Origin of the sequence: Streptomyces pseudovenezuelae, assembly GCF_001513955.1 — a bacterium.
Lineage (GTDB): Bacteria > Actinomycetota > Actinomycetes > Streptomycetales > Streptomycetaceae > Streptomyces > Streptomyces pseudovenezuelae.
The window spans coordinates 885,051-942,721 of the sequence record NZ_KQ948145.1 but is presented as its reverse complement, the minus strand read 5'-3'; the positions used below and the strand labels follow the sequence as shown (position 1 = coordinate 942,721).

Here is a 57,671-nt window from a genome sequence, read left to right as displayed (position 1 = left end):
CGGGCGTTCATCCCGTACCTCTACCAGCCGATGAACAACCACCTGAAGGGCCGCACCCAGGCCACGATCTTCGAGTACCTGCGGATGATCGCGATCTCCCGGCTCTTCATGGACAACATCGCCCACATCCAGGGCTCCTGGCTGACCACCGGCCAGGACGCGGGCCAGCTGACCCTGCACTACGGCGCGGACGACCTCGGCTCGGTCATGCTGGAGGAGAACGTCGTCTCGGCGGCCGGTGCCAAGCACCGCTCCAACCTCCAGGAAATGATCGACATGATCCGTACGGCGGGACGGGTCCCGGCCCAGCGCGCCACGACGTACGAGCACCTCGTCGTCCACGACGACCCGGCCAACGACCCGGTCGACGCGCGCGTCCAGTCCCACATCTCCTCCACGGCGATCGAGGGCGGCACGGCACACCCCGAGCTGAAGATCCTCGCGTCGAACTAGGCCTGTCTTGCTGACGATCCACACCGCCGACCTGGTGGTCTTCGGGGACGGACGGCCGTCCCTGCCCGGTGGCGCGGTACTGGTCGAGGGGCGGCGGATCGCGGCCGTGGAGGCGTACGAGGACCTGGCGGCCGCCCGTCCGACGGCACGGGTGCGCCGCTGGCCGGGACGTCTCACCCCCGGCCTGCTGAACCCGCACGGCCCGGAGGTGCTGGAGCAGTCCTACCACCCGGACCCCCGAGAGGACTTGGGCACCGAGCCCCTCACGGGCGAGGCCCTGTCGGCCCTGGACATGACCGACACGAGATGGGGCGCGAGCGCGAGGCGGGGCGTTCAGCGACTGCTCGCGCAGGGCACGGTGGCGGTGGCGGGCCCCTTGCACCGCCCCACGGTGATCGACGCCGTACACAGGTCGGGCCTGAAGATCCAGAACGGCTCCACGCAGGCGGCCCGACCCCCGTTGCTCCCCGGCGCGGACGCGACATTCGCGATCTTCGACGCGACGGAATGCGTGGCCACGGTGATCAACGGCCGCTTGCTGCACAGGCGCAGGTAGAGGATTGCAGGCTTTTGCCGGCGCGGGCTGTATCGATGTGAGCCGCACCCGACACTCAACCCCCCAACGCCTCCCCGAACGCCCCCGAACTCTGGGAAACCCCACTGCAATTGGTCAGCGGGTCATCCTCGTCGGAATCTCCCGACGCACACCGCTGATCCCGGAACGTCGACCACATCGACACCCACGCCACCTCCTTCGACTCGGCGAACTCCCGTACCTGCGCCGCGTCGGACAACGTGAACGTCTCCCCGTCCACGTCATTCGTCCCGATCATCGAGGTGAGCGCCAGGGCGCGCCACGCGGTGGAGTCGGACGTGCCGAAGACCGACTTCAACTGCGCTTGCGCCGCCTTCGCGGAAGTGATCGCGTAATTGCCCATGTCCCCGTCGTACGACTCCCCGTAGTTCATCGTCATGATGTTGACCGTCGACACCTGAACCGACGTGTCGTTCGCGGACTCCAGCAACGCCACACTGTCGTCGTCGAGCCCCGACGGCATCACGGGAAGCGTGAACGAGACGCGCAGACCGCTCCGTTGCTTCTGGAGCAACGCGATCGCCTCGGACCGCAGGTCCACCGAGTCCGCGTCGGTCAGCGCGTCCCCCTCGATGTCGAAGTCGGCCAGGGAGGAGCCCGCCGCGTCCAGCGCCTTCCCGTAGGCCGCGGCCAGCTTCGCCGCACTGGAGCAGGTCTCGGCCAGCTCCTTGCCGGACGCCCCGCCGAAGGACACCCGTACCTCGGCCCCGTCCTCGGTCAGCGCGCCGATCCGGGACGTGACCGACGCGTCGTTGACGGCGGACGTGCCGTTCCAGGACGGCGTGCAGTCGCTGCCGTCGGCGATCACGAACGCGAGGTTGTACACCGAGGGCGAGCCCGCGGAGTCGTTGTCGGAGGCCTCGGTCGCGCTGACGTAGGGCGCGTACGACGTGACCGACGCCGACGGTGCCGTGCTGCTCCGCTGCGGAGCCTTCGCGTCCGAGGTGCCGTCCGATTCAGCGGAACACCCCGCCGTGGCCAGGGCGAACAGACAAGTGAGCCCGGCCACCGGCTTCAGGAAACTCCGCATGTCGCATGTACCCGCTCTCGTGATCCCCATTTCCGGAGAGCGAATGTCTCACACCCGCCTGAGGTTCATGAGGACAGTCTTTGAACAGCTCCCCCACAGACGAGACGGGTGGTAAAGAACGAACCGGTCACGCAAGGCGGGCATTCGGCCCCCTTCACCCTTCGGAGGCTCGCGCAGGATTTCCGGGGATCTCTCAGGAAACGGACAGCATAAGAGGTTTCTCATATGCACCTCACACGAACGCCAAATGTGGACACATAAAGACTGCCTAACGTCTGGCGAATGCATTCCGAGCCTGCCACCGAAAACCGTGCCGACATGCGCGGTCGCCGCCGTGAACGCGGCAGCAACGGGCCCGCCGAGGGTCCGGTGTTCGTCGACAATTCCGGGCGCCGCTCCCGGACGCTGCGCCGGATCGGCCTCCTCCTCGGCGTCCTGTCCCTCGGCTACGCCGTCGTGCTGGGCCTGGCCTTCATGGGCATCGGCGTCTCCAGCACCACCCTGCTGCCCTTCGCGAACGGCGGCCCCGGCGGTTCCTCGAACTCCGGCCCCGGCGGCCTCCAGCCGCAGGGCGGTGTCGGCACCCCGCCGTCGAGGCCCACGGGCACCCCGCCCACGGGCACCGCCACGGGCGCTCCGCCGAGCGCCGCCCCGACCGCGACCGCCTCCGCGGCCTCCAACTGACCGGAACGGCCCACCACATGACCACGACGACGCCCTCCCGCGGCCGCCGGCGTGCCCCCACCCGCATCGAGCGGGCGGCGGGCAAGGCCGCGGCGCTGCAGAAACCGCGGGTCATCCTCGCCCTGCTGCTCCTGCTCGGTCTGACCAGCGTGATGCTGCTCGACGGCTATCTGCGCGCCGAGGTCGGCGGCGACCAGCGGGTGCGCGACGGCGCCAGCTCCAGCAAGGTCCCCGACAAGATCATCAACGGCGGGCCGATCATCAGCTTCCGGGGCGGCCGGGCCACCACGACCTCCGTGCCCTCCGAGACGATCGCGCTCACCTTCGACGACGGCCCGAACCCGACGTACACGCCCCGGGTCCTGAAGATCCTGGAGAAGTACGACGTCCCGGCGACCTTCTTCCTGGTCGGCTCGATGGTCTCGCGCTACCCGGGGATCGTGAAGGACATGGTCGACCAGGGCAATGAGGTGGGTATCCACACCTTCACCCACGTCGACCTCTCCTACCAGAGCGACGCCCGCATCCGGCGCGAGATGACCCAGACGCAGCTCGCCCTCGCGGGCGCGGCCGGCATCACCACCACGCTGTTCCGGGCGCCGTACTCCTCGGAGACGGACGCCATCGACAACTACAGCTGGCCCGTCTACAAGAAGCTCGGCCAGGAGGGCTACACCAGCGTCTTCGTCGACACCGACAGCGACGACTGGAAGAAGCCGGGGGTCTCGAAGATCGTCAAGTGGGCCACCCCGTCCGGGACCTCGGGCGCCTCGGTGCTGATGCACGACGCCGGCGGCGACCGTGAACAGACGATCAAGGCGCTGCCGGAGTACATCGAGAAGATGCGGGCGAAGGGCTACACCTTCACCACCATCAGCGGGGTCATCGAGGCGCAGAACACGAACAGCGGTCCGGCGGACGGGCAGACGGGCCCGCAGCCCCAGGGGGCGGCGAACGGCCGGAACACCGACGCCACCGACCGCCTCCAGGCCGCGCACCGCGAGGCCACCGGCGCGACCCTCTACGAGGGCAAGGCGCTCGTCGCGGCGGTCGCCGTCGCCGAGTACACCGTGCCCACGCTGTCGGTCGGGCTGGTGATCGTGGGCGTGGCCGTCATGGGGCGGTTCGGGATGATGCTGATCCTCGCCCGCCGCCACTACCGGCAGCGCAACAAACGCCGCTTCAGCTGGGGGCCCACGGTCACCCGGCCGGTGACGGTGATCGTCCCGGCGTACAACGAGAAGGAGTGCATCGCCAACACCCTGGAGTCGCTGGCGAGGAGCACGCATCCGATCGAGGTCATCGTCGTCGACGACGGCTCCTCGGACGGCACCTCCGAGATCGCCCGCGAGGCGGCCCGCTCCCTGGGCATGACGAACGTCCGCGTCATCCGCCAGGAGAACGCGGGCAAGCCGGCCGCCCTCAACAACGGGGTGCGCAGCGCCAGCCACGACATCGTCGTGATGATGGACGGCGACACCGTCTTCGAGCCGGACACCGTACGGCAGCTGGTGCAGCCCTTCGCGAACCCGGAGGTCGGCGCGGTCGCCGGCAACGCCAAGGTCGGCAACCGCGACACGGTCATCGGCGCCTGGCAGCACATCGAGTACGTGATGGGCTTCAACCTCGACCGCCGGATGTACGACCTGCTGCGCTGCATGCCCACCATCCCGGGCGCGATCGGCGCGTTCCGCCGCGAGGCGGTCCTCCAGGTCGGCGGCATGAGCGAGGACACCCTCGCCGAGGACACCGACATCACCATCGCGATGCACCGCGCGGGCCGGCGGGTCGTCTACCAGGAGCACGCCCGCGCGTGGACCGAGGCGCCCGGCTCCCTCAAGCAGCTGTGGTCGCAGCGCTACCGGTGGTCGTACGGCACCATGCAGGCGCTCTGGAAGCACCGCAGGTCCCTCACCGACAAGGGTCCCTCGGGCCGCTTCGGCCGGGTCGGCATGCCGCTCGTGGTGATCTTCCAGATCGTCACGCCGGTCTTCGCCCCGCTGATCGACGTGTTCACCGCCTACTCGATGATCTTCGTCGACTTCCGGGCGGCGCTGTACGCCTGGCTCGCGGTCCTCGGCATCCAGCTCGTGTGCGCGGCGTACGCCTTCAAGCTGGACAAGGAGAAGTACCGCTATCTGCTGATGATGCCGCTCCAGCAGCTGGCCTACCGCCAGATGATGTACCTCGTCCTGATCCACTCCTGCATCACCGCGCTCACCGGCGGCCGCCTGCGCTGGCAGAAACTGAAGCGGACCGGCGAGGTCGGGACGCCGGCGGGGGCGGGCCGATGAGCTGGGAGCAGCAGGGGTACCAGCCGCAGGGATACCAGCCGCAGGGGTATCCGCAGCAGTACCAGGGATACGGGCCCGAGTACGGGTACCCGGAGTACGCACAGCAGCCCTGTCAGCAGCAGTACGTCGATCACGGGCAGAGCGCGGAGCCGGTGCCGTACGCGACAGCCCCCTTGCCGGTGGTGGAGCCGGAACCGGAGCCACCGGCTCCCGCTGCTCCCACCGACGCCGAGGCGGAGGAGGAGAAGCCTCCGTCTCGGCCCTCCGGCCGTGACCGCTACTTCGACACACTGCGGGCCGTCGCGCTGATCCGGGTCGTCACCTATCACACCTTCGGGTGGGCCTGGGCCGGCATGGTCTTCCCCTCCATGGGCATCATGTTCGGCCTGGCCGGGACGCTGATGGCGAAGTCCCTGGAGCGCCCGGCCGCCACGGTGATCAGGAGCCGGCTGCGCCGCCTGCTGCCCCCGTTCTGGTTCTGGGGCGTCTTCGTGGTCCTCGCGATGCTGGTCCACGGCTGGATGCCGGGCCGGCAGATCGTCTACTGGATCGTGCCGCTCGGCGATCCGCCGGGCAACGCGTGGGGCGAGCAGGCCTGGGAGATCCTCTGGTACCTGCGGACGTACCTGTGGTTCGTCCTGCTGTCCCCGGTGCTGCTGAAGGTCTTCCGGCTCGCGCCGGTCCCCGTCCTGCTGCTGTCCCTCGCCCCGATCGTGGCCTTCCACTTCCTGTGGGAGCCCCCGGACGACCGCCTCGGCAGCGCGCTCACCGACCTGGCGACCTTCCTGTTCTGCTGGATCCTCGGTTTCGCCCACCGGGACGGGGTCCTGGAGCGGCTGAGGCCGGCGGCCGTCGTCCTGCTCTCGCTCGCCGCGATCGGGTTCGGCGGCTGGTACGCCGTCACCCACCAGGCCGAGACCGGGTCGTACGACCTCGACGACATCCCCCTCGCGCAGGCCTTCTGGTCCGCCGGGTACGTGCTGCTGCTGATGTGGGCCAAGTCCTGGTTCGGGATCGACTTCGCCTGGCTGACCCGCTTCCGGCGGACCGACCGGGTCGTGACGGTCTTCAACTCCCGGGCGGTGACGATCTACCTGTGGCACGAGATCGCGCTGATCCTGGCCGTGCCGCTGATCGACCAGTTCTGGAACGTGCCCGCGTTCGAGAAGTGGCTGCCGCTGGAGAGCCAGTGGTTCATGTTCGGCGTCGGCTGGATCCTGATCGCGGTGTTCGTCCTGGTGTGCGGATGGGTGGAGGACGTGGCCGGGAAGAAGAAGCCGCAGCTACTTCCGGGAGGGCGGCCTGCAAGAATGGGGACGTGACCCGCGCTTCCCTGAACAAGCAGCCGCACGAAGTCGCCTCGATGTTCGACGACGTGGCGGAACGGTACGACCTGACCAACGACGTGCTGTCGCTCGGCCAGGACCGGGTGTGGCGCAAGGAGGTCGCCAGGGCCGTCGACGCCCGCCCCGCCCAGAAGATCCTGGACCTCGCGGCGGGCACGGCCACCTCGTCGCTGCCCTTCGCCCGCACCGGCGCCTATGTCGTGCCCTGCGACTTCTCGATCGGCATGCTCCGGGTCGGCAAGCGCAACCACTCCTGGCTGCCGTTCACCGCGGGCGACGCGACGAGGCTGCCCTTCAAGGACGACACCTTCGACGCCGTCACCATCTCCTTCGGGCTGCGCAACGTCCAGGACACCGACGCCGCGCTGCGCGAGATGTACCGGGTGACCAGGCCCGGCGGCCGGGTCGTGATCTGCGAGTTCTCGCACCCGACCTGGGCGCCGTTCCGCACGGTCTACACCGAGTACCTGATGCGCACCCTGCCGCCGGTCGCCCGCGCGGTCTCCTCCAACCCCGACGCCTACGTGTACCTCGCCGAGTCCATCCGTGCCTGGCCGGACCAGCCGGCCCTGGCGGAGCGCCTCCAGAAGGCGGGCTGGTCGAAGGTGGCCTGGCGGAACCTGACGGGCGGGATCGTGGCTCTGCACCGGGGCGTCAAGGAGAGCTGAGCCGCTCCGGGGCCGAGGTCAGAGCCCCGTCACGCAGCGGACCACGTAGGGATCGCCCGGCTCGTCCAGCTCGCGCTGGAGGCCGCCGCTCGGAGGGTGGGGGATGCGGGGCTCGCGGATGCCTCCGCCGCCCTCACCCGGGCCGAGGTCGAACCACACGTACACCACCGAGTCCCGCGGCACCTCCGCACCGGCCTGCGGGTACTGGCGTACGACATAGTCGACGACGGCCTGATGGAAGTCCCTGCGATCCGGCGCGTTGACGAACAGGCCCTGCGCCTGCGCCGTCTCGCGCGCGTCCACGGCCATGAGTCCGACCAGTCGCGGTACGCGCACTTCGGGCGTCTTGGGTGGTATGCGCACAGATGTCACCCCCAGCGGTACTGGCAGGGTAACTCCGGCCCGACGGCGACCGGAAGTACCGGGTGTCTTTCTGTAGCAGACCGCTACTCCGGGTGACCGTCCCGCAGGGAGAGCCGGAAGCACAGCGCCTCTTCCGCGAACCGGGGGTGCGGGAAGGTCTCCGCGAGTTCCATGCCGAGGCGCTTGGTGACCGCGATCGACCGTTCGTTGCCGGGTCTGACCATCGCCACCACGTCCGTGACGCCCGCCGCTCTGAGCCGCTCCAGCGTCAGCCGCGCGGCCACGGTGGCGTACCCCCGGCCCCAGTACGCCCGCCCGAGCCGCCACCCGATCTCGATCTCGCCCGTCGGCCCCCAGTCCTGCGGCCACGGCTGGGCCCCGGTGAAGCCGATGACCCGGCCGTCCTCGTCGACCATGGTCCACAGGCAGAAACCGCGCTCGGCGTCGTGCCGGCGCTGCCGCGCGGTGAGCTCCTCGTAGACGTACAGCTCCGCCGACCTGCCGCCGTGGAACTCCATGACGTCCGGGTCGTCGAAGACGCGGTGCCAGGCGACGGCGTCCTCGTCGGTGGGGACGCGCAGCCGTACGACGGGCAGAGCTCGGTCCATGGGGCAGCCCTTCAGCCGGGTGATCAATTCTGCTGAATAGACTGCCCATGTCCAGTGCCGGTCGGCACGCGGATTCAGAACTTGATTCCGAACTTGATTCCGAGCCTGGGGAGATCCCGCCGTGACCGAGCCCCTGTCCGAGAACACCGCCGATGTCATCGTCGTCGGCGCGGGGCCGGCCGGCTCCACGACCGCGTACCACCTCGCCAAGTCCGGACTCGACGTGCTCCTGCTGGAGAAGACCGAGTTCCCGCGCGAGAAGGTCTGCGGCGACGGCCTCACCCCGCGCGCCACCAAGCAGCTCGTGGCCATGGGCATCGACATCTCCGAAGAGGCCGGCTGGCTGCGGAACAAGGGCCTCCGCATCATCGGCGGCGGCGTACGCCTCCAGCTCGACTGGCCGGAGCTGGCCTCCTTCCCCGACTACGGCCTCGTCCGCAAGCGCGACGACTTCGACGAGCAGCTCGCCCGCCAGGCCCAGAAGGCCGGGGCGCGGCTCTACGAGCGCTGCAACGTCGGTGCCCCGATCGTCGACGACCGCACCGGCCGCATCACCGGCGTCCACGCGAAGCTCGGCGAGGAGAAGCGCGAAGTCACCTTCCACGCGCCCCTCGTGGTCGCCGCCGACGGCAACTCCACCCGGCTCTCCCTCGCGATGGGCCTGCACCGCCGCGAGGACCGCCCGATGGGCGTGGCCGTACGGACGTACTTCGAGAGCCCGCGCCACGACGACGATTACCTGGAGTCCTGGCTGGAGCTGTGGGACCGCCGCGGCCCCGGCGAGGACCGGCTGCTGCCCGGCTACGGCTGGATCTTCGGCATGGGCGACGGCACCTCCAACGTCGGCCTCGGCGTCCTGAACACCTCCGACTCCTTCAAGGAGCTCGACTGGCGCGAGGTGCTGAAGGCCTGGTGCGCCTCGATGCCGGAGGACTGGGGCTACACCCCGGAGAACATGACCGGCCCGATCCGCGGCGCCGCCCTGCCGATGGCCTTCAACCGCCAGCCGCACTACACCAAGGGCCTGCTCCTGGTCGGCGACGCCGGCGGCATGGTCAACCCCTTCAACGGCGAGGGCATCGCCTACGCCATGGAGTCCGGCCAGATCGCCGCCGACGTCATCGTCCAGGCCCACGCCCGCGCCACGCCCGCCCAGCGGGAGATCGCCCTGCAGCGCTACCCGCAGGTCCTCAAGGACACCTACGGCGGCTACTACACGCTGGGCCGCGCCTTCGTGAAGCTCATCGGCAACCCGAAGGTCATGAAGATCGCGGCCCAGCGCGGCCTGACACACCCGCTGCTCATGAAGTTCACCCTGAAGATGCTCGCCAACCTCACCGACCCCACGGGCGGCGACGCGATGGACCGGATCATCAACGGGCTGAGCAAGGTGGCGCCGAAGGCGTGACGGGAGCCCCGTCGCGGGGGCATGTTGGAGGTATGGACGCAGGGGTCGCGTTACCCGTCTTCGTCATCCTCATCGCGGTGTCGGTGTGGGCGCTGGTCCACTCCCTGAGGCGCTGACGATGCCCTGAGCACCGTTCAGCGCCTCCTCGCGGTCCGGCCCGGACAGCCGGTCCAGATACGCGTGCCCGTTCACATGGTCGGCTCTCGTGGGCCAGGCAGCGCGCGAAGTGCAGCCTGCGCCCGCCCGGGTCGAGCTGGGCGAGCACCAGGCTGACGATGTGTCCGACATGCCGGACGCCGTCGTCGTCCGGACGGCCGTGGACGAAGAGCCGCGGTCCGACACCGACCTGGTTCGCCGCGAGGCCCGCCGCGGTGAGATCGGGCCCGAACTCGGTCCCGTCCCGGCACGGCCTGTGGGGCACCTCCTCGCCGACCTCGGTGGGCCCGGGGCGAGTCGGGGACATACATCCCCATCCGACCCGTACAGGACAACGGAAGGGCCGCAGCCCCCGAGCGGCTGCGGCCCTTCCGTGCGTTCGTGCTGTCCCGGTGACCGATGTCCCCGGGTGTCCCGATGTCAGAGCACCCGCACCGCGCCGGTCGGCGGGTCGTAGGACAGCGGCTTCTCGGCCACACCGGTCGAGGGGTTCTGCGCGCCGACGAACATGCCGTCGCCCACGTACACCGCCACGTGGTACGCGCTGCCCGCGCTGCCCCAGTACAGGATGTCGCCCGGCTGGAGGTTGCTCAGCGAGACCTGGGTGCCCGCGGTCGACTGGTCCTGCGAGACGCGCGGCAGGTCGACGCCGATCTGGCTGAACGCCGCCTGCACGAGGCCCGAGCAGTCCCACGAGTTGGGGCCGGTGCCGCCGGAGACGTACGCGTCACCGACCTGAGCCTTCACGAAGGCGATGACGGCCGCGGCCGAACCGGTGGCCGTGGACGAGCTCGTGGAGACACTGGCGCTCGCCGAGGCGGACAGGGTGGTCCGCTCCGAGCTGCGCGAGGCGGCCTCCTCGGCGGCGGCCCTGCGGGCCTCCTCGGCCTTCTTCTTGGCCTCCGCCTTCTTCTTGGCCTCCGCGAGGTCCGCCTTGGCCTGCTTCGCGGCCTTTGCGGCGGCCGCGTCACGCTCGGCCTGCAGCTGGTAGTTGGCGGCCGCCTGCTGCATCGCGTCGGCGGACTCGGCGACCTGGCTGCCCAGGTCGGCCGAGAGGGTGGGCAGTTCGAGGGTCTGCGTCGTCGACTCGGCGGCGAACGCCGAAGCCGACGCGCCCGCCGCTGCCATGCTGAGCACGCCACCGGCGACTCCGGCACGCACGGCGATCGAAGTCGTCGCGCTGCGGCGGGGTTTCCGGTGGCTGCGTATGTGAGCGGTGTGGGACATGAGACCAACTGGTATCAGGGGCTCCTCCATACCTTCAAGAAACGTGTGCTGCGCCACAGTTGTTCAATCGGTGGCCCGAAAACCCGGTGGCTCACTCTTTATTGACGCCGTAACGGACATTGCGGACTCACGTGATCATGGCCGTGATCATGGCCTTTCGCTGTTACGCCCGAATTGCCCCGCAGCTACCACCGGTTGGGGCCGATGGCCAAGCCCCCTTCCTGGGGAGCTCCTGTGGATGTGGCGGAGGTCACGCAACGGTTACGGCGACGGCTGCGTCCGGAGAGTGCCGACGCTCGTGAATGTGTGCACGCGTCCACACTCGTCCTCGCGCCTCCCCCTGATGTGTGAACGCGGTCCTCTATCAAGCGGTCGCGTCCACCGCCAATTTGCATGCAGGGGAAGCCTCTTGATATGGAGACGCCTCTTCCGACCTGCGCCGACTAGCGGAAATGTCACCTCTGGTGATCACTCGGACGCTTCTCGTGTGAAGATCACCGCTGATCCGACTTCATGATCCTTCGTCTGGTGGTGGAGATCACAAAGCTTGTGCAATACCCCGTGTCGCAGATCACAGACCGGCGGGCATAAGATGCGGGTCAGTTGGGCTTGTGACCTGCTTCACATGTTCGCGATCTTCGTCGGGACGGACGGAGGTCAGAGGGACGTATGAGGAGGGTGTGAGTCCGATGCCATCGCCAGCAGTCAGTGCCGACTGAGAGGAGCGAGGAGCGGTGAACGCTTATGCGCCCATCCTCGTACTGGGAGCCCTCGGGGCAGGCTTTGCGATCTTCTCCGTGGTCATGGCCACGCTGATCGGTCCGAAGCGGTACAACCGGGCCAAGCTCGAGGCCTACGAGTGCGGAATCGAGCCGACCCCCACGCCGGCCGGCGGCGGGCGCTTCCCCATCAAGTACTACCTGACGGCGATGCTCTTCATCGTCTTCGACATCGAGATCGTCTTCCTCTACCCCTGGGCTGTCACCTTCGACGCCCTGGGTGTTTTCGGGCTCGTGGAGATGCTGCTCTTCGTGCTCACCGTCTTCGTCGCGTACGCGTACGTATGGCGGCGCGGCGGCCTGGAATGGGACTGAGGGGCCTTTAACTCATGGGACTCGAAGAAAAGCTGCCGAGCGGCTTCCTGCTGACCACCGTCGAGCAGGCCGCGGGCTGGGTGCGCAAGGCGTCCGTCTTCCCGGCCACGTTCGGCCTCGCCTGCTGTGCCATCGAGATGATGACCACCGGCGCCGGACGCTACGACCTGGCCCGCTTCGGCATGGAGGTCTTCCGCGGCTCACCCCGCCAGGCGGACCTCATGATCGTCGCCGGCCGGGTCAGCCAGAAGATGGCGCCGGTGCTCAGGCAGGTCTACGACCAGATGCCGAACCCCAAGTGGGTCATCTCCATGGGGGTCTGCGCCTCCTCGGGCGGCATGTTCAACAACTACGCGATCGTGCAGGGCGTCGACCACATCGTGCCGGTCGACATCTATCTGCCCGGCTGCCCGCCACGGCCCGAGATGCTGATGGACGCCATTCTCAAGCTCCACCAGAAGATCCAGTCCTCCAAGCTCGGCGTGAACGCCGAGGAGGCCGCCCGCGAGGCGGAGGAGGCGGCGCTCAAGGCCCTGCCCACGATCGAGATGAAGGGGCTGCTGCGGTGAGCGACGCGAACGGGGTGAACCCCGAGAAGGACCTTGGCGCCTCCAACCTCCCCGGCCAGCGCGGCGACGGCGGCGAGGAGATCCGCGTCCAGCGTGGCATGTTCGGCGCGAACAACGGCGGCGACACCTCCGGCTACGGCGGCCTGGTCCGCTCCATCCGGCTCCCGGGAGAGGCCACCCGCCCCTACGGCGGCTGGTTCGACGAGGTCGCCGACGAACTGGATGGCGCCCTGGAGGAGCAGGGACTGCTCCCCGGCAACGCGATCGAGAAGACGGTCGTCGACCGCGGCGAGATCACCTTCCACATCGAGCGCGAGCACCTGCTGCGCGTCGCGCAGACCCTGCGTGACGACCCGGCCCTGCGCTTCGAGCTCTGCACCGGCGTCAGCGGGGTCCACTACCTCCACGACAAGGGCCGCGAGCTGCACGCCGTCTACCACCTGCGCTCGATCACCCACAACCGGCTGATCCGCCTGGAGGTCAGCGCCCCGGACGCGGACCCGCACATCCCGTCCCTGGTCTCGGTGTATCCGACCAACGACTGGCACGAGCGCGAGACCTACGACTTCTTCGGGATCGTCTTCGACGGTCACCCGGCGCTGACGCGGATCATGATGCCGGACGACTGGCAGGGCCATCCGCAGCGCAAGGACTACCCCCTCGGCGGCATCCCCGTCGAGTACAAGGGCGCCCAGATCCCGGCTCCGGACCAGCGGAGGTCGTACTCATGAGCACGCAGCACGCATCCGCCTCCGCCGCCTCGGCGCGCGAGACCACCGAGGGCACCGTCTACACGGTCACCGGTGGCGACTGGGACGAGGTCGTCCAGAGCGCGGCCAAGGCCGACGACGAGCGCATCGTCGTCAACATGGGGCCCCAGCACCCCTCCACCCACGGGGTGCTCCGCCTGATCCTGGAGATCGACGGCGAGACGGTCACCGAGGCCCGCTGCGGCATCGGCTACCTCCACACCGGCATCGAGAAGAACCTCGAGTTCCGCACGTGGACGCAGGGCACCACGTTCGTGACGCGCATGGACTACCTGACGTCCTTCTTCAACGAGACCGCCTACTGCCTCGCCGTCGAGAAGCTCCTCGGCATCGAGGACCAGATCCCCGACCGGGCCACCCTCATCCGGGTGCTCCTGATGGAGCTGAACCGGCTCTCCTCGCACCTGGTGTGCATCGCCACCGGCGGCATGGAACTCGGCGCCACCACGATCATGATCTACGGATTCCGTGATCGTGAAATGATTCTCGACATCTACGAGCTCATCACGGGCCTGAGGATGAACCACGCGTACATCCGCCCCGGCGGACTCGCGCAGGACCTGCCGCCCGGCGCGGTGGACCACATCCGCGAGTTCGTGAAGAAGATGAAGAAGAACCTCCCGGAGTACGACAAGCTCGCCACCGGGAACCCCATCTTCAAGGCCCGTATGCAGGACGTCGGCTATCTGGACCTGGCGGGCTGCATGGCCCTCGGCGCCACCGGCCCCATCCTGCGCTCCACGGGCCTGCCGCACGACCTGCGCAAGTCGCAGCCCTACTGCGGCTACGAGACCTACGACTTCGACATCCCGACCGCCGACACCTGCGACTCCTACGGCCGCTTCCTGATCCGTCTGGAGGAGATGCGCCAGTCGCTCAGGATCATCGAGCAGTGTCTGGACCGGCTCCAGCCCGGACCGGTCATGGTCGCCGACAAGAAGATCGCCTGGCCCGCCCAGCTCGCCCTGGGACCCGACGGGCTCGGCAACTCCCTCGACCACATCAAGAAGATCATGGGCACCTCCATGGAGGCCCTGATCCACCACTTCAAGCTGGTCACCGAGGGCTTCCGCGTGCCGCCGGGACAGGCGTACGCGGCAGTCGAGTCGCCCAAGGGCGAACTCGGGGTGCACGCCGTGTCCGACGGCGGCACCCGCCCCTTCCGGGTCCATTTCCGCGACCCGTCCTTCACCAACCTTCAGGCCATGGCGGCGATGTGCGAGGGCGGCCAGGTCGCCGACGTCATCGTCGCTGTCGCGTCCATCGACCCCGTGATGGGAGGCGTCGACCGGTGACCACGAGTCCTTCCGAGCGGGGCGTCAGCCTGGGCATGCCCGAACTGCCCGCACCCGCTTACCCGGACGACGTCCGAGCCCGGCTGGAGACGGACGCGCGCGAGATCATCGCCCGCTACCCGGACTCCCGCTCGGCGCTCCTGCCGTTGCTGCACCTCGTGCAGGCGGAGGAGGGCCATGTCACCCGCACCGGCATGCAGTTCTGCGCGGACGTGCTGGAGCTGACCACGGCGGAGGTCACCGCGGTGGCCACCTTCTACACCATGTACCGGCGCAGGCCCTCCGGTGACTACCAGGTGGGCGTCTGCACCAACACGCTGTGCGCGGTGATGGGCGGCGACGCGATCTTCTCCGAGCTGCAGGAGCACCTGGGCGTAGGCAACGGCGAGACCACCGACGACGGCAAGGTCACCCTGGAGCACATCGAGTGCAACGCGGCCTGCGACTTCGCGCCGGTCGTGATGGTCAACTGGGAGTTCTTCGACAACCAGACCCCGGACACCGCCAAGCGGCTCGTCGACGACCTGCGCGCGGGGCGTCCCGTCGAGCCCACGCGCGGGGCGCCGCTGTGCACCTTCAAGGAGACCGCGCGGATCCTCGCCGGCTTCCCCGACGAGCGGCCCGGAGCCGTCGAGGCGAGCGGCGGAGCGGGACCCGCGTCACTGGTGGGCCTCCGCCTGGCCAGGGGAGAGACCGCACCCGCGCGCGTGGTCCATCCGCGCGAAGGATCGTCGCAGGACGGCGACGGCGCACCGCAGGACAGGGGCGCCCCCGAGCCGTCCCCGTCGGAGCACCCGAGCTCGCACGACGCGCCACAGGACACGTCGGCCTCCGACCCGGCCCATCCGGCCGGGCCCGCCGCCGAGGAGGGGGAGTGATGACCTTGGCACCCGAACTGAAGGACACCAGTCCCGAGAAGCTGCTCGCACCCGTGCTGTCGGCCTTCTGGGACGAGGACGAGTCCTGGACGCTGGACGTCTACAAGAGGCACGAGGGCTACGAGGGGCTCCGCAAGGCGCTCGCGATGTCGCCGGACGACCTGATCGCGTACGTCAAGGACTCCGGTCTGCGCGGCCGCGGCGGCGCCGGATTCCCCACCGGGATGAAATGGCAGTTCATCCCGCAGGGAGATGGAAAGCCCCACTATCTAGTTGTCAACGCCGACGAGTCGGAGCCCGGGACCTGCAAGGACATCCCGCTCCTCTTCGCGAACCCGCACAGCCTCATCGAGGGCATGATCATCGCGTGTTACGCCATCAGGTCTTCGCATGCCTTCATCTATCTCCGCGGTGAAGTCGTCCCTGTACTGCGGCGGTTGCACTCGGCCGTGAGCGAGGCCTACGCGGCCGGCTACCTCGGGAAGAACATCCTGGGCAGCGGCCTCGATCTCGACATCACCGTGCACGCGGGCGCCGGCGCGTACATCTGCGGTGAGGAGACCGCACTGCTCGACTCGCTCGAAGGCCGCCGTGGCCAACCGCGGCTCCGTCCCCCCTTCCCTGCGGTCGCGGGCCTCTACGCCTGCCCGACTGTTGTGAATAACGTGGAGTCGATCGCGTCGGTTCCCGCGATTCTCCAAAGGGGGAAAGACTGGTTCAGGTCGATGGGCAGCGAGAAGTCCCCGGGCTTCACGCTGTACTCGCTCAGCGGCCACGTCGCGAGCCCCGGCCAGTACGAGGCCCCGCTCGGCATCACACTGCGCCAGCTGCTGGAGATGAGCGGCGGCATGCGGCCGGGCCACCGGCTGAAGTTCTGGACGCCGGGCGGCTCCTCCACGCCGATGTTCACCGAGGAGCACCTCGACGTCCCCCTCGACTACGAGGGCGTCGGCGCCGCCGGTTCCATGCTCGGCACCAAGGCCCTGCAGTGCTTCGACGAGACGACCTGCGTCGTGCGCGCCGTCACCCGCTGGACCGAGTTCTACGCCCACGAGTCCTGCGGCAAGTGCACCCCGTGCCGTGAAGGCACCTACTGGCTCGTGCAGTTGCTGCGCGACATCGAGGCCGGCAAGGGCGTCATGGCCGACCTCGACAAGCTCAACGACATCGCCGACAACATCAACGGCAAGTCCTTCTGCGCCCTCGGCGACGGCGCCGCCTCGCCGATCTTCTCCTCGCTCAAGTACTTCCGCGAGGAGTACGAGCAGCACATCACGGGCCGCGGCTGCCCGTTCGACCCGGCCAAGTCGACGGTCTGGGCCGACTCCCGCACGGAGGTGAACGCATGACCGTGACCACCAGCACTCCCTCGGGCGGGGGAGAGGCGGCGGTCCCGCCGGAGGATCTCGTCTCGCTGACGATCGACGGCGCCGAGATCAGCGTGCCCAAGGGCACCCTGGTCATCCGGGCCGCCGAACAGCTCGGCATCGAGATCCCCCGGTTCTGCGACCACCCCCTCCTCGACCCGGCCGGCGCCTGCCGGCAGTGCATCGTCGAGGTCGAGGGCCAGCGCAAGCCGATGGCCTCCTGCACCATCACCTGCACCGACGGGATGGTGGTGAAGACCCACCTCACCTCGCCGGTCGCCGAGAAGGCCCAGCACGGTGTGATGGAGCTCCTCCTCATCAACCACCCGCTGGACTGCCCGGTCTGCGACAAGGGCGGCGAGTGCCCCCTGCAGAACCAGGCGATGTCCCACGGGCAGTCCGAGTCCCGCTTCGAGGGCAAGAAGCGCACCTACGAGAAGCCCGTCCCGATCTCCACCCAGGTGCTGCTCGACCGCGAGCGCTGCGTGCTGTGCGCCCGTTGTACCCGCTTCTCCAACCAGATCGCCGGCGACCCGATGATCGAGCTGATCGAGCGGGGCGCGCTCCAGCAGGTCGGCACCGGCGAGGGCGACCCCTTCGAGTCGTACTTCTCCGGGAACACCATCCAGATCTGTCCGGTCGGCGCGCTCACCTCGGCGGCGTACCGGTTCCGCTCCCGCCCCTTCGACCTGGTGTCCTCCCCGAGCGTGTGCGAGCACTGCTCCGGCGGCTGCGCCACCCGCACCGACCACCGGCGCGGCAAGGTCATGCGCAAGCTCGCGGCCAACGACCCCGAGGTCAACGAGGAGTGGATCTGCGACAAGGGGCGCTTCGCCTTCCGGTACGCCCAGCAGCGGGACCGGCTGGAGCACCCGCTGGTCCGCAACCCCGAGGGCGAGCTGGTGCCGGCGTCCTGGCCCGAGGCGCTCCAGATCGCGGCGCAGGGGCTGCTCGCCTCGCGCGGCCGGGCCGGGGTCCTCACCGGCGGCCGCCTCACCATCGAGGACGCGTACGCGTACAGCAAGTTCACGCGCGTGGCGCTCGACACCAACGACATCGACTTCCGCGCGCGGGTGCACAGCAGCGAGGAGGCCGACTTCCTGGCCGCCCGGATCGCCGGCCACGGCCGTGACCTCGACGGTACGGGCGTCACGTACACCGCGCTGGAGAAGGCGCCGGCGGTCCTGCTGGTCGGGTTCGAGGCCGAGGAGGAGGCGCCCGGCGTCTTCCTGAGGCTGCGCAAGGCCTGGCGCGGGCACGGCCAGAAGGTCTTCTCGCTCGCCACCCACGCCACGCGCGGCCTGGAGAAGGCGGGCGGCACACTGCTGCCGGCCGCCCCCGGCACCGAGACCGAGTGGCTGGACGCGCTGGCCGGCGGGGTCGGCCTGGAGGAGGACGGCAGCAGGGCCGCCGAGGCGCTGCGCACCGCGGGCGCGGTGATCGTCGTAGGCGAGCGGCTGGCCGCCGTGAAGGGCGGACTGACCGCCGCCGTACGGGCCGCCTCCGCGACCGGCGCGCAGCTGGTGTGGATCCCGCGGCGGGCCGGAGAGCGCGGTGCCCTCGAAGCGGGCGCGCTGCCGACGCTGCTGCCCGGCGGCCGCCCGGCCACCGACCCGCGCGCGCGTGACGAGGTCGCCTCGGTCTGGGGTGTGGCCGAACTCCCGCACCGCTACGGCCGGGACACCGGTCAGATCGTCGAGGCCGCCATGTCCGGCGAGCTTCAGGCACTGGTGGTCGCGGGCGTCGAGCTCGCGGACCTGCCCGACCCGGCACGCGCGCGTGAGGCGCTCCAGGAGGTCGGGTTCGTGGTGTCGCTGGAACTGCGTCCGAGTGAGGTCACCGAGCACGCGGACGTCGTCCTGCCGGTGGCCGCGGTCGCCGAGAAGGCCGGCACCTTCCTCAACTGGGAGGGCAGGGTGCGCTTCTTCGAGGCCGCGCTCAAGCCCGACCAGATGACCCGCCGGCTCGCGCCCACCGACGCGCGGGTGCTGCAGATGCTGGCCGACGCCATGGACGTCCACCTGGGTCTGCCGGATCTGCGCACCACGCGCGCGGAGATCGACCGGCTCGGCCCCTGGGACGGATCGCGCGGCACCGAGCCCTTCGAGACCGGGGCCCAGCTGCCGCGGCCCGCCGCCGGAGAGGCCGTGCTGGCCGGACACCGGCTGCTGCTCGACCAAGGTCTGCTCCAGCAGGGCGACGAGGCGCTCGCCGGGACCCGGCACGCGGCACGCGCGCGGCTGTCGGCCGCGACGGCTGCCGAGGTGGGCGTCAAGGAGGGCGACCTCCTCGCCGTGACCGGCAAGACCGGAGTCGTCGAACTGCCGCTGCAGATCACCGAGATGCCCGACCGCGTGGTCTGGCTCCCGCTGAACTCCACCGGCTCGGGCGTCGCCTCCGACGCCGGGGTGCTGCCCGGCTCCCTCGTCCACATCGGCCCGGCGACGCTCGCAGCCGAAGCTCCCAAGGAGGTGGAGGCATGAGCCCGTACCTCGCCGCGGAAGACCTCTCGATGTTCGGCACCGACCCCTGGTGGCTCGTCGTCATCAAGGCCGTCTTCTGCTTCGCCTTCCTGATGCTGACCGTGCTGTTCTCCATCGTGTGGGAGCGCAAGGTCGTCGCCTGGATGCAGCTGCGCATCGGGCCCAACCGGCACGGCCCCTGGGGCATGCTCCAGTCGCTCGCCGACGGCATCAAGCTGATGCTGAAGGAAGACGTCGTCGTCAAGCGCGCGGACAAGGTCGTCTACATCCTCGCGCCGATCGTCGCGGCCATCCCGGCCTTCATGGCGATCGCGGTGATCCCCTTCGGCCCGTCCGGCAACGAGATCTCGATCTTCGGCCACCGCACCGCGATGCAGCTCACCGACCTGCCGATCGCGATGCTCTACATCCTCGCGGTCGCCTCGGTCGGCATCTACGGCATCGTGCTCGCGGGCTGGAGCTCCGGGTCGACGTATCCGCTCCTGGGCGGCCTGCGCTCCTGCGCGCAGATGATCTCGTACGAGATCGCCATGGGCGCCGCCTTCGCCTCGGTGTTCCTCTACTCCGGATCGATGTCGACCTCGGCGATCGTCGAGGCGCAGCAGGACCGCTGGTACATCGTCCTGCTGCCGGTGTCCTTCATCATCTACGTCATCACCATGGTCGGCGAGACCAACCGCGCCCCCTTCGACATGCCGGAGTCCGAGGGCGACCTCGTGGGCGGCTTCAACACCGAGTACTCGTCGATCAAGTTCGCGCTGTTCATGCTCGCCGAGTACGTGAACATGGTGACGGTCTCGGCCGTGACGACCACGCTCTTCCTCGGCGGCTGGCGGGCCCCCTGGCCCATCAGCACCTTCTGGGAGGGCGCGAACCACGGCTGGTGGCCGCTGCTCTGGTTCGTGATCAAGGTGCAGCTGCTGCTGTTCTTCTTCATCTGGCTGCGTGGCACGCTCCCGCGCGTCCGCTACGACCAGCTGATGAAGCTCGGCTGGAAGGTCCTCATCCCGGTCTCCGTGGTCTGGCTGATGCTCGTCGCGACCGTGCGGACCCTGCGCAACGAGAACTACGACTTCGCCGACATCGCGCTCTACGTCGGCGGCGGAGTCCTGGTCCTGCTGCTGCTCTCCTTCGTCGCGGACATGTTCCGCGAGAAGTCGAAGGCGGCCGCGGAGCCCGCCGAACAGCCGGCCGGATTCGACCCGATGGCGGGCGGATTCCCCGTCCCGCCGCTGCCCGGACAGGAGTTGCCGCCGGTGCCCCGGCGCCGCTCGCGTCAGGAGCGGGAGCTGATTGTCAGTGGCGGGCCCGATACTCACAGTGACGGACCGCTGACTGGTTCTACGGATGGAAAGGAGGCGTCCGATGGCTGAGGAGCCCAAGGAGACCAAGCCCGGTTTCATGAATCCCGTCGCCGGCTTCGGCGTGACCTTCAAGGCCATGTTCAAGAAGCGGCTGACCGAGCAGTACCCGGAGCAGCAGAAGACCACCGCTCCCCGGTTCCACGGACGGCACCAGCTCAACCGCCATCCGGACGGCCTGGAGAAGTGCGTCGGCTGCGAGCTGTGCGCCTGGGCCTGCCCCGCCGACGCCATCTATGTGGAGGGCGCCGACAACACCGACGAGGAGCGCTACTCCCCGGGCGAGCGGTACGGCCGCGTCTACCAGATCAACTACGCCCGCTGCATCCTGTGCGGGCTGTGCATCGAGGCGTGCCCCACGCGCGCGCTGACGATGACCAACGAGTTCGAACTGGCCGACTCCAGCCGCGCCAACCTCATCTTCACCAAGGAGCAGCTCCTCGCCGGCCTCGAAGAGGGCATGGTCGACTCGCCGCACGCCATCTACCCCGGCACGGACGAGCAGGACTACTACCGGGGCCTGGTCACGGAGGCCGCGCCCGGCACCGTGCCCCAGGTCGCCGTCTCCAAGGGCGAGGTGGTCCAGGAGGCCGACTCCACCTTCGGTGCGGACGAACCGGCGTCGGAGAAGGTGATCGGGCGATGAGCGCACCTCTCCAGCTCGCCGACGCGGCCACGCTGGCCGCCGACACCTCCACCGGCGAGGCCTTCCAGTTCTGGGTCCTCGGCACCGTCGCCGTGATCGGCGCCCTGTGCACCGTCTTCATGAAGAAGGCCGTGCACAGCGCCCTCTGCCTCGCCGGGACCATGATCATCCTGGCGGTGTTCTACCTCGCCAACGGCGCCTACTTCCTCGGCGTCGTCCAGATCGTCGTCTACACCGGCGCGATCATGATGCTGTTCCTGTTCGTGGTGATGCTCGTCGGCGTGACCGCGGCGGACTCCCTGAAGGAGACCATCAGGGGCCAGCGCTGGCTGGCCCTGGTGTGCGGGCTCGGCTTCGGCATCCTGCTCTTCGCCGGGATCGGCAACGCCTCGCTCAAGCAGTTCAACGGCCTCGCCCAGGCCAACGCCGGCGGCAATGTGGAGGGCCTGGCGACCCTCATCTTCACCAAGTACGTCTTCGCCTTCGAAATCACCGGCGCCCTGCTGATCACCGCCGCCGTCGGCGCCATGGTGCTCACCCACCGCGAGCGCACCGAGCGGGCCCTGACCCAGCGGGAGATGGCCGAGAAGCGCGTCCGCGAGGGCAAGCACCTCCCGCCGCTGCCCGCCCCCGGCGTCTACGCCCGGCACAACGCGGTGGACATCGCGGGCCTGCTGCCCGACGGCACCCCCTCCGAGCTCACGGTCAGCAAGACCCTGCGCGACCGCGGTCAGATCAGGGACGTGTCGACGGAGGCGCTGAACGACCTCAAGGCCCTCGAACAGCGCGCCGAGGAGCGCCTGGAGCGGACCGAGGTCGAACCGGCCACCTTCAAGAAGGAGGCGTCGAAGTGAACCCGGTCAACTACCTCTACCTCGCCGCCCTGTTGTTCACGATCGGCGCCACCGGCGTGCTGATCAGGCGCAACGCCATCGTCGTGTTCATGTGCATCGAGCTCATGCTCAACGCCTGCAACCTCGCGTTCGTCGCCTTCTCCCGGATGCACGGCAATCTCGACGGCCAGATCATCGCCTTCTTCACGATGGTCGTCGCCGCCGCGGAGGTCGTGGTCGGGCTCGCGATCATCGTGTCGCTGTTCCGTTCCCGCCACTCGGCCTCGGTCGACGACGCCAGCCTGATGAAGCTGTAAGGGGTCGCTGAATCGTGGAGAACCTGATCGCGCTGCTCATCGCGGCGCCCCTGCTCGGAGCGGCGGTCCTGCTCACCGGCGGCCGGCGGCTGGACGCCGTCGGCCACTGGATCGGCACCGTCCTCGCCGGCGCTTCCTTCGTGTTCGGCGCCATCCTCTTCGCCGACCTGCTAGGCAAGGGCGCCGAGCACCGCACCCTCACCCAGCACCTGTGGACCTGGATCCCGGTCGAGGGCTTCCAGGCGGACGTCGCCTTCCGTCTCGACCAGCTGTCGATGACGTTCGTCCTGCTGATCACCGGCGTCGGCTCGCTGATCCACCTGTACTCGATCGGGTACATGGAGCACGACGAGCGCCGCCGCCGCTTCTTCGGCTATCTGAACCTGTTCCTCGCGGCGATGCTGCTGCTCGTCCTCGCCGACAACTACCTGCTGCTGTACGTCGGCTGGGAAGGCGTCGGTCTCGCCTCCTACCTGCTCATCGGCTTCTGGCAGCACAAGCCCAGCGCGGCGACCGCGGCCAAGAAGGCCTTCCTGGTCAACCGCGTCGGCGACATGGGCCTGTCGATCGCGATCATGCTGATGTTCACGACCTTCGGCAGCTTCGCCTTCGGCCCGGTCCTCGGCAGCCACGAGGAGCCCGGACTCGTCACCGGCGCCTCCGAGGCCACGCTCACCGGCATCGCCCTGATGCTGCTGCTCGCCGCCTGCGGCAAGTCCGCCCAGGTGCCGCTGCAGTCCTGGCTCGGGGACGCGATGGAGGGCCCGACCCCGGTCTCGGCCCTCATCCACGCCGCGACCATGGTGACCGCGGGCGTCTACCTGATCGTCCGCTCCGCCAACATCTTCAACCTCGCGCCCGACGCCCAGCTGGTCGTCACCGTCGTCGGTGCGGTCACGCTCCTGTTCGGTGCGATCGTCGGTTGCGCGAAGGACGACATCAAGAAGGCCCTCGCGGGCTCGACGATGTCGCAGATCGGCTACATGGTCCTCGCCGCGGGCCTCGGCCCCATCGGCTACGTCTTCGCGATCATGCACCTGGTGACGCACGGCTTCTTCAAGGCCGGGCTCTTCCTCGGCGCCGGCTCGGTCATGCACGGCATGAACGACGAGGTCGACATGCGGAAGTACGGCGGCCTCAGGAAGTACATGCCGGTCACCTTCGTGACCTTCGGCCTCGGCTACCTCGCGATCATCGGCTTCCCGGGCCTGTCCGGCTTCTTCTCCAAGGACAAGATCATCGAGGCGGCCTTCGCCAAGGGCGGCACCGAGGGCTGGATCCTCGGCGCCTGCGCCCTGCTGGGTGCGGCCATCACCGCCTTCTACATGACGCGCGTGATGCTGATGACGTTCTTCGGCGAGAAGCGCTGGCAGCCGGACGCCGAGGGCCACGAGCCCCACCCGCACGAGTCGCCCAGGTCCATGACGATCCCGATGATCGTGCTGGCCTTCGGATCGGTCTTCGCGGGCGGCTTCTTCAGCATCGGCGACCGCTTCCTGCACTGGCTGGAGCCCGTCACCGGGCACAGCCACGGAGACGCGCCGATCAGCGCGGCCACCGTCACGGCGGCCACGGTGACCGTGATGGTCATCGGCGTCGCGATCGCCTGGCTCCAGTACGGCCGGCGTCCGGTCCCGGTGGTCGCCCCGCGCGGGTCGCTGCTCACCCGGGCCGCCCGGCGCGACCTGCTCCAGGACGACTTCAACCACGTCGTCCTGGTCCGCGGCGGAGAGCACCTCACGCGGTCCCTGGTGTACGTCGACCACACCCTGGTCGACGGAGTGGTCAACGGCACGGCGGCCTCGGTCGGCGGTCTGTCCGGGCGGATGCGCAAGCTGCAGAACGGCTACGCGCGGTCGTACGCGGTCTCGATGTTCGGCGGCGCGGCGATCCTCGTCGCCGCGACCCTGCTGATGAGGGCGGTCTGATACCGATGTCCTTTCCTCTGCTGACAGCGACGGCGGTGCTCCCGACGATCGGGGCCATCGCCACGGCCGCCGTGCCGGCCGCGCGGCGCACCGCCGCGAAGTGGCTGGCGCTGCTCGTCTCGATCGCCACCCTCGCCCTCGCGATCGTCGTCCTGGTCCGCTTCGACCCGGACGGCGCCCGCTACCAGCTCACCGAATCGCACGCCTGGATCGCGGACTTCGGGGTCAGGTACGAACTGGGCGTGGACGGCATCGGGGTGGCGCTCCTCGCGCTGACCGCGCTGCTGATCCCGTTCATCATCCTGGCGGGCTGGCACGACGCCGACCCGCTGGAGACCGGAAGCAGGCGGTGGCGGCCGACGCAGGGCTTCTTCGCCCTGATCCTGGCCGTCGAGGCGATGGTGATCATCTCCTTCGAGGCCACCGACGTCTTCCTGTTCTACATCTTCTTCGAAGCCATGCTGATCCCGATGTACTTCCTCATCGGCGGCTTCGGGGACCGCGCCCACGCGGGCACGGACGAGAACGCGGCGGCCCAACGCTCGTACGCCGCCGTGAAGTTCCTCCTCTACAACCTGGTCGGCGGTCTGATCATGCTGGCCGCGGTGATCGGCCTCTACGTCGTCGCGGGGAACTTCAGCCTCCAGGAGATCGCCGAGGCGCGGGCCAACGGCACGCTCGACATGGCGACCAACACCGAGCGCTGGCTGTTCCTCGGGTTCTTCTTCGCCTTCGCGGTGAAGGCGCCCCTGTGGCCGCTGCACACCTGGCTGCCCAACGCGATGGGGGAGGCCACCGCCCCGGTCGCCGTGCTCATCACGGCGGTCGTCGACAAGGTGGGCACCTTCGCGATGCTCCGCTTCTGCCTCCAGCTCTTCCCGGAGGCCAGCAAGTGGGCGACGCCCGCGATCCTCGTCCTGGCGGTGATCAGCATCATCTACGGGGCGCTGCTCGCGGTCGGCCAGCGGGACATCAAGCGCCTGGTGGCCTACGCGTCGATCTCGCACTTCGGCTTCATCATCATGGGCATCTTCGCGATGACCAGCCAGGGCCAGTCCGGCGCGACGCTCTACATGGTCAACCACGGGATCTCGACGGCCGCGCTGATGCTGGTGGCCGGCTTCCTGATCTCGCGGCGCGGCTCGCGGCTCATCGCCGACTACGGCGGGGTCCAGAAGGTCGCCCCGGTGCTCGCCGGCACCTTCCTGATCGGCGGTCTCGCGACCCTGTCCCTGCCGGGCCTCGCGCCCTTCGTCAGTGAGTTCCTGGTCCTGGTCGGCACGTTCGCGCGCTACCCGGCCATCGGCATCATCGCGACCTTCGGCATCGTGCTGGCCGCGCTGTACACCCTCGTCCTCTACCAGCGGACGATGACGGGCCCGGTGAAGCCGGAGGTCTCGGCGATGCCCGACCTGCGCGTGCGTGAGCTCGTGGTGGTGGCCCCGCTGGTCGTCCTGCTGATCTTCCTGGGCGTCTACCCGAAGCCCGTCACGGACATCGTGAACCCGGCGGTGAAGTCGACCATGTCCGACGTACACAAGAAGGACCCCAAGCCCGAGGTGGAGGCGGCCAAGTGAGCGCGACAGTCGTCCACAGCCTGTGGACAACCGCGGCCGACCCGATCTCCAAGATCGACGCGCCGAAGATCGAATACGGGCAGTTGTCGCCCACCCTGATCATTCTGGGCGCGGCGATCGTCGGAGTGCTGGTCGAGGCCTTCGTCCCGCGCAAGTCCCGTTACTACGCCCAGCTGTTCGTCTCCGTCGTGGCCCTGTGCGCCGCCTTCGCGGCGGTCGTGGCCCTGGCCGCCGACGGATACGCCACCACCAAGGCGGGCATCGCGGCCATGGGCGCGATCGCCGTCGACGGACCGGCCCTGTTCCTGCAGGGCACGATCCTGCTGGCGGGACTGGTCGGCCTGTTCACCTTCGCCGAGCGGCGGCTCGACCCCGAGACCCACGGCAACCGCGTGGACTCGTTCGCCGCGCAGGCCGCCTCGGTGCCGGGCAGCGACAGTGAGAAGGCGGCCGTGAAGGCCGGGTTCACCACCACCGAGGTGTTCCCGCTGCTGCTCTTCGCCATCGCGGGCATGTTGATCTTCCCGGCGGCCAACGACCTGCTGACGCTGTTCGTGGCCCTGGAGGTCTTCTCGCTCCCGCTGTACCTGCTGTGCGCGCTGGCCCGCCGCAAGCGGCTCATGTCGCAGGAAGCCGCGGTCAAGTACTTCCTGCTCGGCGCGTTCGCCTCCGCGTTCACCCTCTTCGGCATCGCGCTGCTGTACGGCTACGCGGGCTCGGTGTCGTACGGCACCATCGCGCGGGTCGTCGACGGCACGATCACCACCGTGGACCCGGCGCTCGCCGACACCATGGGCAACGACGCGCTGCTGCTGATCGGCGCCGCGATGATCGTCATGGGCCTGCTGTTCAAGGTGGGCGCGGTGCCGTTCCACATGTGGACCCCGGACGTCTACCAGGGCGCGCCCACCCCGGTCACCGGCTTCATGGCGGCGGCGACCAAGGTGGCCGCCTTCGGCGCGCTGCTCAGGCTCCTCTACGTCGTCCTGCCGGGCCTGCGCTGGGACTGGCGGCCGGTCATGTGGGCCGTCGCGATCGTCACCATGCTCGGCGGTGCGATCGTCGCGATCACCCAGACCGACATCAAGCGGCTGCTGGCGTACTCGTCCATCGCGCACGCCGGATTCATCCTCGCCGGTGTCATCGCGACCACGCCGGACGGAGTGTCGTCGGTCCTCTTCTACCTGGCCGCGTACTCGTTCGTGACGATCGGCGCGTTCGCCGTGGTCACGCTCGTCCGCGATGCCGGTGGGGAGGCGACGCACCTGTCCAAGTGGGCGGGGCTCGGCCGTCGTTCGCCGCTGGTGGCCGCCGTGTTCGCGGTGTTCCTGCTGGCCTTCGCCGGTATCCCGCTGACCTCCGGCTTCGCCGGGAAGTTCGCCGTGTTCAAGGCGGCGGCGGAGGGCGGCGCGGCGCCGCTCGTCGTGGTCGGTGTGATCTCGTCGGCCATCGCGGCGTTCTTCTACATCCGTGTGATCGTGCTGATGTTCTTCAGCGAACCGCGCCCGGAGGGGCCGACGGTCGCCGTGCCGTCGCCGCTGACGATGACGGCGATCGGGGTCGGCGTGGCGGTCACGCTGGTGCTCGGTGTGGCTCCGCAGTACTTCCTGGACCTGGCGAACCAGGCGGGAGTGTTCGTGCGCTGATCAGGCATGCCTGAACCGTGTTCGTACGGCGGGCCCCGGCTCCCTCAGAGGGAACCGGGGCCCGCCGTACGCGGTCACAGGTCCAGGTCCAGATCCATGTCCGGGGTCAGGTCAGGAGCCAGGTCAGGGTCGGAATCCTGGTCCGCCGCGCACGTGACATCGGGGTGTGTGGGGTTGAAGAGACCACTGGGGTTCGTCTTGTAGATCCAGGCACGCAGGGTGTAGCTGGAGCCCAGGTCCGGCACGTCGACCGGCTTCTGGAAGGTCTGACCGAACATCGCCGGTGCGGCGACACCCGACTCGGCCCTCGCGATCCACTCCACCGCGATCAGCCGGCGACCGTACGGGCCGTCCTCGTAGAGCAGAGCCGCGGGCTTCTCGGGGTCGGTCTGCCCGACGTTCTGCTCGTTGACGTAGCGGTAGCCCAGGCCGGGCGCACAGGCCGTCGGGGTGAAGCCGTCGGCCACGGCGTACGGCTCGTAGGCGTACGCGCCGGTGACCCCGTACGTCTTGGACAGCTCCGTCCAGACCGACGGGTCCGGGTCCGCTGCCTGCGCGGGGACGGCGGTCAGCGAGAAGGCCGCTGCCGCCGCGACGGTGAGCACTGCCTTCAGGGGCCGAGGGGCCATCGTGGTTCTCCTTGAGACGCTTGAGGCGGGAGAGAGGCGCGTGCGAGGCGCCGACGGTCGGGAGGAGGGCGGGTCTCCCCAGCCCGCTTCAGCAGCTTGTCCCGCCTCGAACGAGTGCGCCATGTGACGTCGGCCGATCGAATGACCACGCAAGGTAACCGGCCCGGCCTGTGGATAACTCCGACGCTGTCGGTCCCGGCCCCTATCGTGGAGGCAGTGGTCGAGGGACGACGTACGGGGGACGGGACTATGGGCGGGATGGGCGGTATCAGCGAGATGCCAGGGATCACCGGGACACCGGACGCGAGCGACAGCGAGGCACTGGCCACGTTGCACCGGGTCTTCGGATACGACGCCTTCCGCGGCGAGCAGGAAAAGATCATCGAGCATGTGGTGGCCGGCGGGGACGCCGTCGTCCTCATGCCCACCGGCGCCGGCAAGTCGCTGTGCTACCAGATCCCGTCCCTGGTCAGACCGGGCACGGGCATCGTCGTCTCACCGCTCATCGCGCTGATGCAGGACCAGGTGGACGCGCTCAGGGCGCTCGGCGTGCGCGCCGGGTTCATGAACTCCACGCAGGACTTCGACGAGCGCCGCGTGGTGGAGGCCGAGTTCCTGGCCGGGGAGCTGGACCTGCTCTACCTGGCGCCGGAGCGGCTGCGCCTCGACGCCACGCAGGACCTGCTCTCCCGCGGCAAGATCGCCGTCTTCGCCATCGACGAGGCGCACTGCGTCTCCCAGTGGGGCCACGACTTCCGCCCCGACTACCTGACACTGTCGGTGCTCGGCGAGCGCTGGCCCGACGTACCGCGGATCGCGCTCACCGCGACGGCCACCCGTGCCACGCACGAGGAGCTCACCCAGCGGCTGAACATGCCGACGGCCCGGCACTTCGTGGCCAGCTTCGACCGGCCCAACATCCAGTACCGGATCATCCCCAAGGCCGACCCCAAGAAGCAGCTCCTCGCGTTCCTGCGGGAGGAACACGCGGGCGACGCGGGCATCGTGTACTGCCTGTCCCGCAAGTCGGTGGACGCCACCGCCGAGTTCCTGTCCCGCAACGGCATCGAGGCGGTGCCGTACCACGCCGGCCTGGACGCGGGGACCCGCGCCGCCCACCAGTCCCGCTTCCTGCGCGAGGAGGGCCTGGTGGTGGTGGCGACCATCGCCTTCGGCATGGGCATCGACAAGCCGGACGTCCGCTTCGTGGCCCACCTCGACCTGCCCAAGTCGGTCGAGGGCTACTACCAGGAGACGGGCCGCGCGGGGCGGGACGGACTGCCGTCCACGGCCTGGATGGCCTACGGCCTCAACGACGTCATCCAGCAGCGCAAGATGATCCAGTCGAGCGAGGGCGACGAGGCGTTCCGGCGCCGGGCCGCCGCCCACCTGGACTCGATGCTCGCGCTCTGCGAGACCGCGCAGTGCAGGCGCGGACAGCTTCTGAAGTACTTCGGACAGGAGCCGGAGCCCGCGGGCTGCGGCAACTGCGACACCTGCCTCACCCCGCCGGAGACCTGGGACGGCACCGTCGCGGCCCAGAAGGTGCTCTCCACGATCGTGCGGCTGCAGCGGGAGCGCGGGCAGAAGTTCGGGGCCGTGCAGATCGTCGACATCCTGCTCGGCAAGCGCACCGGCAAGGTCATCCAGTTCGACCACGACCAGTTGTCGGTGTTCGGTATCGGCGAGGAGCTCTCCGAGGGCGAATGGCGAGGGGTGGTACGGCAGTTGCTCGCCCAGGGGCTGCTCGCGGTCGAGGGGGACTACGGCACGCTGGTACTGACCGAGGCGAGCGGTGAGGTGCTGCGGCGGGAGCGGGAGGTGCCGCTGCGCAAGGAGCCGAAGAAGCCGGCGAGCGCGAAGGCCGGCTCCTCGTCCTCCTCCGGACGGGGCAAGGCCAAGGCCGCGGTGGCCGAGCTGCCCGAGGCGCTGGTGCCGGCGTTCGAGGCACTGCGGGCCTGGCGCGCCGAGCAGGCCCGCGAGCAGGGCGTCCCGGCGTACGTCATCTTCCACGACGCCACGCTCAGGGAGATCGTCACGGTGTGGCCCACCTCGGTGACGCAGCTCGGGGGCGTCGGCGGGGTCGGCGAGAAGAAGCTCGCGACATACGGGGAGGGTGTGGTCGAGGTGCTCGCCGGACTGGCCGGGGGCGGCGCGCCGGCGAAACCCCCGGCCCAGACCGGCGACGCGGATCCGGGCGCCGATCCGGGCGCGGATCACTGGCCCGAGATGGACGCGGAACCGGAGCCCGAGGACGACTGGATGTAGCCACCGCCGGACTCCGGCGCGTCACAGGCGCAGGTGTCCGGCGGCACGTCACAACGCCCGGGCCGCATACGCCCTGACGTCCGCGTCCGAGTCCGTCGTCGCCGTGGCCAGGGCCGTGCGGGCGTCGGCGGTGTCCGTGTGCCGGGTCAGGGCGAGGACGGCCGCCTTGCGGACGTCGGCGTTCGGGTCGGCGAGTGCCTTGGCGAGCGCGGGGACGGCGACGTCCGGGGTGGCGGCGGCGAGCGCTGTCGCGGCACCCGACCGGACCTGCCAGGCGGACTCCGACAGGGCGGTGACGGCGCGGGCTGCGAGGGGCGCGGGGCAGCCGGTGGTGCCCAGCGCTCCGTAGGCCGCCCCCCGCACCAGGGCGTCGGGGTCCTCGACGAGACGGGCCAGGGCGTCGAGGGCGATGTCCAGCGGACGTTCGGCCCACACCGTCGCCAGTGCCTTGGCGATCGTCACGCGGACCTCGCGGGACGGGTCGGTGGTGGCCGCGCGGGCGAGTTCCTCTGCGGCGTCCACCGAGACGAGGGCGCGGACGGCCTCGATGCGGACGGGGATGACGGAGTCGGTGAGGGACCCGGCGAAGAGCTCCGTGTCGCCGAGGCGCAGGGCGCGCAGGACGTCCAGGGCGGCGGCGCGGACGACCGGGTCGGACTCGGCCAGGGCGGCGGCGAGACCTTCGCGGAGGGCGGGTTCGGGCGGGAGCGTCTCGACGAGTTCGCGCAGGGACGCGGCCGCGGCGGCGCGGACACCGGGGTCGGGGTCGGTGAGGGACCGCGCGAGGACGGGCCCGGTCCCCGGTGGCGTGGTCTCCGTCAGGACCGTGACGGCGGTACGGCGTACGGCCGGGTCGGGGTCGGACAAGTAGGTCCGCAGGGCGGCGAGTTCGGGTTCCTGTTCGGCGAGGTCGAGGAGGCCGAGCAGACGGGACGAGACCGGGGCGGGTGAGTCCGGGGCGTGAGTCCCCGTGTCCGTACCGGGACGGTCGGCCGGGGCGCCCGTGTCCCCCGTGTCGCCGTGCCGCCCGGTGGCGACCGGGGTCAGCTCGCGGGCCCCCGCCGTCGCCACCTCCTCGGCGTGCACCTCGCCGAGGTGCCGGGAGGGGCCGCCGACCGGGGTGAACTCGTCGATCGGGACCAGATAGGGAGCCACGGGCCGGGCCGTGAACTCCATCGCACCGGAGGGGGACTTGTGCAGATCGAGGTGGTGGAACCAGGAGGTGTCGTCGCGATGGGGGTGGTCGATACGGTCGTGGTAGAGGCCCCAGCGGGACTCCGTGCGGGCCAGCGAGGCGCGGGCCGCCATCTCCGCGCAGTCGCGGATGAAGGAGACCTCGGCGCAGCGCATCAGCTCGTGCGCGGTGCGGGCGCCCATCGCGGCGATGTCCTCCCGCATCCGCTCGAAGGACTCCAGGGCCAGCGAAAGACGGGCGCCCGACTTCGGCGGGGCCACGTAGTCGTTCACGAAGCGGCGCAGCTTGTACTCGACCTGGGGCTGCGGCGGGCCGTCCGGGTTGCGCAGCGGGCGGTAGATCAGTTCGTGCGCCTCGCGGAGCTGGTCGGGTGGCAACTCCCCTTCGTACGGGGCGTACTGGGAGGCGTCCGCGCCCGCGAGGTCGCCGAAGACGAACGCGCCGATCATGTAGTTGTGCGGGACGCAGGCCAGGTCGCCGGCGGCGTAGAGGCGGGGGACGGTGGTACGGGCGTGGTCGTCGACGCGGACGCCGGAGGCCGAGTGGCCGCCGCACAGGCCGATCTCGGAGATGTGCATCTCGATGTCGTGGGTGCGGTAGTCGTGGCCGCGGTTCTCGTGGAAGGTGCCGCGGGTGGGCCGTTCCGTGGAGTGCAGGATCGACTCCAGGGACGAGATCGACTCCTCGGGCAGGTGGCTGAGCTTCAGGTAGACCGGGCCGCGGTCGGACGCGACCTCCGCGGCGAACTCGGCCATCATCTGGCCGGACCAGTAGTCGGAGTCGACGAAGCGCTCGCCGTGTCTGTTCACCTGGTAGCCGCCGAAGGGGTTGGCGACGTAGGCGCAGGCGGGGCCGTTGTAGTCCTTGATCAGCGGGTTGATCTGGAAGCACTCGATGCCGGTCAGCTCGGCGCCCGCGTGGTAGGCCATGGCGTAGCCGTCGCCCGCGTTGGTCGGGTTCTCATAGGTGCCGTAGAGGTAGCCGGAGGCGGGCAGGCCCAGGCGGCCGCAGGCGCCGGTCGCCAGGATCACCGCGCCCGCGCGGACCGTGACGAAGCCGCCCGTGCGGGTGTTGAAGCCGACCGCGCCCACGGCCCGCCCGTCGGCCGTGAGCACCCGCACCGGCATCACCCGGTTCTCGATGCGGATCTTCTCCCGCATCTCGCGCCGCCGCAGCTGCCGGTACAGGACCTTCTTGACGTCCTTGCCCTCCGGCATCGGCAGCACGTAGGAGCCGGAGCGGTGGACCTGGCGGACCGCGTAGTCGCCGTGCTCGTCCTTCTCGAACTTCACGCCGTACGACTCCAGACGCTGCACCATGCCGAAGCCGCGGGTGGCGGTCTGGCGGACGGTGGACTGGTCCACGATGCCGTCGTTGGCGCGGGTGATCTCGGCGACGTAGTCGTCGGGTTCGGCACGGCCGGGGATGACCGCGTTGTTGACGCCGTCCATGCCCATGGCGAGGGCGCCGGAGTGCCGGACGTGGGCCTTCTCCAGCAACAGCACGTCGGCGCCGTGCTCGGCGGCGGTCAGGGCGGCCATGGTGCCGGCGGTGCCGCCGCCGACGACGAGGACGTCGCAGCGGATCTCCTCGGCGTCGGTGAGGGCGGGGATCTCGAGCGGCGTGTTCACGGAGGGCGTGGTCACGGGGAGGCCTTTCAGGTTCCGAGCGAGGACAGGACCTCGCGCCGCAGCGCCACGCGCGCGGGATCGTCGTGCGCCGTACGGTCGCGCGGGCGCGGCACCTCGCGCACGGCGGTCAGGCGGCCGCCCCCGAGGAGCGCCACGCGGTCGCCGAGATACAGGGCCTCGTCCACGTCGTGGGTGACGAAGACGACGGTCGCGCCCGTGCCCCGGAGCACCTCCACCAGCAGGTCCTGCATGCCGGCGCGGGTCTGGGCGTCGAGGGCGCCGAAGGGTTCGTCCATGAGGACGGCGCGGGGTGCGCCCGAGAGGGCGCGGGCCAGTTGGGCACGCTGGCGCTGCCCGCCGGACACGCGGTGCGGCAACTGCCGGGCCTGGTCGGCGAGTCCGACCCGGGCCAGCCAGGACTCGGCCTGTGCCCGGCGCTCGGTGCGCGACAGGCCCTTGACGGCCAGGGGGAGTTCGACGTTGGCGCGCAGGGTGCGCCAGGGCAGGAGGGCGTCCTCCTGGAAGACCAGCGCGCGGTCGGCCGAGGGCCGGGTCAGGGGACGCGAGTCCTGGGTGACCTGGCCGGAGAGGGGAGCCAGGAGGCCGGCCAGGGTGCGCAGCAGGGTCGACTTGCCGCAGCCGGAGGGCCCGACGACGGTGAGGATCTCGCCGGGGGCCACGTCGAGTTCCACGGCGTCGAGCACGGGTGCGTCGGGCCGTCCCAGCGTGGCACCGCGCAGGGCCAGTGCCGCACCGGTGCCGGAGCGGCCACGCAGGTCAGACGAGCTGGTCATGGGGGATGCCCTCCTTGGCCCTGGGGCTGACCGGCACGGCGGACCGGGTGTCGCGTGCCCGCCGCGGGGTGCGCCCGCCGGCGTACGAGGTCCTCGGCAGCCACCGCGTCAGGCGGCGGCCGAGGAGTTCCACGGCCGTGGAGGTGAGCCAGCCGAGGACGCCGATGGTGACCATGCCGACGAAGACGCCCGCGTAGTCGACCACGGTGTAGTCCTGCCAGGTGCGGTAACCCACGCCGTACTGGCCGGAGATCATCTCGGCGGAGATCACACAGATCCACGAGACGCCGATGCCGACGGACAGGCCGCCGAAGATGCCGGGCAGGGCGCCCGGCAGGACGACCGAGACGAGGATCCGCCACCGCCCGCCGCCCATGGTCAGCACCGCCTCCTCCCACACCGGGGTCAGCGCGCGGACCGCGTGCCGGGTGGAGACCAGGACGGGGAAGAAGGCGGCGGTGCAGGTGATGAAGACGATGCCCTGCTCGTTGGAGGGGAACAGCAGGATCGCGACGGGGACCAGGGCGATCGCCGGGATCGGGCGGAGGACCTCCAGGAGCGGGCCGAGGAGGTCCTCGGCGAGGCGGGAGCGCGCGACGAGCACACCCGTCGCCACTCCGAGGACCGCGGCGAGCAGGAAGCCGGTGAGGATGCGGGTGAGGCTGTCGGTGAGGTCCGTCCAGTAGTCGGGGCCGGACAGCCGGTCGGCGAAGGCGCTCGCCACGTCCGTGACCGTGGGGAACTGCGAGAACCGCAGCCACAGGTCGATGTCCAGGCTGGTCAGCAGTTGCCACACGCCGAGGGCGATGGCCAGGGAGGCGGCCCGGAGCGCGTACCGGCCGGCTTTCGGCAGGGGCCGGCTCACGACGCCCGCTCCAGCGCGTCGGCGTACGTGACGATCCGGGCGCCGCCGTGCGCGGAGACGTAGGCCCGCGCGGTCTCCGGGGCGACGAAGGGCAGCAGCCGGTCGCCGTCGGCCACCCAGATCGCCTTGTCGGCGAACCAGAGGGTGCCGGTGGTGGCGTCGGGGACGTAGGCGGCGCGGATGCCGTCCCGGTGCGCGGAGAGGTACGTCAGCAGCTCCGAGGGCGACTTGAAGCTTTTGGTCGCGGAGGCGCCCTTGGGCCAGACCTCGCTCGCGGCGGCGGACGGCTTCGCGGCGAGGCGGGCCGCGTAACCGGGGCCGAGGGCCTTCTTGACGTACCGGTCGTCGACGAAGGAGTCCACGTCGATGTCACCGGTCAGCTTGGCCGCCTTCAGCACCGAGACGTCCTGCTTCAGCGCGGAGACCAGCTGCGGCTTGATCGCCGGGTCGAAGGTGGCGATGCCGTGGGCGCCGTTGTAGAGGTAGACGACCTCGGCCGGCAGGCCGGTGGCCTTCGCGACCGACTCGGCGGCGGCGACCGGGTGGTCGTCGAGGTAGTCGGTGGCCTCGGCCTGGGCTTTCAGGAACGCCTCCAGGACCGCCGGGCGCTTCTCGGCGAAGTCCTCGCGGGCGGTGACGCCGTGGAAGGTGGGCAGGTCCAGCTCGGCACCGTCGTACAGGGCCTTCGCCTTGCCCTGGAAGGCGAGCAGGCCGGGCCAGGCGACGAACTGGGAGAGCGCGTCCGTACTGCCGGCCGACAGGGCCGAGGCGCCGACCGCGGGCTGCTGGTTGAGCTTCTCGATGCCCTGGTCGGGATCGATGCCGGCGCGCTGGAGGGCACGTACCAGGGTGCCGTCGGCGGCGGAACCGACGCTGGTGGAGACCTTCTTGCCGCGCAGGTCCTTGAGCGAGGCGAGTTTCGAGTCGGGGGAGGTCACGATGGTGTTGAGGCCGCCGCGGAGGTTGTAGCCGGTGACCGAGACCAGGCGGGTGGGCTTGCCGAGCTGCTTGCCGCGGGCCGCGTTGATGAGGAGCGGGAAGTCGCCCATCGAGCCGATGTCGATCTTCCCGGCGGTCATCTGGGCGGTGATGGGGGCGCCGGTGGCGTAGTCCTGCCAGTCGACCTTGTAGGTCTTCCCGTCGTGCAGGGCGTTGAGCTCCTTCTCGAAGTAGCCGAGGGAGCGCAGCAGGGTGCCGGCGGTGACCGTGTTGATGGTCCTGGACTGGTAGCCGACGGTGACGGTGACCGTGGAGCCGTCGCCCGCCTGGGCGCTGCCGCAGGCCGTCAGCGGCGCCAGCAACAGCAGGGCGGCGACAACTGGTTTGTGTTTCACGGGAGTTCGGGACCTCTCACCGGAGCAGATAGGGCATGTTGACCGTGACGGCTCCGGTGGGACAGCGAGCCGCGCACGGGCCGCAGTACCAGCACTCGTCGACGTGCATGTAGGCCTTGCCGCTGCTGTCGTCGATGGCCAGGGAGTCCAGCGGGCACATGTCCACGCAGAGCGTGCAGCCGTCGATGCACTTCGACTCGTCGATGGTCACGGGCACGTCGGCCCGCTGGGGCACCAAGGGCATGGCTGTCTCCAGGAAACGGCTCGGAAAGAGGGCGGAAGAATTCAGAGGGAGCGGTGCAGCAGGCCGCTCATGGTGATGCGGTCGCCGCGGAAGCGGATGAACTCCAGGTCGACCGGGCGGCCGTCGGCGAGGTGCGTGAGACGTTCCAGCATGAGGACGGCCGCGCCGCGCGGGGCCTCCAGCACGGCGGCGGAGTGCGTGTCGGCGTTCACCGCCTCCAGGGTGATCTCGGCGTGGCCGAGGCCCTGTCCGGTGATCGTCTCCAGCAGGCGGAAGACGTCGGTGTTCTCCAGGTCGGCGCCGAGCAGGGCGGTGCCGAGGTCGAGCGGGATGTAGGTGAGGTCGAGGGAGAGGGGCAGGCCGTTCAGGCGGCGCAGACGTTCGATGTAGAGGACGTCGGTGCCGGGGGCGACCTGGAGGCGCCGGGCCACCGGGTGGGGGGCGGGGGCGGGGCCCATGGTGCGGACCTCGTTGGTGACCGTGCCGTGTTCGCGCAGGGTCTCCGCGAGGCCCATCAGACGGTCCAGGCCGTGGGGGTACTTCCGGCCGACGACCACGGTGCCGACGCCCGGGAGGCGGTCGACCAGGCCCTCCGCGCGGAGCAGGTCCAGGGCTTGGCGGACCGTGTTGCGGGAGGCGCGGTAGTCGGTGGCGAGGGTCGTCTCGTGGGGGAGGGTGCCGGCCTCGAAGCCGCCGGTGAGGATCTGGTGGCGGAGGAGGTCGGCGAGTTGTCGTGCCTGGTCCGCGCGCAGCCGGCGCCGGGCGCGGGCGGCGACGGTGGTCGCGCCCTGGCCGGCGTGCTCCCGGATACGATCGGTGGCTGACATGGCTGGAACCATACCGACCTGGTAGGAAATGCTGTGTTGCCGGATTGTTGCGCCACCTGACGGCGTGTCGGGTTCGCTCCTGACCTGCGGTTTCCGGGCCTGTGGGGTGAGATGTGCCACCTGGAGGTGAAAGCGGGCGCGAGTCGACCCACTCAGGGGCGCGGGGAACTGCGCGATCGGCCCCCACCGGCCCGCAGCCGAAAAACCGACCCGCCCTACGCCAGCGCCGACAACCCCGGCCCAAAAACGATTAGCAACGGCAGCAACGGCACCAGCGCGGCCGTCGCGGACGTCAGCGCCCGCTGCCTGCGCAGCAACCGCGGCGGCGGCTCCAGCAACCGGTCCACCCGCTCACCCAGCAGCCGATGACTGGACGCGCACGACAGCACCCCTCGATGCTGGTTCAGCTCGATCAGCGCCAGCGCCGTCGTCAGATGCCCGCACCGCCGTGACGCGGTGTCGTCCGCCGCCAGCTCCACCAGCCGGTGCGTCTGGTCGCAGAAGTGGGCGAACAGCGGCACCCGCGGAAACCCCGTGGCCAGCGCCGTCGACAGATGGAGCAGCCAGTCGTGGCGGGCCCGCGCGTGGCCGCGCTCATGGGTGAGGACCGCGTCCAGCTGGTGGTCGGTCAGCCGGTGCAGCGCGCCGGTCGTCACGATCAGCTGGGGCGGACTCCCCGGCATCCACCAGGCGTCCGGGTACTCGTCCTCCAGCACCAGCAGCGGGCCGCGGGTCGCCGTCCCCAGTCCGGCCGGCAGGTCCGGCGCGCGCTCCCGCAGATGTTCCCGGGCAAGGCCCCGGCGCCGCCGGGCCTCGACCAGCTCACGGGCCAGCATCGCCGTGGTCCACGCGGCACCGGCGGCCAGCAGAAGGGTCGAGGCGACCGCCCAGAACGGCGCGGCCGACAGGTCGTACGCCGCGGTCACGGCCGGCGGCGCCGGGGCGAACACATGGTCGCGGACCGTGTGGAAGACCGCCGCGGCCCCGAGGACCAGCGCCGTCAGGCAGCACAGCAGCACGGTCGCGACCAGGCACTGCCACACCCACAGCCCGACCACCGGTTCCCGTTCGGGCCACGCGGCCCGGGTGAGCGCGCGCGGCACCGGCACGGCGGCCGCGACGGCGACGGTGCTCAGCAGGAGCAGGCAGAGAGTCATGCCACGGGCTCCGGATCCTGATCGGAGACAGGGGAGGTGGGGCGGTGTGGTGAGGCGCTGCTGGGCGGTCGGTACGTCGTCCCACGCATGCCGCCCGCCGCCAGTATGCCGTGAGTGGCGGCCCCGCGGCAGGACTCGTGCGACTCCGGACGCCTCACACGTCCCCTTCTCGTGCGACCCCGGACGCCTCACACGCCCCCGGACACCACCTGTCCCACCACGTCCCCGAGCCCCACCCGGACCCCGTCCGGACCCGGAGCCCACGCCGACAGCGTCACCACGTCCCCGTCCTCCAGGAACGTCCGCTTCCCGTCGGGGAGTTCCAGCACGTCCCGGCCGTTCCAGGTCAGCTCAAGCAGCGATCCCCGCTCGGCCGCGGAGGGCCCGCTCACCGTCCCCGAGCCGTACAGGTCGCCCGTCCTGAGCGAGGCCCCGTTCACCGTCATGTGCGCCAACTGCTGGGCCGCCGTCCAGTACATGGTGGAGAAGGGCGGCTCCGAGACCACGTGGCCGTTGATCGCGACGGAGATCCGCAGGTCGTAGCCGCCCGGCTCCACGTCGGCAGCGGAGTCGTCCAGATACGGCAGCAGTTCGTGCGTCCGCTCCGGCGGCGCCACCCGTGCCTCCTCCAGCGCGTCCAGCGGGGTGATCCACGCCGACACCGACGTGGCGAAGGACTTGCCGAGGAAGGGGCCGAGGGGGACGTACTCCCAGGCCTGGATGTCCCGCGCGGACCAGTCGTTGAGCAGGCACAGTCCGAAGACGTGCTCCCGGAAGTCGCCGAGCCCGACCGGGCGGCCCAGTTCGGACGGCGTTCCGACCACGAAGCCGACCTCCGCCTCGATGTCCAGCCGCACGGACGGCCCGAACACGGGAGCCGCGTCGGCGGGAGCCTTCCGCTGTCCCGAAGGCCGCACGACATCGGTCCCCGACACCACCACCGTGCCCGAGCGGCCGTGGTAACCGATCGGCAGGTGCTTCCAGTTGGGGGTCAGGGAGTCCGCGGCGTCGGGGCGGAAGATCTGGCCGACGTTTCGCGCGTGGTTCTCGGAGGCGTAGAAGTCGACGTAGTCCGCGACCTCGAAGGGGAGGTGGAGGTCGACGGACGACAGCGGGTGGAAGAAACCCGCGATCGCCTCCTGGTGCGCCGGCACCGTCACCCACGCGGTCAGCGCGCGCCGCACGTCCGACCAGGCGGTGCGCCCGGCGGCGAGGAGCGGGCCCAGGGAGGGCCGGGCGAGCAGGGAGGCGTACGGGGAGCCCAGGGCCGCGGCGGCCGCGCCCGCGTCGAGGACGTGGTCGCCGAGCCGGACGCCGACGGTCCGCTCGGCCGAGCCCGAGGGCGAGAAGACGCCGTACGGCAGGTTGTGCGGGCCGAAGGGATCGCCCTCGGGCAGGTCGAAGGGGACATCGAAGGGGGGCATGGGGTGCTGCCTCACTCTCGCGCATGCCGTGCGGACCGGAAGGTCGCGGCACACGTTGCGGTCCGGGTGGTCGGGCCACACGTTACGTCCGAGTCGCCGGTCACGGGAGTGTCTGAAGGGTTGGCGATGTGGCTAAAGAGTTAGCAATGTCCTGTTAAGGGACGGTCGGAGGCTTCCATTCCGGCTTAGCGTCCTTTGCGAGCACGGACGGGATGGGTGGGGTCGCGTCCGTGGGGGGACGCGTGGGGGGACCGTGGCCAAAAGCGCGAGCAGTGTGCCGTTCCAGGCCGACCGTGAGGTCCCGGCCCTGATCGTCAAGTTCGGCGACTACCCGCTGCACCACGGCGGAGTCGGCGCGATCCGCAGCCTGGGCCGCCTCGGGGTGCCCATGTACGCCATCACCGAGGACCGTTGCACACCTGCGGCCGCCTCCCGCTATCTCACCCGCGCCTTCGTCTGGCCGACGACCGGCACCGAGGACCCGGGCCGGCTGGTCGAGGGACTGATCCGGATCGGACGCCGCATCGGCCGCCCCGCCGTCCTCGTGCCGACCGACGAGGAGGCGGCGGTCCTGATCGCCGAGCACCAGAGCGACCTGTGCGGCCGGTTCCTCTTCCCGCGCGTGGAGCCCGGCCTCACCCGCCGGCTGGCGAGCAAGCAGGGCCTGCACGAACTGTGCGTGGAACACGGGATCGCGAGCCCGCGGGCCGTCTTCCCGCGGTCGTACGACGACATCGTGGCCTTCGCCGAGACGGCCCGCTTCCCCGTGGTGGCCAAGAACCGCGAGGCGTTCGTACGGCGCCGACGGCCCGCGGTGGCCGGCACCACACGCATCGCCACCCGTGAAGGGCTGCTCGCCCTCGCCCGTGACTGGGGCGAGCGGCCCGGGGTGATCCTCCAGGAGTACCTGCCTCGAGAGGAGGCGGAGGACTGGATCGTGCACGCCTACTTCGACGACAACTCCACCCCGCTGGCCCTGTTCACCGGCGTCAAGGTGCGCTCCTGGCCACCGCACGCGGGCATGACGGCCAACGCCTACGTCGTCGACAACCCGGAACTCGCGGACCTCGCCGCCCGTTTCGTCAAGCAGATCGGCTACACCGGCATCATCGACCTCGACCTGCGCTTCGACCGGCGCGACGGCCAGTACAAACTGCTCGACTTCAACCCCCGCATGGGCGCCCAGTTCCGGCTCTTCGAGAGCGAGTCGGGGGTGGACGTCGTCCGTGCCATGCACCTGGACCTGACCGGGCGGGCCGTTCCGGAGGGGGAACAGCGGGCCGGTCACCGCTATGTCGTGGAGAACATCGACCTGCCCGCCCTGCTCGCCTACCGCCGCAGCGGCTATACGACCCCGCACGCGCCGGCCCGGCCCAGCGGGACCGAACTGGCCTGGTTCGCGGGTGACGACCCGCTGCCGTTCCTCACCATGCTCGGGCGCTTCGTACGGCCCGGCGCGAAACATCTCTACCAGCTGTGGCGCACCGACCGGCGCGGCAGAAAGACCAGTTGACCAGCGGCACCACGGAACAGCGGCACCACCACGAAGTGACGAAGTGACGTCCTGGGGAGGGACTTCGTGATCCAACCGGTAGCAGTCATCGGCGCCGGGCCCTTCGGCCTGTCGACCGCGGCCCATCTGCGGGCACGCGGCATCCCCGTGCGCGTCTTCGGCGACCCCATGGTCAGCTGGCGCGACCACATGCCCGCGGGCATGCTCCTGAAGTCGACCCCCGCCGCCTCCAACCTCGACGCGCCGCAGCGCGGGCACACCCTCGTCGACTACTGCGACGCGGCCGGCATCCGCCGGCTGGTGACGGACGAGGACATCGTCCCCGTGGAGACCTTCATCGCCTACGGCCAGTGGTTCCAGGAGAAGCTGGTGCCCGAGCTGGAACAGGTGCGGGTCGTGTCCGTGGACCGCAGCGAGCGCGGCGGCTTCCAGCTCAAGCTGGACTCGGGGGAGTCGTTCACCGCGCGCGCGGTCGTCGTCGCCACCGGTCTGTCGGGGCTGTCCCACCTGCCCCCGGAGCTGTCCGCCGCCGCCCCCGACGGCCCCGCCCCCGCCGCCCCCGTCTCCCACAGCTCCCAGCACCACGACCTCAGCCGATACTCCGGCAAGGAGCTGATCGTCGTCGGGGCCGGCCAGTCCGCGCTGGAGACGGCCGTGCTCGCGGCGGAGGCGGGCGCCCGGGTCAGGGTGGTCGCCCGCGGACGCGGCAGCGTGGACTTCGGCGCCCCGCCGTGGAAGCAGCCGCGGCTGCGCCCGGAGTCGCCCTTCGGCCGCGCCTGGTCGCTGTGGGCCCTGACCTACTACCCGCACCCCTACCGCCGGCTCCCGGCCGGCGCCCGCCACTACCTGGTCCGGCGGGTCCTCGGACCGCTCGGCGCGTGGTGGCTGCGCGACCGCTTCGAGGGCAAGGTCCAGGTCACCGAGGTGGACCGGATCCTCAAGGCGGACACGGTCGACGGCCGCCCCACCCTGGAGGTCCTCACCCCCGCCAAGTCGCCGGACCGCCTCGACGCCGACCACGTCATCGCCGCCACCGGCTACCGCGTCGACCTCGCCGCGATGGACTTCCTCGGGCATGAACTGCGCACCGCCCTCGCGGTCAGCCGGGGCACGCCCAGGCTCGGCGCCGGGTACGTCTCCTCCGTGCCGGGCCTGTACTTCACGGGCCTGCCGGCGGCGGCTTCCTACGGCCCGGTGATGCGCTTCGTGTGCGGCACGGAGTTCGCCTCACCGCGGCTGGCCCGGCACCTGGCGGCGGCCCACGGCTGATCTCACGAGGTGCAGACGTCCTTCAACCTGGCGGCCGCCGCGTCGATCTTGCCGGAGTCGGGGGCGATGTCCCCGTTGAGGATGGATTCGTTGTAGTCCTCGATCGCCTTGTCGAGGTCCTTGACGGCCTGGTCGACCTCGCTGTCGCCCGAGTCGTCCTGAACCTTGTTGATCCTGTCGATGTTCTTGTCGATCGTGGCGATGGAGTCGTCGGTCTTCGAAGGGTCCTTCACCGCGTCCCAGCCGGCCTCGTGGATGGCCTTGACGCTGTCCGCGATGGCGTCGGCGTTGGACACGCAGTCCAGGGAGCCGTCGACGTCCTTCGGGTCGCAGCCGGTGGCGAGGACGGCGGTGAGGGCGACCGCGGTCAGGGCGGTGACGAGGGCGAGGCTACTGCGAGGGCGCATGACTGTGGCCAACCGTTTCTCGGGACGGGATCCGACGCCCTCCACGATTCCGCCCCCCGACCACGCCCACGAGGGAGCTGCGCGGCGTGTGCTGGGTGTACCGCACTACACCCAGCACCCAGTGGCCTATGACCGATAACGCCCCAGCGTCCGCAGCCCCGGCTGCGCCCTGTCCAGGAAGTCGAACAGCGCGAGGTTCTCCTACGCGTTGCCCCAGGACGGGTTGGTCTGTCCCAGCCGGTGCCCGCGCCAAGTAGGTCGGGGGTGAGGGGTGTGGGGTCCACAGACCCTCCCATTGACTTGCACCTCGTCCTGAAGTGAAGGGCGAGGATTTTGGCCTTCACGGCTGGTTGCGGTGCGCTACGCGGCACGGCTTCCGGTCGGGAATCCATGGCTTCCTGTTTCCTCGCGCTGTGCCAGAACAGGTTCTGGTCTTACCGGCGCTCCGCAGGCCGATGCCGCCAGTCCGGCGGCCTGTTGGACGCTGAGTGCGGCGTTGTGGTCCCGGTCATGGACCGCGCCGCAAGCGGCGCAGGTCCACTCCCGGACAGCCAGGGGTTTGGGTCCGTCCTTGACGCCGCAGGTTGAGCAGACCTGGCTCGTCGGCTCGAACCGGCCGGTCTTCACCAGAGTGCGTCCGTACCGTTGCGCCTTGTATTCCAGCATGGCCACGAACCGCGACCACCCGGCGTCGTGCACGGACTTGGCCAGCCGAGTTCGCACCAGCCCTGCCACCGACAGACTCTCCACGGCGATCCCTTGGTTCTCGGAGATCAGCCGGGTGGAGAGCTGGTGGTGGAACTCTCGGCGGGCGTCGGTGACCTGGGCGTGGGCGCGGGCGAGCTTGAGCCGGGCCTTTTCGCGGTTCTTCGATCCCTTCTGTTTGCGGGACAGTTCCTTCTGGGCCTTCTTCAGCTTCTTCTCCGCCCGGCGCAGGAACCGGGGGGAGTCGATCTTCTCGCCGGTGGACAGGACGGTGAAGTGGGTGAGGCCGAGGTCAATGCCGATGCTCTGGTCGGTGGCGGGCATACGGCTCGCATCGGCGGCGGGGTCGGTGTCGATGACGAACGACGCGAAGAACCTGCCCGCGCTGTCCTTGACAACGGTGACCGAGGTGGGGGCGGCGGGCAGGGCGCGCGACCACTTCACCTTCACCGCCCCGATCTTCGGCAGGTCTAACCGGCCGCTGTCGGTGATGTTCCAGCGGGCGTTGGCGGTGAAGCGGATCGACTGCCGGGCATCCTTGCGGGACTTGAACCGGGGTGCGCCCAGCTTCGGGCTCTGGCGGGTGCCCTTGAGGGAGGCGAAGAAGTTCTTGTAGGCGGCCTCGGCGTCCCGCAGGGACTGCTGCAGGACGACTGCGGAGACCTCACCGAGCCAGCCCCGTTCCGCCGTGTGCTTCGCCTGGGTGATCAGCGTCTTCGACAGCTCACCGGCCTTCGGGAATGGCCTGCCCGCCTTCCGCGCGTCCTCCCGGGCGCGCACGCAGTCGTTGAACACCACGCGGGCACACCCGAACGCCTTCGCCAGCGCGATCCGCTGGCCGGCGTCCGGGTACAACCTGAAGGCGTACCGGAGCTGCATGACGATCACACTAGAGATACCGAACAAGCGCCGTCTCGGGGAACGTCTGAGCGAAGTATCACCGTCCCGGAGTAGGGTCCGGCTCCGCCGCAACGCACACCACGCTCCGCGTCACACCCATCTGATCCGCTTCACCTTCGGCGTGAACGCCGCAGCGCTGCGAATGAACCCCGGTAGCCGTAGCCGCGCCCCTGCCTGTCCGTCGCGCCCTCGGTCAACTGTGAGGGGCCGTACGGGATGTCGACGTCATCCTCGCTCTCCAGTGCGAACGGGTATGCGGTCTTGGCAATCAAGCATGGCCTGCCGTAACGCGCTGTCATGGCGGCCGCGCCGTACAACGGCCTGTGCAGGGAGGGCTCCTTTCGCGGACGGTCGCGGCGACACCGGCGGTGCGGTTGCTTCGGCGGCCGGGGGAGGGCCGGACAGCCGACGAGGAGCGGGGTGAGGGGAGCCGGGCGAAACACCTGACGACTCAGAAAACCCTCATTTTCTGTGATCGTGCACAGCGCCCCTCACTCCTGCCATCGGCGGGCAACAAGTAGGTAACCCCACGCACCCGCCATTGACAAGGGGCCGAAACAATTCTCTACTGTGCACGATCACAGAGCCGCGCGGCCCTCGCGCACAGCCTCTCGGTCACGTCCGCAGAACCTCCCCCCACGGCGGTTGCCGCGAACGCGCGACGTCTCGAGACCGGCTGGTTCCACGTCAGGGGAGATGAAGATGTCGATCAACCGCCGTCAGGTCAGCAGGCGCACCATCCTTGCCGGGGCCGCAGCCCTCGGCCTCACCGGCACCCTCGCCGCCTGCGGCGGTTCCGACGACCAGGACTCCGGCGCGAGCAGCGGGCCCGTCAAGCTGACCTACTGGTCGTGGGCGCCCAACATGGAGAAGGTCGCCGCGATCTGGAACAAGAAGAACCCGGACATCACGGTGACCGTGTCCAAGCAGGCCAGCGGCGGCGAGATCGTCTCCAAGCTGATCACCGCGAAGAAGGCCGGCAACGCCCCCGACCTCATCCAGGTCGAGTACCAGTCCCTGCCGACCCTGGTCTCCAACGACGTCCTGGCCGACATCACCAAGTACGCGGGCAGCACCAAGTCCGAGTTCGCCGAGGGCCTGTGGGGCATGGTCACCCTCGGCACGGACGCGCTCTACGCGATCCCGCAGGACGCCGGGCCGCTGATGTTCTACTACCGCGAGGACCTCTTCAAGAAGCACGGCCTGACCGTCCCGAAGACCTGGACGGAGTTCGCCGAGACCGCCCGCGCCGCCAAGAAGGCCGTCCCGGACGCCTACTTGACCACGTTCTCCGCCAACGACCCCGGTCTGTTCGCCGGCCTCTCCCAGCAGGCCGGCGGCAAGTGGTGGACCGTCGACTCGGCCGGCAAGTGGACCGTCGGCATCGACGACGCGGCCACCAAGCAGGTCGCCGAGTTCTGGGGCGGCCTGGTACAGGAAGGCGTCATCGACAACCAGCCGATGTACACCCCGGCCTGGAACAACGCCCTCAACAAGGGCACCCACCTGGCCTGGGTCTCGGCCGTCTGGGCGCCCGGCGTGCTGGTCTCCTCCGCGCCCGACACCAAGGGCAAGTGGCGCATGGCCCCGCTGCCGCAGTGGAAGTCCGGCGAGAACGTCACCGGCAGCTGGGGCGGCTCCTCCACCGGCGTCTCCACCGACTCCAAGCACGCCGAGGCCGCCGCCAAGTTCGCCACCTGGCTGAACACCGACCCGGAGGCGCTGGCCGCCCTGGTCAAGGAGGTCGCGATCTACCCGGCGGCCACGAAGGGCCAGTCCGGCGACGTCCTGACCACGCCGGAGTTCTTCTCGAACCAGGCCGACTTCTACACGACCGCCGGTCAGATAGCCGCGACCACCGCCGCCGCGGCCTGGGGCCCCAACGTCAACACGGCCTACACCACCTTCCAGGACGCCTTCGGCAAGGCCACCAAGGCGAAGAAGGAGACCCAGTTCGACTCCGCCCTCGCCACCGTGCAGTCGAAGACCTTCGCCGACATGAAGAAGCAGGGCTTCGAGGTGACCGAGGCATGACCAGCGCTCCGCTCAAGGGCGCCGACCTCACCGAGGTCGGGCCCTTGGCGGACGGCACCGGCACCGCCCCGACCGTCCGCCCCAGCCGCCCCCGCCGCCGTGGCCGCAGCGCACCGTACTGGTTCCTGGTGCCCACCCTGACCCTCTTCGCCGCCTTCACCGTGGTGCCCATCGGGTACGCGATCTGGCTCAGCCTGCACAAGGTGCAGGTCAAGGGGATCGGACTCGGCAAGGGCGCCCGGCAGCAGGTCTGGAACGGCCTCGGCAACTACACCGACGTCCTGAAGGACTCCGAGTTCGGCCACAGCGTGCTGCGGGCCTTCGGCTACGGCCTCATCGTCATCCCGACCATGCTCGGCCTCGCGCTGCTGTTCGCGCTGATGCTGGACACCCCGAAGGCGCGCAGCGCGCCCTTCGCCCGGTTGATGATCTTCCTGCCGTACGCGGTGCCGGGCATCATCGCCGCCCTGATGTGGGGCTTCCTGTACCTGCCGGACGTCAGCCCCTTCTACTACCTGCTGGACAAGTTCGGCCTCCCGCAGCCCGACCTGTTCGACGGCGGCAACCTCTACCTCTCCTTCGCGAACATCGCGGTCTGGGGCGGCACCGGCTTCAACATGATCGTCATCTACACCGCCCTCAGGGCGATCCCGCCGGACATCTACGAGGCGGCCCGGATCGACGGCGCGACCGACCTGGGCATTGCCCTGAAGATCAAGATCCCGATCGTGATGCCCTCCCTGGTGCTCACCTTCTTCTTCTCGGTGATCGCCACCCTCCAGGTCTTCACCGAGCCGATGGCCCTCAAGCCGCTCACCAACGGCCTGCCCAGCTCGTGGAGCCCCCTGATGGCCATCTACGACAGGGCCTTCCTCCAGTCCGACATCTACGGCGCCTCCGCCACCGCGGTCGTCCTGGCCCTGGCCACGTTCGTCCTGTCCTTCACCCTGCTGCGCATCTCCGACCGCTACACCCGGGAGGACCGGGCATGACCCCCCTCACCCTCACCGCCGACACCACCGCGAAGGCGCGCCGCACCGCCTGGGTGCCCACGCTCGTGCTGATCCTCGGCGCGCTGTACTGCCTGATCCCCATCGCCTGGGTGGTCGTCGCGGCGACCAAGGACCGGTCGGAGCTCTTCTCCACCTTCACCTTCGCCCCCGGCAGCGGCTTCCTCCAGAACCTGAGCGACCTGACCGCCTACCGGGACGGCATCTTCTGGAGGTGGATGGCCAACTCGGCCTTCTACGCCGGTCTCGGCGCCCTGCTCTCCGCCGCGGTCTCCGCCGCCGGCGGCTACGCGCTCGGCCGCTACAGCTTCCGCGGCCGTGAGGCCATCTTCAAGATGATCCTGGCCGGCGTCCTGGTGCCGTCCATCGTGCTCGCCGTACCGCAGTACCTGCTGCTCTCGAAGCTCGGCATGGCCGACTCCTACTGGTCGATGCTGCTGCCGTCGATCCTCTCGCCGTACGGCGTCTACCTGGTCCGCATCTACGCGGCCGCGTCCGTGCCCGCCGAGCTCATGGAGGCCGCCCGCATGGACGGCGCGAGCGAGTGGCGGATCTTCTCGCGGATCGCCGTACCGATGATGATGCCCGGGCTGATCACGGTGTTCCTCTTCCAGTTCGTCGGCATCTGGAACAACTTCCTGCTGCCCTACGTCATGCTGGCCGACGACGAGAAGTTCCCGATCACTCTCGGCCTGTACACGCTGCTCGCCCAGGGCGCCTCGCAGCCGGCCCTGTACACCCTGGTCATCACCGGGTGTCTGCTGGCGATCGTCCCGCTGATCGGGCTCTTCCTGGTGATCCAGCGGTTCTGGTCCCTGGACCTGATGAGCGGCTCGGTCAAGGCCTGAGGCCCCGGGCTCCCCTTCACGAACGTCTCCGAACGAGGAACATGACCACCAGCGCGAACGGACGCCGCAAGCCACCGACCATCCACGACGTGGCCCGGGAGGCGGGTGTTTCGCGAGGCACCGTCTCCCGCTTCCTGAACGGCGGCCACTACGTCTCGCCCGCCGCCCGGCGGTCCGTGGAGGCCGCCATCAAGAAGACCGGGTACGTGGTCAACCGGCACGCGCGCAGCCTGAGCACAGGCCGTTCGGACTCGGTGGCGTTCCTGCTGACCGAGCCGCAGGAGAAGTTCTTCGAGGACCCCAACTTCAACATCCTGCTGCGGGGTTGCACCGAGCGGCTCGCCCAGCACGACATCCCGCTGCTGCTGATGCTGGCCGAGAGCGACGACGACCGGCGCCGGCTGACCCGGTACATCACCTCGGGGCACGTCGACGGGGTGCTGCTGCTCTCCAACCACAGCGGTGACCCGGTCGCGGCCGAACTGCACGACGCGGGCATCCCGTTGGTGGTCTGCGGCAAGCCGATAGGGCGGGGCACCAAGGTGAGTTACGTGGCCGCCGCCGACCGGGAGGGCGCGCAGGACATGGTCCGCCATCTCCTCGACGGCGGCCGCCGTCGCGTCGGCATGGTCACCGGGCCGCTGGACATGCCGGGCGGCCCCGACCGGCTGGCCGGTTACCGGGACATGCTCGCCGAGGCGGGCCTGCCCTACGACCCGGCGCTCGTCGTCGAGGGCGACTTCCGGCGCAGCGGCGGCGAACGGGCGGCCCGCCGTCTGCTGGCCCAGGCCCCGGACATGGACGCGGTGTTCGTCGCCTCGGACCTCATGGCCCTCGGGGTGGTGGGCGTCCTGCAGCAGGCGGGGCGTTCGGTCCCGGACGACATCGCCGTCGGCGGCTTCGACGACTCCCCGGCGGCCACCGCCATCGCACCCGCCCTCACCACCATGCGCCAGCCCTTCGACCGCATCAGCGCCGAGATGGTCCGCATGCTCCTCGCCCAGATCGCGGGCGAGGACACGGCCGGAGTGATCCTCCCGACGGAACTGGTGGTACGGGACTCGGCGTAACGCTCCGCGACCGGGTCACCGCACGCCGGTGCCCGCGATCAGCCCACAGCCGTTCCGCCCGGGACTTGCCGGTACCGGCCGTGTCGGGTTGCTGGCGTGCACCCGGTGGTGCAGTCCTGGGCAGCCGTGTCAGCGGGACGCAGTCGTGCCGGGTTTGCCCGCGCCGGCCGTGTCGGGTTGCCGGCGTGCACCGGGCGGTCCAGCCCCGGGCCGGCGCGCCAACGGGACGTAGTCGCCCCGGACTTGCCTGCACCGGCCGTGCCCGGCCGCACGGCGCACGCCCGATGGTGCAGCCCCGGCCCGCCACGCCAGCGTGACGGAGGCGCCCCGGACTTGCCCGCACCGGCGCGGCCGGGTTGCTGGGCGCACCGGGCGGTGCAGCCCCGGTCGCCGTGTCAGCGGGATGCGGCCCCGCGGGACTGGCCAGCCCCGGCCGTGAGCAGGGCGCACACCCGGTGGTGCAGCCCCGGCCCGCCACGCCAGCGGGACGCGGTCGCCCCGGACTTGCCCGTGCCGGTCGTGCCCGGACTCACGGCGTACACCGGTGCTGCAACCCCGGCCCGCCGTGCCCCGCAACCGGAACTGTCGTCAACGCATGTGAAAGCAGCAGCCGTCCGGTTCGAGTCGAGTCGCAGGGGCGAACCATCCGTATTCTCTGATCATGGCCGCCTCTTCCGCATATTCACTGATCGCCACTGACCTGGACGGAACGCTGCTGCGGGCCGACGACACCCTCTCCGACCGGTCGTTGGCCGCGCTCGCCCTGGTGGCCGCGGGTGGGGCCCGGCATCTCGTCGTGACGGGCCGGCCGGCGCCCAGAGTGCGGCCGCTGCTCGACGACCTCGGCAGTACGGGGCTCGCGGTGTGCGGACAGGGCGCGCAGGTGTACGACGCCGGCGCGGACCGTCTGCTCTGGTCGGTGACCCTGGACCGGGAGCTGGCCGAGACCGCGCTCGGCAAGATCGAGGCCGAGGTCGGGCAGGTGTACGCGGCCGTGGACCAGGACGGTGTCGACGGGCTCACGCTCATCGAGCCCGGCTATCTGATGCCCCACCCGACGCTGCCCGCCGTGCGGGTCGGCCGGCGCGACGACCTGTGGTGCGAGCCGATCAGCAAGGTGCTGCTGCGCCACCCCTACCTGTCAGACGACGAGTTGGCGGTCACGGCGCGCTCGGTGGTGGGCTCGCTGGCCACGGTCACCATGTCGGGACCCGGGACCGTCGAACTCCAGCCATGCGGCATCACCAAGGCGACGGGTCTCGCGCTGGCCGCCGACCACCTGGGACTCGGCCCCGAGGTGACGATCGCCTTCGGGGACATGCCCAACGACATCCCCATGTTCGACTGGGCGGCCCGCGGCGTGGCGATGGCCAACGCCCACCCCGAACTCAAGGCCGTGGCCGACGAGGTGACCCTGTCGAACGAGGACGACGGCATCGCCGTCGTCCTCGAAAGACTCTTCCCGCGGGCGTAGTTCCTAGTACGCGCCGAACACGTTGTCGATGGACCCGTACCGCTGGGCGGCGTAGTTGCAGGCCGCGGTGATGTTGGCCACCGGGTCGTACGGGTCCCACGAGGTGTTGGCCACGTGGTACGCGTTGAAGGTCGGGTCGATCACCTGGAGCAGACCCTTGGAGGGCGTGCCGGCGGCCGCGTTGGAGTCCCAGAGGTTGATGGCGTAGGGGTTGCCGGACGACTCGCGGATGACGTTGCGGTAGATGCCGTCGTAGGAGCCGGGGATGCCGTGCTCCGCCATGACGGCGAGGGAGGCCCGGATCCAGCCGTCGAGGGTGTTGGAGTAGCCGAGCGTGGTCGCGGTCTGCACGGTCGGGGTGGCCGCGGACGCGCTGGTCGCGCCGATGAGCGGCAGCGCGAGGACGGCGACACCGGTGCCGGCGACGGCGAGCTTGCGGGCGAGACGGCTGGTACGGGTACGGCGGTGCTGAGCGGCAGCGGGCATGGCGAAGTTCCTCTCCGTCGCCTGCGAGGTGAGCTGTCGGGTTCGGGCGGGAGCTGCCCGGCCACGCCTGCGAAAGGCATGACTTCACCCCGAGCCGTACCGGTATGTCCGCAGACGACCGTTACGGCGACTTACCTGGTTCCCCCGCTCCTGCCGTGGTTCTAGGTGGGTGTTGTCGGGTGGTGGCAGGATTCGGCGTCCGCCCGACAGGCCGGGAACGTATGCGAGAGCACATGTCCGGAACAAGTGGCGAATTCACATGCGATGCCTATTGACCTTGGTAAGGGGCATTTGAGGCGCTTGATCCTTTGCGTTCGCCAAGCCTCAACTTGGGCACGGGGAAAGGCGGATCGAAGGATTCCGGATGTCGGCCGATCCGTGCGCCCGAGTGGGTCAAGTCACAGTCGAGCGCAAGAGGTGTAAAACGGTCAGAGAGGCCCAACTGTGGTTCAACCGGCCGTCCGTGGGATCCGCTTCTCCCACGTGCGGTGGAAGACCACCTCGCCGCCCGCGGTGCAGACGACCTCGTCCAGGGTGTGGAAGTCCGTCCCGTCGCAGGTGATCTCCGAGCGGGTGCGGACGGTGGTGTCCCAGGCGAGCTCGGGGCGGTGCAGCCGGATCGTCCGGTCCGAGCGGGTGCGGGCGGACAGGGGGTCCCGTTCGTCGATCGTGTACGTCTCCAGCGCGTCCTCGGTGGACTCCAGGCCGTCGGGGTACACGCGCGTGCCGCTGTACCCGGGGTCGACCTCCAGACGCCACTCGCCCTTGGCCACGTCACGGACGACCAGGCGCCCGGGGCGGGGTTCGTCCAGGGTGGCGGGGCTCCATCCGTCCGCGGCTACGCCGTGGGAGACCCCGAGCGGCCCGGACTGCTCCGGCTCCTCGAAGGCGATGGCCGGGTCCACTTCACGCGCGCGGACCGGCAGTTCGAGGAAGCTGCCCGCCGGCTCCAGGGTGAATCCGGCCTGCGAACCGGGCTGCGGCCAGATCCACGGCCAGTACGCGGAGGAGACGGCGAGCCGGATGCGGTGGCCGGGCGGGAAGGCGTGCCCGATGCCGTTCAGCTCGACGGCCACCTCCCGTGTGGCCCCCGGCTCCCAGGGCACCGCCCGGTCCCGTCCGTGACGGGCCGAGAGGTTCAGCACGCCCCGGGTGACGAGCGTCGACGACCCGTCCGGCGCGACATCGCAGAGCCGCGCGACGACCTGCCCGCGCGCGACCTCCGAGGTCACTCTGAGCCGCACCCGCGGCCGCCCCAGGACCCAGGTCTCCTCGCCCACCGCGAACTCGAAACAGGCCGAACGGGCGTCCTCCTCCCGCTGGTCCGGCGGCAGGTCGGCGTCGTTCCCGAGGGGCACGAAGCGGCCGGCGTCCACGCCCGTGTGCTGCGGGGAACGGACCAGCACGGGGGCGCCCTGAAGGCCGTACACCACCGTCGTCACGTGCGGGGAGGGCCAGGCCGGCTCGCCGACCCAGCGGCCGGGCAGGGTGTCGTGGACCGTGGCCGGGGGGTGGGAGTCGCCGATGTAGGCCCTCAGGAGGGGTTCGCGCATGACGCCGGTGTCGACCCCCTTGAGGTGCTGGTCCCACCAGCGCAGGGTCTCCTGCAGAAAGCCGATGGCCGGGCCGGGCGGCAGGCCGCGGTCCGGGTACTGGTGGCACCAGGGGCCGACGATCCCCCGTACCCGGTCGGCCGGCAGGTGCTCGACGAGCCGCAGGACCGTGTCGCGGTACGGGTCGTGCCAGCCGCCGACCGCGAGGACGGCCGCGCCGATCGCTTCGGGGTCCTCGCGGACGCTTCCGTGGCGCCAGTACGCGTCGCGGGTCTGGTGGCCGAGCCAGGTGTGGACGAGCGGTTCGACCGCGTCCAGGCGGGCGAGCCACATCCGCCGCCAGGCGTCGCCGACGTGGCGGGGGTCCGGCGGCCGGGAGACGAAGGCGAGCATCGTCGCCGCCCACGCGTGCATGTCCACCGCGAGGACGGAACCTCCCAGGTAGTGCACGTCGTTGTCGTAGCGGTCGTCGGTGGAGCAGACGGTGACGACCGCCTTGAGCGGCTCGGGCGCCAGGGCCGCGATCCGGAGGGAGTCGAAGCCGCCCCAGGAGATGCCGAACATGCCGACCCGGCCGTCGCACCAGGGCTGCGCGGCCAGCCAGTCGACGACCTCGACCCCGTCGGCGAGCTCGGTCGCCGAGCACGCGTCGCCCGGCAGACCCTCGCTGTTGCCGTGCCCGCGCACGTCGACCCGGACCGAGGCGTAGCCGTGGCCCGCGTACCAGGGGTGGCGCTGCCAGTCGCGGGGCGCGGTCCAGTCGGTGAGGCGGTACGGCAGGTATTCGAGGATCGCGGGTACCGGTTCGTGAGTGAGGGGTCGCCACACGCGTGCGTACAGGAGCGTGCCGTCCGACAGCGGAATGCGGACGTCGTCGTGGGTCGTCTCGTGGGGGAAGGACGTACGGATGCGCATCGGTGGGGTCCCGTCGGTCTCGGTGCACCGGGACAGACCTGCCGGTGGCCGACATGCCCGGGAAGCGCTCCCGGCGCGAGACCGACCGCGGATGCGGACACTGGCGGGTACTTCCCTACAAGTCGATAGATATCCATCCTTTTCAGGTGATCAAAAACATACCGGTCGTGATCCGATACCGCCTGGCATGGACGGGGCGGGCGCTATCGGTGATCCAAAGGTGACCGGATACGCTGACTTGAGTGGTAGCAGCGACCTATCGACATTCCGCGTGACCGCCAGTGGACACCAGCAGACAGGAGACCCCTCGTGACCGTCGTCGGGCCGTTCGGGCTGAGCGTGCGGGACCAGGCTCTGGAAGCCGATGTCCAGGCCGGAATGACGGCCGTCGAGGAGGGACTGCTCGAAGCCACCAAGAGTGAGGTCCCCTTCATCACGGAGGCCGCCCAGCACCTGGTGCGGGCGGGCGGAAAGCGCTTCCGGCCGTTGCTCGTGATGCTCGCCGCCCAGTTCGGCGACCCCTATGCGCCGGGCGTGGTGCCGTCGGCCGTGGTGGTGGAGCTGACCCACCTCGCGACGCTGTACCACGACGACGTCATGGACGAGGCCGAGGTCCGGCGGGGCGTCGACAGCGCCAACACCCGCTGGGGCAATTCGGTGGCCGTGCTGACCGGCGACTTCCTGTTCGCACGGGCCTCGCACATCCTGGCCGACCTCGGGCCCGAGGCCGTCCGGGTGCAGTCCGAGGCGTTCGAGCGCCTGGTCACCGGCCAGATCCTGGAGACGGCCGGCCCGCAGGACGGCCGCGACCCGGTCGAGCACTACCTCGACGTGCTCGGCGGCAAGACGGGCTCGCTGGTCGCCGTCTCGTGCCGCTTCGGGGCGATGATGTCCGGTGCCGACGAGCGGGTCGTGGACGTCCTGACCCAGTACGGCGAGCGCCTCGGCGTCGCCTTCCAGCTCGCCGACGACGTCCTGGACATCGCCTCCGACTCCCACGAGTCCGGCAAGACGCCGGGCACGGACCTGCGCGAGGGCATCCCCACCATGCCGGTCCTGCGGCTGCGGGAGCGCGCCGCCCGGCTCGGCCTGGCCGAGGACATCGCCCTGTGCGAGCTGCTCGACTCCGACCTCACCGACGACGCCCGGCACGCGGAGGCCCTGGCGGCCCTGCGCACGCACCCCGCGCTGGAGCAGGCCCGCCGGGACACCGTGCGCTACGCGGAGGACGCGCGCGCGGCCCTCGCCCCGCTGCGGGAGTGCGACGCGAGGGCGGCCCTGATGGAGCTGTGCGACGCGGTGGTCCACCGGGCGGGTTAGCGAACCGGTCGTCCCTGGCAGTGACGCCCCCTACGGGTCGTAGGGGGCGTCGGCATGTCGTGTCATACCCCAGGTGTACAAGGAGTTGGCCCCGAGGGCTGACGCATGCTCATGGCCGATTTGGTCAGATGGACATCACGGAAAACACCACTCCTCACCGATTCGGGTGAGAATGGCGGCTACAGGTGGACGCACGGGAGTTGACAGCCGCCGCCGACGACGGAGGTAAGGCACACATGGCACCGTACGAATCCGACGACAGCGTGACCGCCGCGGACGCCGAGGAGCTGCGTTCCGCGCGCCGGCGCAAGGCCGCGCGGTACGTCGTGCCGGCCACGGTGGTGGGGATCGCGGCGGCGACCATCGGGCTCGTCCCGGCGCTCGCCGACTCCGGCGACCCCGACCTGCCGAAGATCAGCGCACAGGAACTCATCGAGAAGATCGCCGCCTCGGACGTACAGCAGCTGTCCGGCACCGTGAAGATCACCACGGATCTGGGTCTGCCGGACCTCGGCGGCCTGGAGAACTCGCTCGGCTCCGCCGCCGGGCCCTCCGGATCGGGCGACTCGTCCGCCGACCCGACCACCAAGCTCACCGAACTCGCCTCCGGCACGCACACCCTGCGCGTGGCGGCCGACGGCGAGAACCGCCAGAAGGTCTCGCTGCTGGAGAACGCCGCCGAATACAGCCTCATCCACAACGGCAAGGACGTCTGGGGCTACGACAGCGAGTCCAACTCGGTCTTCCACACCACGGCCTCCGAGAGCGACGGGAAGCAGAAGGAAGAGCTCCCGGCCACGCCCAAGGACCTCGCCGAGGAGGCCCTCAAGGCCGCCGACAAGACCACGTCGGTGACGGTGGAGGGCACCGCGCAGGTCGCGGGCCGGGACGCCTACCGCCTGGTCGTCAAGCCCAAGGACGAGGGCTCCACGGTCGGTCAGATCACCGTGGCCGTGGACGCGAAGACCGGTCTGCCGCTGAAGTTCACGCTGACACCGGCGAGCGGCGGCGCGGCCGTCGTGGACGCGGGCTTCACCCAGGTCAGCTTCGCCAAGCCGGCCGCCTCCACCTTCGACTTCACCCCGCCGAAGGGCGCGAAGGTCGAGGAGGGGGACGCGCCGAAGGCGTCCGGACACTCCGAGGGCTTCGGCAAGGAGCAGCGCAAGGACCTGGACAAGGGTTCCGCCGACCACGGCAAGAACGGCCCCGAGGGGCTGAACGTCATCGGGGACGGCTGGGACTCCATCGCCACCTTCGACACCGGCGGCCAGGGCGTCCCGTCCGGCTCCGAGGCCGGCGGTGACGTCGGCGGCTTCCTGGACTCGCTCGGCGACAAGGTCTCCGGCGACTTCGGCAAGGGCACCGTCTTCAAGACGCGCCTGATCAACGCGCTGATCACCGACGACGGCAAGGTCTACGTCGGCGCGGTCACCCAGGACGCGCTGGTGAAGGCGGCCGACGCGGCGAAGTAGTCCCGAGCGGGCACGACGAATCGAGGGAGCCGATGGACCAGCCGTCCGCCACGGAGCCGGACCCGGAGGGGTCCGACGACGGCGCAGGCGGTGACGCGGGCGGGGACCGGAGCGTCATCCGCACCCGCGGCCTCACCAAGCGCTACCGCGGCGGACAGCTCGCCGTGGACGGTCTCGACCTGACCGTCCCGGCGGGCAGCGTCTTCGGCTTCCTAGGCCCGAACGGCTCCGGCAAGACCACCACCATCCGCATGCTGATGGGCCTCATCGAACCGACCTCCGGCACCGCGCGCGTCCTGGGCCGGCCCATGCCGCGCGCCTCCCGGGACGTCCTCCCGCAGGTCGGCGCGCTCATCGAGGGCCCGGCCCTGTACGGCTTCCTCTCCGGTCGCGACAACCTCGTCCGCTACGACGCCGCGGACCCGACCGCCGACCCGCGCACCCGGACCACGCGCGTGGCGGCCGCTCTGGACCGGGTGGGCCTGGCGGCCGCCGCCGGAAAGAAGGCGAAGGCGTACTCGCTGGGCATGAAACAGCGCCTCGGCCTGGCCGCGGCCCTCCTCCAGCCCCGCAGCCTCCTGGTCCTGGACGAACCGACCAACGGCCTCGACCCGCAGGGCATGCGCGAGATCCGCTCCCTGGTGCGGGAGCTGGCCTCGGACGGCACGACCGTCTTCCTCTCCTCCCACCTCCTCGACGAGATCGAACAGGTCTGCACCCACGCGGGGGTG

General features: G+C 70.2%; 49 protein-coding genes, 1 pseudogene and 1 riboswitch (2 of these 51 cut by a window edge). Of the genes and pseudogenes, 32 read left to right on the top strand and 18 right to left on the bottom strand.

What is annotated here, in order from left to right:
• Window positions 1-453, top strand: partial view of a cyclic dehypoxanthinyl futalosine synthase gene (gene mqnC, locus AQI94_RS11665; protein WP_031056800.1) — the 3' portion only. Its footprint begins 747 nt before the window's first position; the window shows 453 of its 1,200 coding nt (coding positions 748-1,200); the start codon falls outside the window, past its left edge; it ends in the stop codon at window positions 451-453.
• Between the two features lie 7 nt (window positions 454-460).
• A complete protein-coding gene (locus tag AQI94_RS11660) occupies window positions 461-1,009 on the top strand; it encodes an amidohydrolase family protein (protein ID WP_031056803.1) in 549 nt (182 codons plus the stop codon).
• A gap of 55 nt (window positions 1,010-1,064) precedes the next feature.
• On the opposite strand, the gene AQI94_RS11655 is transcribed toward AQI94_RS11660, so the two are convergent.
• A complete protein-coding gene (locus tag AQI94_RS11655) occupies window positions 1,065-2,078 on the bottom strand; it encodes a chitinase (protein WP_031056806.1) in 1,014 nt (337 codons plus the stop codon).
• Between the two features lie 318 nt (window positions 2,079-2,396).
• On the opposite strand from AQI94_RS11655, the gene AQI94_RS11650 reads away from it, so the two are divergent.
• From AQI94_RS11650 to AQI94_RS11635, 4 genes are read left to right on the top strand one after another with little or no spacing between them, the layout of a single operon-like run.
• Entirely contained in the window at window positions 2,397-2,762 is a 366-nt protein-coding gene (locus AQI94_RS11650) for a hypothetical protein (protein WP_078902908.1), read from the top strand.
• Between the two features lie 17 nt (window positions 2,763-2,779).
• A complete protein-coding gene (locus AQI94_RS11645) occupies window positions 2,780-5,056 on the top strand; it encodes a bifunctional polysaccharide deacetylase/glycosyltransferase family 2 protein (RefSeq protein ID WP_031056810.1) in 2,277 nt (758 codons plus the stop codon).
• Window positions 5,053-6,378, top strand: a complete 1,326-nt coding sequence (locus AQI94_RS11640; protein ID WP_037945054.1) for an acyltransferase family protein — start codon at window positions 5,053-5,055, stop codon at window positions 6,376-6,378. The genes AQI94_RS11645 and AQI94_RS11640 overlap by 4 nt, the downstream gene beginning before the upstream one ends.
• Window positions 6,375-7,070, top strand: coding sequence for a demethylmenaquinone methyltransferase (locus tag AQI94_RS11635; protein WP_031056816.1), 696 nt, complete (start codon window positions 6,375-6,377; stop codon window positions 7,068-7,070). The genes AQI94_RS11640 and AQI94_RS11635 overlap by 4 nt, the downstream gene beginning before the upstream one ends.
• An 18-nt stretch (window positions 7,071-7,088) precedes the next feature.
• On the opposite strand, the gene AQI94_RS11630 is transcribed toward AQI94_RS11635, so the two are convergent.
• On the bottom strand, window positions 7,089-7,406 hold the full coding sequence (locus AQI94_RS11630) for a PASTA domain-containing protein (RefSeq protein WP_037945056.1): 318 nt from the start codon (window positions 7,404-7,406) through the stop codon (window positions 7,089-7,091).
• Between the two features lie 110 nt (window positions 7,407-7,516).
• A complete protein-coding gene (locus AQI94_RS11625) occupies window positions 7,517-8,041 on the bottom strand; it encodes a GNAT family N-acetyltransferase (protein WP_031056823.1) in 525 nt (174 codons plus the stop codon).
• A 121-nt stretch (window positions 8,042-8,162) separates the two neighbouring features.
• Here AQI94_RS11625 and AQI94_RS11620 point away from each other — a divergent pair, with 121 nt between their 5' ends.
• On the top strand, window positions 8,163-9,449 hold the full coding sequence (locus AQI94_RS11620; protein WP_031056825.1) for a geranylgeranyl reductase family protein: 1,287 nt from the start codon (window positions 8,163-8,165) through the stop codon (window positions 9,447-9,449).
• Between the two features lie 135 nt (window positions 9,450-9,584).
• On the opposite strand, the pseudogene AQI94_RS42705 reads toward AQI94_RS11620, so the two are convergent.
• Window positions 9,585-9,912, bottom strand: a pseudogene (locus AQI94_RS42705) (peptide deformylase); the annotation flags it as partial.
• Window positions 9,913-10,025: 113 nt separating this feature from the next.
• Window positions 10,026-10,832 carry a C40 family peptidase gene (locus AQI94_RS11615; protein WP_031056829.1) on the bottom strand — a complete coding sequence of 269 codons (807 nt, stop codon included), beginning with the start codon at window positions 10,830-10,832 and terminating at the stop codon, window positions 10,026-10,028.
• A gap of 734 nt (window positions 10,833-11,566) precedes the next feature.
• Here AQI94_RS11615 and AQI94_RS11610 point away from each other — a divergent pair.
• From AQI94_RS11610 to nuoN, 14 genes are read left to right on the top strand one after another with little or no spacing between them, the layout of a single operon-like run.
• Complete coding sequence (locus AQI94_RS11610; RefSeq protein WP_007383963.1) at window positions 11,567-11,926, top strand: NADH-quinone oxidoreductase subunit A; 360 nt, start codon at window positions 11,567-11,569, stop codon at window positions 11,924-11,926.
• Window positions 11,927-11,940: 14 nt separating this feature from the next.
• On the top strand, window positions 11,941-12,495 hold the full coding sequence (locus tag AQI94_RS11605; protein WP_007383964.1) for a NuoB/complex I 20 kDa subunit family protein: 555 nt from the start codon (window positions 11,941-11,943) through the stop codon (window positions 12,493-12,495).
• A complete protein-coding gene (locus AQI94_RS11600) occupies window positions 12,492-13,226 on the top strand; it encodes an NADH-quinone oxidoreductase subunit C (protein ID WP_031056831.1) in 735 nt (244 codons plus the stop codon). The genes AQI94_RS11605 and AQI94_RS11600 overlap by 4 nt, the downstream gene beginning before the upstream one ends.
• Window positions 13,223-14,560, top strand: a complete 1,338-nt coding sequence (locus AQI94_RS11595) for an NADH-quinone oxidoreductase subunit D (protein WP_031056834.1) — start codon at window positions 13,223-13,225, stop codon at window positions 14,558-14,560. Before AQI94_RS11600 ends, AQI94_RS11595 begins: the two co-directional genes overlap by 4 nt.
• Entirely contained in the window at window positions 14,557-15,438 is an 882-nt protein-coding gene (gene nuoE / locus AQI94_RS11590) for an NADH-quinone oxidoreductase subunit NuoE (protein ID WP_031056835.1), read from the top strand. Before AQI94_RS11595 ends, nuoE begins: the two co-directional genes overlap by 4 nt.
• Window positions 15,438-16,787, top strand: a complete 1,350-nt coding sequence (gene nuoF, locus AQI94_RS11585; RefSeq protein WP_031056838.1) for an NADH-quinone oxidoreductase subunit NuoF — start codon at window positions 15,438-15,440, stop codon at window positions 16,785-16,787. Before nuoE ends, nuoF begins: the two co-directional genes overlap by 1 nt.
• Window positions 16,784-19,288, top strand: coding sequence for an NADH-quinone oxidoreductase subunit G (locus AQI94_RS11580; RefSeq protein ID WP_031056842.1), 2,505 nt, complete (start codon window positions 16,784-16,786; stop codon window positions 19,286-19,288). The genes nuoF and AQI94_RS11580 overlap by 4 nt, the downstream gene beginning before the upstream one ends.
• Window positions 19,285-20,661 carry an NADH-quinone oxidoreductase subunit NuoH gene (gene nuoH, locus AQI94_RS11575; RefSeq protein ID WP_031056844.1) on the top strand — a complete coding sequence of 459 codons (1,377 nt, stop codon included), beginning with the start codon at window positions 19,285-19,287 and terminating at the stop codon, window positions 20,659-20,661. The genes AQI94_RS11580 and nuoH overlap by 4 nt, the downstream gene beginning before the upstream one ends.
• Window positions 20,654-21,295 carry an NADH-quinone oxidoreductase subunit NuoI gene (gene nuoI / locus AQI94_RS11570; protein WP_020120587.1) on the top strand — a complete coding sequence of 214 codons (642 nt, stop codon included), beginning with the start codon at window positions 20,654-20,656 and terminating at the stop codon, window positions 21,293-21,295. Before nuoH ends, nuoI begins: the two co-directional genes overlap by 8 nt.
• Window positions 21,292-22,149, top strand: coding sequence for an NADH-quinone oxidoreductase subunit J (locus tag AQI94_RS11565; protein ID WP_031056846.1), 858 nt, complete (start codon window positions 21,292-21,294; stop codon window positions 22,147-22,149). Before nuoI ends, AQI94_RS11565 begins: the two co-directional genes overlap by 4 nt.
• Window positions 22,146-22,445, top strand: coding sequence for an NADH-quinone oxidoreductase subunit NuoK (gene nuoK, locus AQI94_RS11560; RefSeq protein WP_003974374.1), 300 nt, complete (start codon window positions 22,146-22,148; stop codon window positions 22,443-22,445). The genes AQI94_RS11565 and nuoK overlap by 4 nt, the downstream gene beginning before the upstream one ends.
• A gap of 14 nt (window positions 22,446-22,459) precedes the next feature.
• Window positions 22,460-24,373, top strand: coding sequence for an NADH-quinone oxidoreductase subunit L (gene nuoL, locus AQI94_RS11555; protein WP_031056849.1), 1,914 nt, complete (start codon window positions 22,460-22,462; stop codon window positions 24,371-24,373).
• 5 nt (window positions 24,374-24,378) lie between these two features.
• Complete coding sequence (locus tag AQI94_RS11550) at window positions 24,379-25,950, top strand: NADH-quinone oxidoreductase subunit M (protein WP_031056851.1); 1,572 nt, start codon at window positions 24,379-24,381, stop codon at window positions 25,948-25,950.
• Window positions 25,947-27,596 carry an NADH-quinone oxidoreductase subunit NuoN gene (nuoN, locus tag AQI94_RS11545; RefSeq protein ID WP_031056853.1) on the top strand — a complete coding sequence of 550 codons (1,650 nt, stop codon included), beginning with the start codon at window positions 25,947-25,949 and terminating at the stop codon, window positions 27,594-27,596. The genes AQI94_RS11550 and nuoN overlap by 4 nt, the downstream gene beginning before the upstream one ends.
• Before the next feature lie 74 nt (window positions 27,597-27,670).
• On the opposite strand, the gene AQI94_RS11540 is transcribed toward nuoN, so the two are convergent.
• A complete protein-coding gene (locus tag AQI94_RS11540; protein ID WP_031056856.1) occupies window positions 27,671-28,225 on the bottom strand; it encodes a hypothetical protein in 555 nt (184 codons plus the stop codon).
• 249 nt (window positions 28,226-28,474) lie between these two features.
• On the opposite strand from AQI94_RS11540, the gene recQ reads away from it, so the two are divergent.
• On the top strand, window positions 28,475-30,493 hold the full coding sequence (recQ, locus tag AQI94_RS11535) for a DNA helicase RecQ (RefSeq protein ID WP_031056858.1): 2,019 nt from the start codon (window positions 28,475-28,477) through the stop codon (window positions 30,491-30,493).
• A 48-nt stretch (window positions 30,494-30,541) separates the two neighbouring features.
• On the opposite strand, the gene AQI94_RS11530 is transcribed toward recQ, so the two are convergent.
• The 8 genes from AQI94_RS11530 to fahA all read right to left on the bottom strand — a co-directional run bounded on the left by AQI94_RS11530 (window position 30,542) and on the right by fahA (window position 39,964).
• On the bottom strand, window positions 30,542-33,334 hold the full coding sequence (locus tag AQI94_RS11530) for a fumarate reductase/succinate dehydrogenase flavoprotein subunit (protein WP_031056860.1): 2,793 nt from the start codon (window positions 33,332-33,334) through the stop codon (window positions 30,542-30,544).
• Between the two features lie 11 nt (window positions 33,335-33,345).
• The gene (locus AQI94_RS11525) at window positions 33,346-34,113 is read right to left on the bottom strand and encodes an ABC transporter ATP-binding protein (RefSeq protein WP_031056863.1); all 768 of its coding nucleotides are present in this window, start codon (window positions 34,111-34,113) and stop codon (window positions 33,346-33,348) included.
• Complete coding sequence (locus AQI94_RS11520; protein ID WP_031056866.1) at window positions 34,097-34,978, bottom strand: ABC transporter permease; 882 nt, start codon at window positions 34,976-34,978, stop codon at window positions 34,097-34,099. The genes AQI94_RS11525 and AQI94_RS11520 overlap by 17 nt, the downstream gene beginning before the upstream one ends.
• Entirely contained in the window at window positions 34,975-36,312 is a 1,338-nt protein-coding gene (locus AQI94_RS11515; RefSeq protein ID WP_031056869.1) for an ABC transporter substrate-binding protein, read from the bottom strand. Before AQI94_RS11515 ends, AQI94_RS11520 begins: the two co-directional genes overlap by 4 nt.
• 16 nt (window positions 36,313-36,328) lie before the next feature.
• Window positions 36,329-36,556, bottom strand: a complete 228-nt coding sequence (locus AQI94_RS11510) for a 4Fe-4S dicluster domain-containing protein (protein WP_020120576.1) — start codon at window positions 36,554-36,556, stop codon at window positions 36,329-36,331.
• A gap of 41 nt (window positions 36,557-36,597) precedes the next feature.
• Window positions 36,598-37,383, bottom strand: coding sequence for a GntR family transcriptional regulator (locus AQI94_RS11505; protein ID WP_031056872.1), 786 nt, complete (start codon window positions 37,381-37,383; stop codon window positions 36,598-36,600).
• A 215-nt stretch (window positions 37,384-37,598) separates the two neighbouring features.
• Entirely contained in the window at window positions 37,599-38,540 is a 942-nt protein-coding gene (locus AQI94_RS11500; RefSeq protein ID WP_031056874.1) for a M56 family metallopeptidase, read from the bottom strand.
• 188 nt (window positions 38,541-38,728) lie between these two features.
• Complete coding sequence (fahA, locus tag AQI94_RS11495; RefSeq protein WP_031056876.1) at window positions 38,729-39,964, bottom strand: fumarylacetoacetase; 1,236 nt, start codon at window positions 39,962-39,964, stop codon at window positions 38,729-38,731.
• Between the two features lie 274 nt (window positions 39,965-40,238).
• Here fahA and AQI94_RS11490 point away from each other — a divergent pair, with 274 nt between their 5' ends.
• Together AQI94_RS11490 and AQI94_RS11485 are read left to right on the top strand one after the other, a co-directional pair.
• The gene (locus tag AQI94_RS11490) at window positions 40,239-41,477 is read left to right on the top strand and encodes a carboxylate--amine ligase (RefSeq protein WP_031056878.1); all 1,239 of its coding nucleotides are present in this window, start codon (window positions 40,239-40,241) and stop codon (window positions 41,475-41,477) included.
• Window positions 41,478-41,543: 66 nt separating this feature from the next.
• Window positions 41,544-42,746: an FAD-dependent oxidoreductase gene (locus AQI94_RS11485; protein WP_031056881.1), complete on the top strand. Its 1,203-nt coding sequence runs from the start codon at window positions 41,544-41,546 to the stop codon at window positions 42,744-42,746.
• 2 nt (window positions 42,747-42,748) lie between these two features.
• Here the strand turns inward: AQI94_RS11485 and AQI94_RS11480 are convergent, their stop codons facing one another.
• Together AQI94_RS11480 and AQI94_RS11475 are read right to left on the bottom strand one after the other, a co-directional pair.
• Window positions 42,749-43,153, bottom strand: a complete 405-nt coding sequence (locus tag AQI94_RS11480) for a hypothetical protein (RefSeq protein ID WP_031056883.1) — start codon at window positions 43,151-43,153, stop codon at window positions 42,749-42,751.
• A 360-nt stretch (window positions 43,154-43,513) separates the two neighbouring features.
• Window positions 43,514-44,737, bottom strand: a complete 1,224-nt coding sequence (locus AQI94_RS11475; RefSeq protein ID WP_031056886.1) for an RNA-guided endonuclease InsQ/TnpB family protein — start codon at window positions 44,735-44,737, stop codon at window positions 43,514-43,516.
• A gap of 717 nt (window positions 44,738-45,454) precedes the next feature.
• Here AQI94_RS11475 and AQI94_RS11470 point away from each other — a divergent pair.
• From AQI94_RS11470 to AQI94_RS11450, 5 genes are all read left to right on the top strand, one after another.
• Window positions 45,455-46,792 (top strand): ABC transporter substrate-binding protein, encoded by a 1,338-nt coding sequence (locus AQI94_RS11470; protein WP_031056889.1) that lies wholly within the window; start codon window positions 45,455-45,457, stop codon window positions 46,790-46,792.
• A complete protein-coding gene (locus tag AQI94_RS11465; RefSeq protein ID WP_031056892.1) occupies window positions 46,789-47,784 on the top strand; it encodes a carbohydrate ABC transporter permease in 996 nt (331 codons plus the stop codon). Before AQI94_RS11470 ends, AQI94_RS11465 begins: the two co-directional genes overlap by 4 nt.
• Complete coding sequence (locus AQI94_RS11460) at window positions 47,781-48,650, top strand: carbohydrate ABC transporter permease (protein WP_031056894.1); 870 nt, start codon at window positions 47,781-47,783, stop codon at window positions 48,648-48,650. Before AQI94_RS11465 ends, AQI94_RS11460 begins: the two co-directional genes overlap by 4 nt.
• 41 nt (window positions 48,651-48,691) lie before the next feature.
• Complete coding sequence (locus AQI94_RS11455; protein WP_031056897.1) at window positions 48,692-49,720, top strand: LacI family DNA-binding transcriptional regulator; 1,029 nt, start codon at window positions 48,692-48,694, stop codon at window positions 49,718-49,720.
• Window positions 49,721-50,381: 661 nt separating this feature from the next.
• Entirely contained in the window at window positions 50,382-51,194 is an 813-nt protein-coding gene (locus AQI94_RS11450) for an HAD family hydrolase (RefSeq protein WP_031056901.1), read from the top strand.
• 3 nt (window positions 51,195-51,197) lie between these two features.
• Here AQI94_RS11450 and AQI94_RS11445 read toward each other — a convergent pair whose 3' ends face one another.
• On the bottom strand, window positions 51,198-51,680 hold the full coding sequence (locus AQI94_RS11445; RefSeq protein WP_031056904.1) for a transglycosylase SLT domain-containing protein: 483 nt from the start codon (window positions 51,678-51,680) through the stop codon (window positions 51,198-51,200).
• 3 nt (window positions 51,681-51,683) lie between these two features.
• Window positions 51,684-51,858: riboswitch (cyclic di-AMP (ydaO/yuaA leader) on the bottom strand.
• 271 nt (window positions 51,859-52,129) lie between these two features.
• A complete protein-coding gene (locus AQI94_RS11440) occupies window positions 52,130-54,148 on the bottom strand; it encodes a CocE/NonD family hydrolase (protein ID WP_031056908.1) in 2,019 nt (672 codons plus the stop codon).
• Window positions 54,149-54,457: 309 nt separating this feature from the next.
• Here AQI94_RS11440 and AQI94_RS11435 point away from each other — a divergent pair, with 309 nt between their 5' ends.
• The 3 genes from AQI94_RS11435 to AQI94_RS11425 form a co-directional block, all read left to right on the top strand.
• Window positions 54,458-55,468, top strand: coding sequence for a polyprenyl synthetase family protein (locus AQI94_RS11435; protein WP_031056910.1), 1,011 nt, complete (start codon window positions 54,458-54,460; stop codon window positions 55,466-55,468).
• A gap of 236 nt (window positions 55,469-55,704) precedes the next feature.
• Complete coding sequence (locus tag AQI94_RS11430) at window positions 55,705-56,940, top strand: LolA family protein (RefSeq protein ID WP_031056913.1); 1,236 nt, start codon at window positions 55,705-55,707, stop codon at window positions 56,938-56,940.
• Between the two features lie 32 nt (window positions 56,941-56,972).
• Window positions 56,973-57,671 carry the 5' portion of an ABC transporter ATP-binding protein gene (locus AQI94_RS11425; RefSeq protein ID WP_031056915.1) on the top strand. The gene runs 306 nt beyond the window's last position, so 699 of the gene's 1,005 nt are visible here — the first part of the coding sequence; its start codon is at window positions 56,973-56,975; its stop codon lies off the right edge, out of view.

Bases quoted from the DNA above. Each gene is read 5' to 3' on its own strand.
- AQI94_RS11455 (WP_031056897.1), top strand. From the start codon at position 48,692: ATGACCACCAGCGCGAACGGACGCCGCAAGCCACCGACCATCCACGAC.
- AQI94_RS11480 (WP_031056883.1), bottom strand. From the start codon at position 43,153: ATGCGCCCTCGCAGTAGCCTCGCCCTCGTCACCGCCCTGACCGCGGTC.
- AQI94_RS11505 (WP_031056872.1), bottom strand. From the start codon at position 37,383: ATGTCAGCCACCGATCGTATCCGGGAGCACGCCGGCCAGGGCGCGACC.
- AQI94_RS11440 (WP_031056908.1), bottom strand. From the start codon at position 54,148: ATGCGCATCCGTACGTCCTTCCCCCACGAGACGACCCACGACGACGTC.
- AQI94_RS11625 (WP_031056823.1), bottom strand. From the start codon at position 8,041: ATGGACCGAGCTCTGCCCGTCGTACGGCTGCGCGTCCCCACCGACGAG.
- AQI94_RS11640 (WP_037945054.1), top strand. From the start codon at position 5,053: ATGAGCTGGGAGCAGCAGGGGTACCAGCCGCAGGGATACCAGCCGCAG.
- AQI94_RS11605 (WP_007383964.1), top strand. From the start codon at position 11,941: ATGGGACTCGAAGAAAAGCTGCCGAGCGGCTTCCTGCTGACCACCGTC.
- AQI94_RS11465 (WP_031056892.1), top strand. From the start codon at position 46,789: ATGACCAGCGCTCCGCTCAAGGGCGCCGACCTCACCGAGGTCGGGCCC.
- nuoI (WP_020120587.1), top strand. From the start codon at position 20,654: ATGGCTGAGGAGCCCAAGGAGACCAAGCCCGGTTTCATGAATCCCGTC.
- AQI94_RS11500 (WP_031056874.1), bottom strand. From the start codon at position 38,540: ATGACTCTCTGCCTGCTCCTGCTGAGCACCGTCGCCGTCGCGGCCGCC.
- fahA (WP_031056876.1), bottom strand. From the start codon at position 39,964: ATGCCCCCCTTCGATGTCCCCTTCGACCTGCCCGAGGGCGATCCCTTC.
- nuoH (WP_031056844.1), top strand. From the start codon at position 19,285: ATGAGCCCGTACCTCGCCGCGGAAGACCTCTCGATGTTCGGCACCGAC.
- AQI94_RS11510 (WP_020120576.1), bottom strand. From the start codon at position 36,556: ATGCCCTTGGTGCCCCAGCGGGCCGACGTGCCCGTGACCATCGACGAG.
- AQI94_RS11565 (WP_031056846.1), top strand. From the start codon at position 21,292: ATGAGCGCACCTCTCCAGCTCGCCGACGCGGCCACGCTGGCCGCCGAC.
- AQI94_RS11550 (WP_031056851.1), top strand. From the start codon at position 24,379: ATGTCCTTTCCTCTGCTGACAGCGACGGCGGTGCTCCCGACGATCGGG.
- AQI94_RS11650 (WP_078902908.1), top strand. From the start codon at position 2,397: ATGCGCGGTCGCCGCCGTGAACGCGGCAGCAACGGGCCCGCCGAGGGT.
- AQI94_RS11430 (WP_031056913.1), top strand. From the start codon at position 55,705: ATGGCACCGTACGAATCCGACGACAGCGTGACCGCCGCGGACGCCGAG.
- AQI94_RS11580 (WP_031056842.1), top strand. From the start codon at position 16,784: ATGACCGTGACCACCAGCACTCCCTCGGGCGGGGGAGAGGCGGCGGTC.
- nuoF (WP_031056838.1), top strand. From the start codon at position 15,438: ATGACCTTGGCACCCGAACTGAAGGACACCAGTCCCGAGAAGCTGCTC.
- AQI94_RS11470 (WP_031056889.1), top strand. From the start codon at position 45,455: ATGAAGATGTCGATCAACCGCCGTCAGGTCAGCAGGCGCACCATCCTT.
- AQI94_RS11655 (WP_031056806.1), bottom strand. From the start codon at position 2,078: ATGCGGAGTTTCCTGAAGCCGGTGGCCGGGCTCACTTGTCTGTTCGCC.
- AQI94_RS11645 (WP_031056810.1), top strand. From the start codon at position 2,780: ATGACCACGACGACGCCCTCCCGCGGCCGCCGGCGTGCCCCCACCCGC.
- AQI94_RS11615 (WP_031056829.1), bottom strand. From the start codon at position 10,832: ATGTCCCACACCGCTCACATACGCAGCCACCGGAAACCCCGCCGCAGC.
- AQI94_RS11475 (WP_031056886.1), bottom strand. From the start codon at position 44,737: ATGCAGCTCCGGTACGCCTTCAGGTTGTACCCGGACGCCGGCCAGCGG.
- AQI94_RS11450 (WP_031056901.1), top strand. From the start codon at position 50,382: ATGGCCGCCTCTTCCGCATATTCACTGATCGCCACTGACCTGGACGGA.
- AQI94_RS11525 (WP_031056863.1), bottom strand. From the start codon at position 34,113: ATGACCAGCTCGTCTGACCTGCGTGGCCGCTCCGGCACCGGTGCGGCA.
- recQ (WP_031056858.1), top strand. From the start codon at position 28,475: ATGGGCGGGATGGGCGGTATCAGCGAGATGCCAGGGATCACCGGGACA.
- AQI94_RS11445 (WP_031056904.1), bottom strand. From the start codon at position 51,680: ATGCCCGCTGCCGCTCAGCACCGCCGTACCCGTACCAGCCGTCTCGCC.
- AQI94_RS11540 (WP_031056856.1), bottom strand. From the start codon at position 28,225: ATGGCCCCTCGGCCCCTGAAGGCAGTGCTCACCGTCGCGGCGGCAGCG.
- AQI94_RS11595 (WP_031056834.1), top strand. From the start codon at position 13,223: ATGAGCACGCAGCACGCATCCGCCTCCGCCGCCTCGGCGCGCGAGACC.
- AQI94_RS11460 (WP_031056894.1), top strand. From the start codon at position 47,781: ATGACCCCCCTCACCCTCACCGCCGACACCACCGCGAAGGCGCGCCGC.